The 57,671-nt window shown below is 64.3% G+C and carries 54 protein-coding genes and 1 pseudogene (2 of these 55 running past the window's edge); 28 read left to right on the forward strand and 27 right to left on the reverse strand.

Translation table 11 applies throughout. The annotated features are described in order from the left end of the window. Positions 1-145: the beginning of an SDR family NAD(P)-dependent oxidoreductase gene (locus ABH922_RS24015; protein WP_424809318.1), read on the reverse strand. It extends 623 nt beyond the left edge of the window; 145 of the gene's 768 nt are visible here — the first part of the coding sequence; the start codon lies at positions 143-145; its stop codon lies beyond the left edge, outside the window. Between the two features lie 168 nt (positions 146-313). On the opposite strand from ABH922_RS24015, the gene ABH922_RS24020 reads away from it, so the two are divergent. Continuing rightward, positions 314-928, forward strand: a complete 615-nt coding sequence (locus ABH922_RS24020) for a hypothetical protein (RefSeq protein ID WP_424809319.1) — start codon at positions 314-316, stop codon at positions 926-928. Positions 929-962: 34 nt separating this feature from the next. On the opposite strand, the gene ABH922_RS24025 is transcribed toward ABH922_RS24020, so the two are convergent. After that, positions 963-2,132: a hypothetical protein gene (locus tag ABH922_RS24025; RefSeq protein ID WP_424809320.1), complete on the reverse strand. Its 1,170-nt coding sequence runs from the start codon at positions 2,130-2,132 to the stop codon at positions 963-965. Positions 2,133-2,530: 398 nt separating this feature from the next. Here ABH922_RS24025 and ABH922_RS24030 point away from each other — a divergent pair, with 398 nt between their 5' ends. After that, positions 2,531-2,704: a hypothetical protein gene (locus tag ABH922_RS24030; RefSeq protein ID WP_424809321.1), complete on the forward strand. Its 174-nt coding sequence runs from the start codon at positions 2,531-2,533 to the stop codon at positions 2,702-2,704. Here the strand turns inward: ABH922_RS24030 and ABH922_RS24035 are convergent. From ABH922_RS24035 to ABH922_RS24045, 3 genes and pseudogenes are all read right to left on the reverse strand, one after another. Further along, a pseudogene (locus ABH922_RS24035) lies at positions 2,701-4,075 on the reverse strand (lipase family protein). The gene ABH922_RS24030 and the pseudogene ABH922_RS24035 overlap by 4 nt on opposite strands. After that, positions 4,072-5,322 carry a hypothetical protein gene (locus ABH922_RS24040; RefSeq protein ID WP_424809322.1) on the reverse strand — a complete coding sequence of 417 codons (1,251 nt, stop codon included), beginning with the start codon at positions 5,320-5,322 and terminating at the stop codon, positions 4,072-4,074. Before ABH922_RS24040 ends, ABH922_RS24035 begins: the two are co-directional and overlap by 4 nt. A gap of 1,021 nt (positions 5,323-6,343) precedes the next feature. Next, a complete protein-coding gene (locus ABH922_RS24045) occupies positions 6,344-7,036 on the reverse strand; it encodes a TetR/AcrR family transcriptional regulator (RefSeq protein ID WP_424809323.1) in 693 nt (230 codons plus the stop codon). A gap of 100 nt (positions 7,037-7,136) precedes the next feature. On the opposite strand from ABH922_RS24045, the gene ABH922_RS24050 reads away from it, so the two are divergent. The 4 genes from ABH922_RS24050 to ABH922_RS24065 are packed head-to-tail and all read left to right on the forward strand — an operon-like array spanning position 7,137 to position 10,556. Beyond that, positions 7,137-8,327, forward strand: a complete 1,191-nt coding sequence (locus tag ABH922_RS24050; protein ID WP_424809324.1) for a lipid-transfer protein — start codon at positions 7,137-7,139, stop codon at positions 8,325-8,327. A 37-nt stretch (positions 8,328-8,364) separates the two neighbouring features. Continuing rightward, on the forward strand, positions 8,365-8,796 hold the full coding sequence (locus ABH922_RS24055) for a type II toxin-antitoxin system Rv0910 family toxin (protein ID WP_424809325.1): 432 nt from the start codon (positions 8,365-8,367) through the stop codon (positions 8,794-8,796). A 4-nt stretch (positions 8,797-8,800) separates the two neighbouring features. Next, positions 8,801-9,664, forward strand: coding sequence for a MaoC/PaaZ C-terminal domain-containing protein (locus tag ABH922_RS24060; RefSeq protein WP_424809326.1), 864 nt, complete (start codon positions 8,801-8,803; stop codon positions 9,662-9,664). A gap of 25 nt (positions 9,665-9,689) precedes the next feature. Next, complete coding sequence (locus ABH922_RS24065) at positions 9,690-10,556, forward strand: SDR family oxidoreductase (protein ID WP_424809327.1); 867 nt, start codon at positions 9,690-9,692, stop codon at positions 10,554-10,556. A 67-nt stretch (positions 10,557-10,623) separates the two neighbouring features. Here ABH922_RS24065 and ABH922_RS24070 read toward each other — a convergent pair whose 3' ends face one another. Next, positions 10,624-12,039: an amidase gene (locus ABH922_RS24070; protein ID WP_424809328.1), complete on the reverse strand. Its 1,416-nt coding sequence runs from the start codon at positions 12,037-12,039 to the stop codon at positions 10,624-10,626. A gap of 321 nt (positions 12,040-12,360) precedes the next feature. Between ABH922_RS24070 and ABH922_RS24075 the strand changes: the two genes are divergently transcribed. Next, the gene (locus ABH922_RS24075) at positions 12,361-13,383 is read left to right on the forward strand and encodes an ABC transporter substrate-binding protein (protein WP_424809329.1); all 1,023 of its coding nucleotides are present in this window, start codon (positions 12,361-12,363) and stop codon (positions 13,381-13,383) included. Between the two features lie 83 nt (positions 13,384-13,466). Here ABH922_RS24075 and ABH922_RS24080 read toward each other — a convergent pair whose 3' ends face one another. Both ABH922_RS24080 and ABH922_RS24085 read right to left on the reverse strand, forming a co-directional pair. Continuing rightward, positions 13,467-14,201, reverse strand: a complete 735-nt coding sequence (locus ABH922_RS24080) for a TMEM165/GDT1 family protein (RefSeq protein ID WP_424809330.1) — start codon at positions 14,199-14,201, stop codon at positions 13,467-13,469. Positions 14,202-14,461: 260 nt separating this feature from the next. Beyond that, positions 14,462-14,989 (reverse strand): peptidase, encoded by a 528-nt coding sequence (locus ABH922_RS24085; RefSeq protein ID WP_424809331.1) that lies wholly within the window; start codon positions 14,987-14,989, stop codon positions 14,462-14,464. Positions 14,990-15,112: 123 nt separating this feature from the next. On the opposite strand from ABH922_RS24085, the gene ABH922_RS24090 reads away from it, so the two are divergent. Further along, positions 15,113-16,465, forward strand: coding sequence for a hypothetical protein (locus ABH922_RS24090; protein ID WP_424809332.1), 1,353 nt, complete (start codon positions 15,113-15,115; stop codon positions 16,463-16,465). On the opposite strand, the gene ABH922_RS24095 is transcribed toward ABH922_RS24090, so the two are convergent. Continuing rightward, positions 16,466-17,089, reverse strand: a complete 624-nt coding sequence (locus ABH922_RS24095; protein WP_424809333.1) for a superoxide dismutase — start codon at positions 17,087-17,089, stop codon at positions 16,466-16,468. Between the two features lie 258 nt (positions 17,090-17,347). Here ABH922_RS24095 and ABH922_RS24100 point away from each other — a divergent pair, with 258 nt between their 5' ends. From ABH922_RS24100 to ABH922_RS24110, 3 genes are all read left to right on the forward strand, one after another. Next, complete coding sequence (locus ABH922_RS24100; RefSeq protein WP_424809334.1) at positions 17,348-18,526, forward strand: acyltransferase family protein; 1,179 nt, start codon at positions 17,348-17,350, stop codon at positions 18,524-18,526. After that, complete coding sequence (msrA, locus tag ABH922_RS24105) at positions 18,465-19,178, forward strand: peptide-methionine (S)-S-oxide reductase MsrA (protein ID WP_424809335.1); 714 nt, start codon at positions 18,465-18,467, stop codon at positions 19,176-19,178. Before ABH922_RS24100 ends, msrA begins: the two co-directional genes overlap by 62 nt. A gap of 113 nt (positions 19,179-19,291) precedes the next feature. Next, positions 19,292-19,888, forward strand: coding sequence for an Rv1733c family protein (locus tag ABH922_RS24110; RefSeq protein WP_424809336.1), 597 nt, complete (start codon positions 19,292-19,294; stop codon positions 19,886-19,888). 16 nt (positions 19,889-19,904) lie between these two features. Here the strand turns inward: ABH922_RS24110 and ABH922_RS24115 are convergent, their stop codons facing one another. Then, positions 19,905-20,834 (reverse strand): LLM class F420-dependent oxidoreductase, encoded by a 930-nt coding sequence (locus tag ABH922_RS24115; protein ID WP_424809337.1) that lies wholly within the window; start codon positions 20,832-20,834, stop codon positions 19,905-19,907. 82 nt (positions 20,835-20,916) lie between these two features. Then, positions 20,917-22,725 carry a hypothetical protein gene (locus ABH922_RS24120; protein WP_424809338.1) on the reverse strand — a complete coding sequence of 603 codons (1,809 nt, stop codon included), beginning with the start codon at positions 22,723-22,725 and terminating at the stop codon, positions 20,917-20,919. Between the two features lie 301 nt (positions 22,726-23,026). Here ABH922_RS24120 and ABH922_RS24125 point away from each other — a divergent pair, with 301 nt between their 5' ends. The 4 genes from ABH922_RS24125 to ABH922_RS24140 are packed head-to-tail and all read left to right on the forward strand — an operon-like array spanning position 23,027 to position 26,572. Further along, positions 23,027-23,986: a DUF4328 domain-containing protein gene (locus ABH922_RS24125; protein ID WP_424809339.1), complete on the forward strand. Its 960-nt coding sequence runs from the start codon at positions 23,027-23,029 to the stop codon at positions 23,984-23,986. Further along, on the forward strand, positions 23,983-24,747 hold the full coding sequence (locus ABH922_RS24130; RefSeq protein WP_424809340.1) for a glycerophosphodiester phosphodiesterase: 765 nt from the start codon (positions 23,983-23,985) through the stop codon (positions 24,745-24,747). Before ABH922_RS24125 ends, ABH922_RS24130 begins: the two co-directional genes overlap by 4 nt. A gap of 35 nt (positions 24,748-24,782) precedes the next feature. Beyond that, positions 24,783-25,697 carry a DUF5926 family protein gene (locus ABH922_RS24135; protein ID WP_424809341.1) on the forward strand — a complete coding sequence of 305 codons (915 nt, stop codon included), beginning with the start codon at positions 24,783-24,785 and terminating at the stop codon, positions 25,695-25,697. A 50-nt stretch (positions 25,698-25,747) separates the two neighbouring features. Further along, the gene (locus tag ABH922_RS24140; protein WP_424809342.1) at positions 25,748-26,572 is read left to right on the forward strand and encodes an alpha/beta fold hydrolase; all 825 of its coding nucleotides are present in this window, start codon (positions 25,748-25,750) and stop codon (positions 26,570-26,572) included. Here the strand turns inward: ABH922_RS24140 and ABH922_RS24145 are convergent. From ABH922_RS24145 to ABH922_RS24175, 7 genes are all read right to left on the reverse strand, one after another. Continuing rightward, positions 26,569-27,114 (reverse strand): ferritin, encoded by a 546-nt coding sequence (locus ABH922_RS24145; RefSeq protein WP_424809343.1) that lies wholly within the window; start codon positions 27,112-27,114, stop codon positions 26,569-26,571. The two genes, ABH922_RS24140 and ABH922_RS24145, sit on opposite strands and share 4 nt — an antisense overlap. A 165-nt stretch (positions 27,115-27,279) precedes the next feature. Beyond that, positions 27,280-28,194 carry a cation diffusion facilitator family transporter gene (locus ABH922_RS24150; RefSeq protein ID WP_424809344.1) on the reverse strand — a complete coding sequence of 305 codons (915 nt, stop codon included), beginning with the start codon at positions 28,192-28,194 and terminating at the stop codon, positions 27,280-27,282. Positions 28,195-28,314: 120 nt separating this feature from the next. Continuing rightward, entirely contained in the window at positions 28,315-28,971 is a 657-nt protein-coding gene (locus tag ABH922_RS24155; RefSeq protein WP_424809345.1) for a DsbA family protein, read from the reverse strand. A 19-nt stretch (positions 28,972-28,990) separates the two neighbouring features. Beyond that, entirely contained in the window at positions 28,991-29,536 is a 546-nt protein-coding gene (locus ABH922_RS24160) for a ferritin (protein ID WP_424809346.1), read from the reverse strand. Positions 29,537-29,582: 46 nt separating this feature from the next. Further along, positions 29,583-30,764: an LCP family protein gene (locus tag ABH922_RS24165; RefSeq protein ID WP_424809347.1), complete on the reverse strand. Its 1,182-nt coding sequence runs from the start codon at positions 30,762-30,764 to the stop codon at positions 29,583-29,585. Between the two features lie 232 nt (positions 30,765-30,996). Further along, positions 30,997-31,818 carry a CPBP family intramembrane glutamic endopeptidase gene (locus tag ABH922_RS24170; protein ID WP_424809348.1) on the reverse strand — a complete coding sequence of 274 codons (822 nt, stop codon included), beginning with the start codon at positions 31,816-31,818 and terminating at the stop codon, positions 30,997-30,999. Positions 31,819-31,828: 10 nt separating this feature from the next. Next, complete coding sequence (locus ABH922_RS24175) at positions 31,829-32,614, reverse strand: DUF2470 domain-containing protein (RefSeq protein WP_424809349.1); 786 nt, start codon at positions 32,612-32,614, stop codon at positions 31,829-31,831. Positions 32,615-32,754: 140 nt separating this feature from the next. Here ABH922_RS24175 and ABH922_RS24180 point away from each other — a divergent pair, with 140 nt between their 5' ends. Genes ABH922_RS24180 through ABH922_RS24190 form a run of 3 tightly spaced genes read left to right on the forward strand, consistent with a single transcriptional unit; the run spans position 32,755 to position 35,074 of the window. After that, positions 32,755-33,444, forward strand: a complete 690-nt coding sequence (locus ABH922_RS24180; RefSeq protein ID WP_424809350.1) for a hypothetical protein — start codon at positions 32,755-32,757, stop codon at positions 33,442-33,444. A gap of 32 nt (positions 33,445-33,476) precedes the next feature. Beyond that, positions 33,477-34,391, forward strand: coding sequence for a prephenate dehydratase (pheA, locus tag ABH922_RS24185; protein WP_424809351.1), 915 nt, complete (start codon positions 33,477-33,479; stop codon positions 34,389-34,391). After that, a complete protein-coding gene (locus tag ABH922_RS24190; protein ID WP_424809352.1) occupies positions 34,388-35,074 on the forward strand; it encodes a histidine phosphatase family protein in 687 nt (228 codons plus the stop codon). The genes pheA and ABH922_RS24190 overlap by 4 nt, the downstream gene beginning before the upstream one ends. Before the next feature lie 2 nt (positions 35,075-35,076). Here the strand turns inward: ABH922_RS24190 and ABH922_RS24195 are convergent, their stop codons facing one another. The 6 genes from ABH922_RS24195 to ABH922_RS24220 all read right to left on the reverse strand — a co-directional run bounded on the left by ABH922_RS24195 (position 35,077) and on the right by ABH922_RS24220 (position 41,207). Continuing rightward, entirely contained in the window at positions 35,077-37,170 is a 2,094-nt protein-coding gene (locus ABH922_RS24195) for an acyltransferase family protein (RefSeq protein ID WP_424809353.1), read from the reverse strand. A 39-nt stretch (positions 37,171-37,209) separates the two neighbouring features. Further along, a complete protein-coding gene (locus tag ABH922_RS24200; protein WP_424809354.1) occupies positions 37,210-38,022 on the reverse strand; it encodes an ESX secretion-associated protein EspG in 813 nt (270 codons plus the stop codon). Continuing rightward, on the reverse strand, positions 38,022-39,242 hold the full coding sequence (locus ABH922_RS24205) for a PPE domain-containing protein (protein ID WP_424809355.1): 1,221 nt from the start codon (positions 39,240-39,242) through the stop codon (positions 38,022-38,024). Before ABH922_RS24205 ends, ABH922_RS24200 begins: the two co-directional genes overlap by 1 nt. Before the next feature lie 63 nt (positions 39,243-39,305). Then, positions 39,306-39,605: a PE family protein gene (locus tag ABH922_RS24210; RefSeq protein WP_424809356.1), complete on the reverse strand. Its 300-nt coding sequence runs from the start codon at positions 39,603-39,605 to the stop codon at positions 39,306-39,308. A gap of 114 nt (positions 39,606-39,719) precedes the next feature. Next, on the reverse strand, positions 39,720-40,070 hold the full coding sequence (locus ABH922_RS24215; RefSeq protein WP_424809357.1) for a metallopeptidase family protein: 351 nt from the start codon (positions 40,068-40,070) through the stop codon (positions 39,720-39,722). Positions 40,071-40,073: 3 nt separating this feature from the next. Then, positions 40,074-41,207 (reverse strand): septum formation family protein, encoded by a 1,134-nt coding sequence (locus tag ABH922_RS24220; RefSeq protein ID WP_424809358.1) that lies wholly within the window; start codon positions 41,205-41,207, stop codon positions 40,074-40,076. A 155-nt stretch (positions 41,208-41,362) separates the two neighbouring features. Here ABH922_RS24220 and ABH922_RS24225 point away from each other — a divergent pair, with 155 nt between their 5' ends. Further along, positions 41,363-41,791, forward strand: coding sequence for an ankyrin repeat domain-containing protein (locus tag ABH922_RS24225; protein WP_424809359.1), 429 nt, complete (start codon positions 41,363-41,365; stop codon positions 41,789-41,791). A gap of 11 nt (positions 41,792-41,802) precedes the next feature. Next, positions 41,803-43,056, forward strand: coding sequence for a serine--tRNA ligase (serS, locus tag ABH922_RS24230; RefSeq protein ID WP_424809360.1), 1,254 nt, complete (start codon positions 41,803-41,805; stop codon positions 43,054-43,056). 58 nt (positions 43,057-43,114) lie between these two features. On the opposite strand, the gene ABH922_RS24235 is transcribed toward serS, so the two are convergent. Continuing rightward, positions 43,115-43,954, reverse strand: coding sequence for a hypothetical protein (locus tag ABH922_RS24235; protein WP_424809361.1), 840 nt, complete (start codon positions 43,952-43,954; stop codon positions 43,115-43,117). A 90-nt stretch (positions 43,955-44,044) separates the two neighbouring features. Between ABH922_RS24235 and ABH922_RS24240 the strand changes: the two genes are divergently transcribed. After that, positions 44,045-44,800, forward strand: a complete 756-nt coding sequence (locus tag ABH922_RS24240) for a lysophospholipid acyltransferase family protein (protein ID WP_424809362.1) — start codon at positions 44,045-44,047, stop codon at positions 44,798-44,800. Between the two features lie 76 nt (positions 44,801-44,876). Beyond that, positions 44,877-45,698 (forward strand): HAD family hydrolase, encoded by an 822-nt coding sequence (locus ABH922_RS24245; RefSeq protein ID WP_424809363.1) that lies wholly within the window; start codon positions 44,877-44,879, stop codon positions 45,696-45,698. Between the two features lie 33 nt (positions 45,699-45,731). Here the strand turns inward: ABH922_RS24245 and ABH922_RS24250 are convergent, their stop codons facing one another. Then, entirely contained in the window at positions 45,732-47,690 is a 1,959-nt protein-coding gene (locus tag ABH922_RS24250; RefSeq protein ID WP_424809364.1) for an N-acetylmuramoyl-L-alanine amidase, read from the reverse strand. Between the two features lie 328 nt (positions 47,691-48,018). On the opposite strand from ABH922_RS24250, the gene ABH922_RS24255 reads away from it, so the two are divergent. Beyond that, positions 48,019-49,596, forward strand: coding sequence for a SpoIID/LytB domain-containing protein (locus ABH922_RS24255; protein ID WP_424809365.1), 1,578 nt, complete (start codon positions 48,019-48,021; stop codon positions 49,594-49,596). Positions 49,597-49,668: 72 nt separating this feature from the next. On the opposite strand, the gene ABH922_RS24260 is transcribed toward ABH922_RS24255, so the two are convergent. Beyond that, positions 49,669-51,180: a PucR family transcriptional regulator gene (locus ABH922_RS24260; RefSeq protein ID WP_424809366.1), complete on the reverse strand. Its 1,512-nt coding sequence runs from the start codon at positions 51,178-51,180 to the stop codon at positions 49,669-49,671. Positions 51,181-51,330: 150 nt separating this feature from the next. Here ABH922_RS24260 and ABH922_RS24265 point away from each other — a divergent pair, with 150 nt between their 5' ends. From ABH922_RS24265 to ABH922_RS24285, 5 genes are all read left to right on the forward strand, one after another. Beyond that, positions 51,331-52,737 carry an amino acid permease gene (locus ABH922_RS24265; RefSeq protein WP_424809367.1) on the forward strand — a complete coding sequence of 469 codons (1,407 nt, stop codon included), beginning with the start codon at positions 51,331-51,333 and terminating at the stop codon, positions 52,735-52,737. Between the two features lie 96 nt (positions 52,738-52,833). Beyond that, complete coding sequence (locus ABH922_RS24270; RefSeq protein WP_424809368.1) at positions 52,834-54,015, forward strand: thiolase family protein; 1,182 nt, start codon at positions 52,834-52,836, stop codon at positions 54,013-54,015. A 235-nt stretch (positions 54,016-54,250) separates the two neighbouring features. Continuing rightward, positions 54,251-55,162, forward strand: coding sequence for an MBL fold metallo-hydrolase (locus ABH922_RS24275; RefSeq protein WP_424809369.1), 912 nt, complete (start codon positions 54,251-54,253; stop codon positions 55,160-55,162). A 72-nt stretch (positions 55,163-55,234) separates the two neighbouring features. Next, positions 55,235-56,449, forward strand: a complete 1,215-nt coding sequence (gene glf / locus ABH922_RS24280) for a UDP-galactopyranose mutase (protein WP_424809370.1) — start codon at positions 55,235-55,237, stop codon at positions 56,447-56,449. Further along, positions 56,446-57,671, forward strand: partial view of a glycosyltransferase gene (locus ABH922_RS24285; RefSeq protein ID WP_424809371.1) — the 5' portion only. The gene runs 640 nt beyond the window's last position; 1,226 of the gene's 1,866 nt are visible here — the first part of the coding sequence; it begins with the start codon at positions 56,446-56,448; its stop codon lies beyond the right edge, outside the window. Before glf ends, ABH922_RS24285 begins: the two co-directional genes overlap by 4 nt.

Consider the following 57,671-nt stretch of genomic DNA (forward strand, 5'->3'; position numbering starts at 1 on the left):
GGACGTTGTCGCCTGCGCGCTCGATGGAGGCGGGCAGGTCCAGGCCGAACACGGTGGCTCCGGCGTCGGCGAGACGCTTGGCTGTCGCTGCTCCGAGGCCTGATGCTGCGCCGGTGACCAGTGCTGCAGTTCCCTTGATTTCCACTTCTGCTTCTCCTCGAGTTAGCGATCGGTAGGGCGGTAGTGCTTGGTGAGCACCATAACGCGAGAGCCGATGTGAGGGCGAACGCACAACCGGCGCGAGGGCTCGAGTAGTTTGAACGGGAGGTGTCAGGGCTGACCGCGCGAGTTCGTCGAACGAGAGGGGTTTCGGGTGAACGAGACGAAAGTACGCCCCGCCGCGTCCGCCGGGAACTTCGAGCGGTTGCAGCGCGATCCGCTGTTCGAAGAACTCACCGACCTGATTGCCGAGATCCTCACCTACGCCTTCGACGATCCGGCCGACGTGGAGATCGAGAAGTGGACGCTCAGCTGTCTGCCGTCGACCAACAAATCTGCCGGACGTCGCCGATTGTTCACGCTCAATGTCGGCCCGATGGAGGTCCTCAGCGTCGAGTGTCACCTTTCCCGAGGACAGGCGATCGAGCATGCCATGTACATCTATCTGTCGAGCTCTGCCTTGGAATCGCACACAGGCTGCAGTATCGAAGCCCTGAACGAGAAGTACGATCTGCTCGGGATCACGCGAAGCGAGTTGGCTTCGGCGGACGGCGACGGAACCGTAATCGAGTGCAACATAGAGGATTCTGATGCTTTGGCGCAGTTCGGCCAACTACCGATCGACGCGCGCACCCTGCGCCCCCTGGCCGAGCGACTTGTGGCCAAGGGGCGAGGGCCGTACCGGCAGTATCACAATCCCGGATTCGCCAAACATGTCCTGGAAGGCATTGGGCAACTCTTTGATTCGGAATCTACGTCCGACGCTTGAGGCTGACAGAGCTACGCCGACGGTGGCCGTTCGTTCAGGGTGTTTCCTGGACGCCCGTCTTCCGGTTGAGCCAGCTCACGAACCGCCTGTTCAAGCTCGGTTGTGGCGTGTTCGCGCGTGCCTGGAGCCGTTGAAGGTGCGCGATGCGCCTGGTCAAGCTGTGAAAGACGACGTCGCGGAGTGTGTGCCCGGGTAGCCACGCAGGTCCGTGACCACTTACGCCCCGTTGGACAAGTACCGCAGGGGCAATGATCGCGAACGCGAGGCAGAGACTGCGAGTTGCGACGTAGAACTGGGCAGTCCCGACGCTCCATACGACGAGGACGATGGTCAGAGCAGTGGTGAGGTAGGTCAAGATTCCGGTGAGAGTGAGGAACACCGCGACCCCGAACTCCCGACCGTAGAACAGTCGTGTCGGAACCAGGATGGAGCCAACTGCGACGACGATGGCGAATGTTGGTGCCAACACGGTCATTCCGAACACCAGATCCCACGACGTGTGCTGGTGATCGATCAACTCGCGGTAGACGAGAAATACGACGGCGGGTGACACGGCCACCAACGCAATGGCTGCCAGATCTCGCCCGATCCGAAGGAACGTGTAACCGGAGGTGGTGGCTACGGGGTGCCAGTCAGCTACGACACGTTGGAGGTTGTGGATTTCGGTTTCGCGTCGAGCGTCATGGATTCGACCCTGCACCGGGATGTCCTTGCTTACCAAGTGGCCCACATCGGCGGATATCACAACGAGCACAACCGACATGATCGCGATGGCGAATCCACTGAATTCGAGCCTTTCGGGTGCGTCGTTGAGCAAGACTGCAACGCCGATGTAGACGGAGAGTTGGCCGATTGCGAGGCCTGTCGAGGCGAGATAGTTCTTACGTGTCTCGGCAGCTACTTCTGAACCGCTACCTAGTTCAGTGGCCCACGCGGCTACGTGGAGGACGGCGATTGCGCCCACCAGAACGCCCAGGATTCCCGCACCGAGCTCGGGTTCCACCCGCAGCACTACGTCGACGTGGACGCCGAAACTGTTGTCGAGCGAATACAACTTGACGACCAAGCTCATCAACCCTGCAAAGACGGCGTAGAACAAAACCCCGCGTACGACTTGAGCGGTCACCTTCCGCCAGAACGCATCCGCTTTGGCTGAGACCAGTTTGGCGATGGCGAGTTCTTCATCGCTCGATGGTGAAGTCATGGGTGTTCCCCCTGTTTCGAGATGCGTCAGACCTGCTTCGCGAGAATCGCGTGTCTGTCGGCCCTCGCTTGTCGAGAGAAATCGCCGACGCAATAGCCCAACTCCGCGACATGCTTGCAGGCGGTGCGGAATGACCGCCTGGACGACGGTCCCGTTCAGGGACGTATCATGTTACGTCCGTGGTGTGACCTTCAAGCCGTCTGATGTTGTGGAAACCGAAACGCTATGTTCAGTAGCATGCATGCGGACGAAAAATGTACAGAAGAATTTAGACCTATCTGATCTGTGGTCTATAGATCGAGGACATATCAAACGTGACGAACAGTATCTACGATACGGTGATCTGTTGATCTCTTCCGCGAGTAGTTGGAATAACGTGGGTCGATTTCGTCCAGTTGGTGATCACGCATCTCACCAAACACGGCGCGATGGACCCTGCCGTGCTCTTCGAGTCTCCGTTCACCGGTGCGGCACCGCCGGGACCCGGTCAGATATTCGCATCGGAGCAATCTCAGCGGCTGATAGCGGTGATCCGGAGCATCAACGACTCCGCCGCCCCTCAGAGCGCTTAGTCGCCGAACTGGTGGTCGATCCAGTCGACGGTCTGCATGCCGAACAGGTCGGTGGTCCATCCGTACAGGTTGCCGAAGGCTCTCGGCATACTGCAGTCGGTGGGTTGATAACTCACGTCGGTACCGCGACTTCGGTAGCTCTGCGCCAGTTCACGGGCATCCTCGGCCGGAACCAGCGACATCGGTGAGTCGTCCTCGACACAGGAGGCGATCAGCACCTTCGACATCGGTGTCCCGTGTCCCAGGATGTTGTCGGTGTATGCACGTTGGAAATCGGGTTCCCCGATCACGTCCACGCCGGGGAACGAACAGGTTTTCCAGGGTGGCGAACGGCAGACTGAAGTAGGCGGGTGTCTGGCATTGGGTCCGATAGTCGTCGGCGATTGCCCGACCTTCGGGGGTGAGCTTGTCGTTCAATCTCATTTCCGGGTACCACCGTTCGAGTCCGAGCAGGGTCGCGAAGCCGAAACCGGCACCCACCGAGCCGTTGGTGGTTTCCATGAAGGTCTTCGGTTTCACCACCATTCCTTCGAGCACGGTGGAGACGATATTCAGTTCCGGCGCGTAGGTCGGAGCCTGCTCGGCAGCGAATGCCGATCCGACGCCGCCGCCGGCGATGCCGAACAGTGCGATCTCCGGATTCGGATTCAGTCCAGCCTCGGGCAGGTGCAGTACGGCGCGGATGGCATCCAATTGTGCGTGTCCGGCGAATTTTCCGGCGAACACGCCGTGGGGATCACGGTCGCCGTTGTTCCCGACGTCGGAAATGACTACTGCATAACCCTTGTCGAACATCAGCGCCAGCGGCCCGAGTGCCGACCAGGACGAGCCGTCCATCGGATTGCCGCCCGTCCACTGGGTGCTGGGATGGCAGTAACCGCCGACGCTGTCATTGGCTTCCTGGTAGCTGATCAGTTTTCGTTCCGAGTTGGGCTTGCCGTCTCTCGGTATCAGGGCGATACCGGTGCTGATCGTCGGCGTCACACCGTCGATTCCGGTGGTGACGTACATGATCTTGTAGGCGTCGAGGTTGCCCGGCTTGTATCCGGCGAACATGACGTCGATCTTCTTGTGGCCAAGCAGTTGGCCGGGTACTTCAGCTCCGGTCAGCGGTGGCTCGTCGTAGAACGGGTCTTCTTCGCTCAGAGCGGCGAGAATCTCGTCCGGAGTGCCGAAATTGCCGGTACCGAGTGCGCCCAGCACGTAACCGTTGAACACTGCCGCCAATGTCGGTGTAGAAGTGTGGAAGTCGTCTGCCGTCGGCGGCTGTGCACTTGCGAGACCGGAGAGGGCCAAGGTCACGGCCAGGGCTAGTGCGGTGGCCACGCCGAGCAGGCGACCAGTCTCCCGTTTATCGAGATTCGACGTCATGTGACCACCACTTTCGTGTTTGCAAGAGCCGAATCGAGCATCTGAGGTACGTTCCGAAGCGGGCGATGACTTTCCAGCTGAACGTCGTAGGGAACGAGCAGCTCGGCCTCGAGGATGGGCCAGTGGTCTTCGACCATCACCTTGTATTTCGGGAGTAGTTGGGTGGTGATGTAGTCCCATCGGTCGTCGTACACCGACCAGTTCCAGTCGGGTAACGGAGTCGTGACCGTGACGGTACGCCCGTCCGGTAGGGACGCCGAGATTTCGATGGGACGAAATGATCTGGGCGGCAACACACCTGCGACGGATGGTGAACCGGCAAGTGTGGACACGTAGGTGACGGCCTGTCCGACGTCGCCCTTGTAGGCTCGAACGGTGTCCCACTGATCCTTGATGACGACGCCCTGTTCCCGTTGCAGCAGCACGCCGTTCCCGTGCGTGATGCGGGCAGATTCGCCGGAGGCGATGTCACGCCAGGCGTCCATGATGTCGTCGCCGAAGAGTCCGGCGTCGCGCATTTCTTCCAAGGCGGGCAAACCTTCGGTGACGTAGGCCTGATGCATGGGCATCAGATCGGAAAAGATGTTCTTCTGCATCACCAGGATCATTTCGAGGATGTAGTGCAGGTCGTCGGCAGTGATGGTGCTGCCCGATCGAGCCAGCGCGCGAAGTCCTTCGGGCAGTTGCCCGATGGCCCGGGGGCCGGCCACATCTGCCATCGACTTCACGATCGCCTGGGCGCTTTGCTGTATCGACGGGAGGGCATACAGGGTGGTCGTCAACTCGAAATCGACGAGCCCACCGCCGAAATCGGCCCCGACTTGCCCTCCCATGCCTGCCCATTGCAGCTCGCGGTGTGCCAGTTGCAGGTCCTCGTAGTAGCGATACGACCTGACCAGATTCTCCCGATTGGCTTCGACGCCGTCACGCGGATTCCATGACGCGAGATCGATTCCTGCCGCTTCGGTGGCCGCCACCAGTCGGTACTGGAAAAGTAGCGCCGCGTAGCGATTCGGCGCGATGCCGGCAGTCCGAGTGTCCTCGACCAGGACGGTAAGGGCGCCGAGATCGGTTGGCAGCGAGAGATTGACACCTCCCGGACCGTGTTCGGCGTTGCGGTTGACCAACGGGAGGTCCAGATAGGTCTCGGCGTTGGCGACACCGTGGCCGGCGACAAACGTCGACAGTGACACCGTCGCCGCGACCACCAGGATCGCGGCGCGACGAATCGTCTGGTTCAGCGCCATTTCGTTTGCTCACCTCTGGTTCGGTGGGTCCACGACAGTATTGTCGAATCACGACAAATTAACCCAAATCGTGCATATGGAATTGCTGTTCCGTGTGAAATCGGGGGTGACTTCGATTCGAGTTCAGGCTGTGCTGTTTACCCGCAGGAGTCGACGGGATGAGCTGCAATCGAATGTATGTTCGATCTGGCGGAGGCGGCGCGCAAGCGGGAGATGATGTTGGCGCACAGGGGTGTTCGGATGCGGCCTGGCGGTGTGGGTGCGGTCTCGGGCACCCTTGAATCCAAGGGTCTTCACCGTTGAAAGCCTTTGCTGCGCATCGGTGTGATCTGACTACTCTATTGGGTTTGCCATCCGACCCGGTAACACTCGAGGGATACGGGCCGATCGACGCAGACTGCGCGCGTGAGCTTGCCGACGGCGCCACCTGGCAGGCGCTGTTTGCCGATTGTCGTTCTCGGACCCTGAACGGGTTCTCGGGACGGCGGCGCTCGCACGAGTCGGTGAAGCTTCCCGCCCCGGCGAAGGACCGAGTCGTCAGGTCGCGGGGTGCGGGGTGAGCGGATCTCGTCCGTGCAGCATTTGGCGGGAGGAGTCCCGGTCCGGCTGCCACCGGGGGCGTTGACGTACAAGCCTGGTTCGGCATTGGCGGATGCAGTGCGTGCGGTGGACGGGCACTGCCGGTTTCCGGGATGTTCGGTCCCGGCGAGTAGATGCCGGCTCGATCACGTCACCGAATTCGATCCGGCCAATCCAGGTTGGGGTAGTGGGACGGTGGCCGATGATCTTCAGTGTCTGTGCAGGTTTCATCATCAGTTGACGACGTATCGGTTGTGGCGCCCCGTGATGCTTTCGGATCGGGCTGTTCGGTGGACGGATGTAACGAGCGGGTTGACGTCGGTAACGGTTCCGGACGGGAGTGTTCAACCTCGCGCCGGGTGAGCGTGAAGCAGTGGCAGCCGGACGTGCACGAGCTGCATCCGGTTCGTGCCCGTCGAAGGTCAGGGCGATTCGTCGGCGGTCACAGTTCGGAAACCGGGGTGGTCCGAGCAATCTCCACTCCTGTGTTGCGAAGATTTCCGTCGATGATCTGCCAGATCGAGAGGGACAGAAAGTCCGCCAACTCGGTGCTCGATACCTCCGAATCGGGCTGTGTGAGCCACCGATTGACGCTCACGTCCACCAAGCCGATGATGGCGAAAGCCAAGGGATCGGCCAGCTTCGACGGTTGTCCGCGCCTGTCGAGTACCGCAGTCATGAAGTTTCCCAGCTGGACGCCGATGGCCGTTTTGGTGCCCGTGACCACTTTCGATCCGGTGGTGCGAGTGCTTGATGACCCGCGTCCCAGAAAGTGGTGTAGTCGTGGATATTTCACGATCCAACGAATGTACGTGTCGACAGCCCGCGAAATGGCCTCACCGACCGTGCCCCGTGGAGTGAGGGTCGGTGCCAGTTCGCTCATCATCACGTCGATGATGCGGACTCGGAGTTGTTCGTCCAGATCTGCACGGTCCTTGAAGATTCTGTAGACGACCGACCTCGGCACCCCTGCACGATCGGCTATCTGTTGAACACCGGCGTCGGCGCCGTCCTCGTCGATCGTGTGGAGGGCGGCATCGAGAATACGGGCTCGGCGTTGCTCCTTGTGGTCGTTCCAACGGGTGCTGCGCCCGTCTGGCGAGGCCTCGCGTGTCGACTCCGACGTATCCGTCATTTCCCGAACGATACTCGAGCCGATATTGACTGGACAAGATGTCTCACATACTTTGGTGGGACGGCATGTCACACACAAATACCTTTCTCCAGGAGTGGCGATGAGCAGTAGGGTCTTCGTAATCGGCGTGGGGATGACCAAATTCGAGAAGCCAGGGGCCTTGGAGTGGGACTACCCCGAGATGGCGCGCGAGTCCGGGACCAAGGCGCTCGAGGACGCCGGTATCGATTACGAGCAGATCGAACAGGCGTACGTCGGCTATGTCTACGGCGAGTCCACCGCAGGTCAGCGGGCTGTCTACGAGCTCGGGCTGACCGGCATCCCCATCGTCAACGTCAACAACAACTGTTCGACGGGGTCTACCGCTCTCTATCTGGCGGTCCAAGCAGTCAGGAGTGGTCAAGCCGAATGCGCCCTGGCGCTGGGCTTCGAGAAGATGAAAGCCGGCTCGCTCGGGTCCACATACGACGACCGTGAACAGCCGCTCATGCGGCATCTTCTTGCGCTCGCCGAACTGCAGGAGTTTGCGATGCCACCTGCCCCCTACATGTTCGGCGCAGCGGGAGTCGAGCACATGGAGCGCTACGGAACCACGCCCGAGCAGTTCGCGAAGATCGCCGTCAAGAATCACAAGCACTCAACCAACAACCCGTATGCCCAGTTCCAGGATGAATACACGCTCGATCAGATTCTCGAGGCACGCCGTATCCACGGCCCGCTGACCAAACTCCAGTGCTCGCCCACCTCCGACGGATCAGGAGCCGCGATCATTGCCGGTGAGGCATTCGTCAACGAACACGGGCTCGGGGAACAGGCCGTCGAGATCGTCGGTCAAGCCATGGTCACCGACATGAAGAGCACGTTCGAGGACAAGAGTGCCATCAGCCTCGTCGGGGCGGACATGACCCGTAAGGCGGCTCAGAAGGTATACGCGCAGGCAGGTGTCACTGCGGCCGACGTCGACGTCATCGAACTGCACGACTGCTTCTCGACCAACGAGTTGATCACCTACGAGGCGCTCGGACTGTGCGCGGACGGCGACGGCGGCAAACTCGTCGATGCCGGCGACACCACCTACGGCGGTCGCTGGGTGGTCAACCCGTCCGGGGGGCTGATCTCGAAGGGCCATCCGCTCGGCGCCACCGGCCTGGCTCAATGTGCCGAACTCACCTGGCAGGTTCGAGGAAAAGCCGACAAGCGCCAGGTCGACGGAGCGAAGGTTGCCCTCCAACACAACATCGGTCTCGGCGGTGCCGTCGTAGTCACCGCATACAGGCCGTACGCCCGCTGAACCGATCCGCATTCACACACCGACAAGGAGTTTCGTCATGGCTTCCGTATCCGTCTCCGCCGGCCTTCCCGCTTCGCCCGAAAAAACGTGGAATACATTGTCTGACTTGTCCCGCTGGGGGGAGTGGCTCACCATTCACCAGAGTTGGAAGAGCGATCTGCCCTCGGAAGTGGAGCTGGGCGCACAGTTCACCGAGGTGGTTTCGGTGATGGGGATGGCCAACAAGATCGAGTGGACCGTCGAAGAGGTCGAGATCCCGAAGATGGTGAAAATAGCGGGCACCGGGATGGCCGGCGTCACCGTTGAATTCGTACTTTCGGTGGAGCCCGACGGTACCGGCTCCAAAGCCACCGTCGACGCGAGTTTCAAAGGAACCATGATCGTCGGGCCGATAGGCAAGGCGGTTGCCAAGAATGCCAAGGCAGATCTCGAAGTTTCCCTGGCGAAGTTCGCCGAGCTGATCCGATAGCGCCGTGACAACTCCCACGGTCGAGTTCGACGACGCCGGACTGGGTGTGTGGACCGAACCCGAGCATTTCCAGGTAACGGCCGAACGTATCGCCGAATATGCCGCAGCCACCAATGATCCCGTCCAGCGTCATCTACGCGGCGAGATCGCGCCACCGGTGTTCGCCGTCGTTCCGGTCTTCACGTCGATGGCCCCGGCCGCACTGTCGGTGGCGCCGGTGGAACTGCTCGTGAAGCTGGTACACGGTGAGCAGGATTTCTACTTCCATCGGCCGATCTATCCAGGTGATCACCTCGTGGCACGCGCCAAACCGGTCGGGTTCGAAGGCCGAGAGAACGGGTCCACCGTCGTCGTTTACGTCGAAACCACTACCGAAAAAGGTGAATTGGTCAACGAACAGTGGATGACGGCATTCTTCCGCAAGGTCGATGCCGGCCCTGGTTTGGGTGAGAAAGCGCCCGGTCACCCTTTCGACGAGGCACTGCGGGGCAACGAACCAGCCGCCGCTAGCACTCAACACATCGACGAGGATCAGACGTTCAGGTACTCACCGGCATCCGGTGATCCGATGCCCATTCACCTGGACGACGAGATCGCCAAGATGTCCGGGCTGCCGGGAATCATCAACCACGGACTGTGCACGATGGCATTCACGTCCTGGGCGGCACTCACCGAACTCGCGGACGGTGACACCGAGCGGCTGCGGCGGCTGGCAGTGCGTTTCGCCAAACCGGTCCTCCCGACGCAGGACATCGTCACCACGTTCTACCGGTCCGGTTCCGCGGACGGAGCCACCTCGTACTCTTTCGAAACCTATACGGCGGACGAACTTGTCATCAAAGACGGTCTCGTCGTTCTCGCCGACTGAAAACTCTGATGGGAGAACCGAACTGATGGGAAGTCTCGACGGTCGCGTAGCGATCATCACCGGTGCGGGACGCGGCATCGGCCGTGAGCACGCTCTGCTGTTCGCGCGTGAAGGTGCGAGCGTCGTCGTCAACGATCTCGGCGGCGCGAACGACGGTTCCGGTACGGACGCCGGGCCGGCGCAGCAAGTAGCGGACGAGATCGTGGCGGCAGGTGGCAAGGCGGTCGCGAACAGCGACAACGTCGCCACGTGGGACGGGGCCGAGGGACTTGTGAAACAAGCCGTCGGTGAGTATGGCCGTCTCGATGTGCTGGTCAACAACGCGGGCATTCTGCGAGATGCGTTCGTGGCCGGTATGGACGAAAGTCAGTGGGACGACGTCATTGCCGTGCACCTCAAGGGGCACGCCGCCACATTGCATCACGCCGCCGCGTACTGGAAGGCGCAGAGCAAAGCGGGGGAGGAGGTCAACGCTTCGGTGATCAACACCGCCTCGGCGTCGGGAACGTTCATGCCCAACGCCGGGCAGGCAAATTACGGCGCGGCAAAGGCCGGTATCGCCGCGTTGACACTGGTCGCCGCCGACGAACTCGACCGTTACGGGGTGCGGGTCAACGCGATTGCGCCCATCGCCCGCACCCGCCTGACATTGGCGACGCCGGGAATGGGTGCGCTGTTCGCCGCCGAAGTACCCGACGGCGAGTTCGACGCATTCTCGCCCGCCAACATCTCACCGCTGGTGGCGCACCTTGCCGGAGCGGCCTGCACACTCACCGGCAAGGTATATGCCGTGCAAGGCGGGGCTATCACGGAATTGGCGGGTTGGCACGGTGTCAACACCATCGAGAGCGAGGGCCCCTGGGATATCGCCGATCTGGCGGCGAAGCTGTAGATACTGCCCGGCGCAACTCGGAGGGATCGGATCGTTCCGTCGGTTTCGAGGTCGCGTTCACAGGCTCTCACCAATCCTGGATGCGACGCCACGGCTGTGCTTGCTCCAATTCGAAGGCCAATTCCAGCAAGGTGCGTTCGTCACCGAGGTCGGCCGAGAAATGCGAGGCCAGCGGAAGCCCTGCGGTGCTCTGATGCAACGGCAACGACACGGCGGGTCCGCCCGTGACATTGTTCAGCGGTGTGAAGGACGTGTAGGTGATCAGCTTGTCGAACAACTCGTCGAAAGGTTGAGCGGGGGAGAGGTATCCCAGTTCGGGGGTGGTGTGAGCGACGGTCGGGGACAGAACGACGTCGTATTTTTGGAACATGTCGAGGTATGCCTGCTGTAGCTGCCGAAGTCGACGCAGTACTCGCGGCGTCTTCGCGATGTTCTTGCGGTACAGCGCGTACAAACCCTTGGTCAGATCATCGGTCGCGGACTTGTCGAAATCCGGTGCGAGCATCAGCTTTCCGCCATTGGAGATGGCGAAGGAGAGTAGACCCCAGTAGATTCCGAAATCCTCGACAAATCCCGGACCGACCGGCAAGGCCGCGTCTTCGACGTGATGGCCGAGCCCGGCGAGTAGCTCGGCGGTGGCTTCGACAGATTTGCGGGTTTCGTCGTCGGTGCGAGTGGTGGTGACGGAATCGACGATCACGCCCACCCGCAGGCGAGTAGAACCCGAGCCCTCGACCAGTCGAACGGGCGCCAACCGAGGATTGCGGTAATAGCTTTCCGCTCCCGCCATCCATCGAGCGGTGTCCCGGACGGAGCGGGTGACGACACCCTGGCCGATCAACCTGATCGGCATCGACTTGTCGGCCGGATCGTTGACCGTTCGCCCGCGTGTGGGTTTGAGCCCGACCAAACCGCATGCCGCTGCGGGAATTCGGATGGATCCACCGCCGTCGTTGGCGTGGGCGATCGGCACCACCCCGGCCGCCACCAGAGCAGCCGCACCCCCGGACGACGCGCCCGGAGAATACGAGGTGTTCCACGGATTGTGCACCGCTTCCTCGGTCATGTACTCGGTGGACGCGCTGAATCCGAACTCCGGCAGCCGAGTCTTGCCGATCGAGATCACTCCGGTGGAGAGGAACTGCTTCGCGAAATCGCTGTCGGCTTTTGCCGGAGCCGCGGTGAAGGATCTACTTCCCTGCCGGGTGGGCAGACCGGCGCTGTCGGTGTTGTCCTTGATCGCGGTGGGCACGCCCGCGAATATGCCGGCACCGGGGCGATTGCTGCGTGAGAGTGCACGGTCGAAATCGGGGCAGGCAAGCGCATTCAACTGCCCCTGCACTGCTTCGGCTCGGTGTACGGCAGCTTCCATGGCCTCTCGGGCGCTCACCTCGCCGCCGCGGATCGCTGCGGCGACTCCGGTTGCGTCCAGATCGCCGAGGGCGTCGTCGGCGAAGGCGTGCACGGGAGAACCAGTGGTCATGGGAATCCTTGGGCAGAGTCGTCTCAGGTCGACCGCCATGGTATTGGTCCAGCGACCTGACGATGCCGATATCCGCACATTGGAGATTGATCGCAGCCGTCTCGAAGATCGGGAAGCTTCCATCGAGTAGGCCGCAGCGCCGATGTACACGAGCAAGAGCAGACTTCGGCGTCGTAGTCGAGGGCAAACGTCGGCCACCGGCATTGCAACGATCTGCAGCCACGTCCGATCCGCCAGGACCGCCGGATGTTGGCGTGAAGGAGACAACCCTTGGCCATCGTGCTTCACCACAGCGCTGCAGGCGAGCGTACTTTTCACGCTATGACACGACTTCTTGGACCCACTGTCGACCCGGATACCGAATTTGCGCGGATCGTCGACTCGTTGACGCGTCGAGGATTCCTCGGAGCAGGTACGGCGGCGCTGTCCTCGCTGATACTTGCAGGTTGTAGTAGCGGTCGGAATGCTCCCGTCGGACAGGGTGAGTATCGAATGGTCCAAACCGCCTACGGACCGGTTGATGTACCCGTTGACCCACGTCGAGTGGTCTCCGTCTCGTACAACACACCGTGGCAGCTTCAAGCTGTGGGAATACGACCGGTGGCCACCCTCGACTACAGCGCCTACATCGAACAGTTCGCTCGGGCACAACAGGAGTTCGTCGACGGATTGCCGACGGTCGGGGTCTTCCTCGAAGTCAATCGTGAGGCTGTCGTAGCTGCCGCCCCTGATCTGATAGTCGGGGACGCCTACGAAATCGACGAAGCGATGTTCGGCGAACTCTCGAAGATCGCTCCGACTGCCATCTACGCGGGAAATGACCGCTCGGACTGGGGGACAGTGGCAGAAGGCGTCGCCGACGCGGTGAACAAAGGTGCGGCGCTGACCTCGAAACGAGACAGGTACCGAGCTGTGCAGGACCGGATTCGATCGGAATACGCGGGCCGGTTGCGCGACAATCGTTGGGCCCAGGTTGCCATCGGTGGTTCGGAGGGCCTGTTCTCCATCCTGTACCCGACCGGAGTGTCAGGAGCGATGCTGACCGATCTCGGCGTGACGACCGGCGAGTTCATCCCCGACCTGAATCCGTCCACCGGATTCGAGGCCTTTCCGCTCGAACAGCTCGAGATGCTTCGCGACGTTACGGTGCTCGTCTACCCCAAGCAGCCTGATGGGACCGATTCCGCCGGAATGAAATCCATCTTCGCCAGCCCGCTGTGGAATCGAATTCCGGCGGTGGTCGCCAAACAGTCGTATGGAATCAGTACGCAGGTCAGTGACTACGGCACTGCGATCAACTGGCTCGATGAGCTCGAAAAGAATGTGTTGCAGCATCTTTCATGACCCGACTGCGCGGCGTCCGGATGCGCGAACAACCGCGCTGAGCAATTGGAACTGCTCGGCACTGCCGACGCCGTGGCGTCGCGTCATTCGGTTGGGCTCTTACGCCTCTCGAGCGCTTCCAGCGGATCGCCGAGATGATCAGAATCCGGCTCTGATCGACGGTTGCGCTTGCAGATCATCCGGATCGACGCACCCACCACCGATACTCCCAGGACCGCTCCGCCGCCGATGATGCCGGCGGGCGAGTCCGGGTAGATCCCCTCGAGAAGCAGCCAGATACCAAAGACGAAGAACAGCACCGCAGCGCCGATCTTGATGAAACCGTCCGGAAGGTGCTTGCCCAGAACCGAACCCACGATGATGGCCAGCGCGTCAGCGGCAACCATGCCGACGGTGGAACCGATCCAGATGCCCACCCAGTCGTTGTCGGTGGCCAGGGTGATGGTCGCGAGCATCGTCTTGTCGCCGAGTTCGGCGAGGAAGAAGGCGGACGCGACGGCGATGAAAGCGGACCGGGTGACGCGACCGGCCTTGTTCTGCTCCTCGTCGGTGAGGTCGTCGCCGCGTAAGGTCCACAGGCCGAAGATCAGGAACGCGATTCCACCGACGATGCTGATCAGCCCGGTGGGCAGCGCAACCCCGACGTAGTGACCGACAGCCACCGAAACCAGGTGAACCAGTGTGGTGGCGACGGTGATCCCGCCGAGAACGACCCACCACCGGTAGCGCAGAGCGAACGTCATCGCCATCAACTGTGATTTGTCGCCGAGTTCTGCGACGAAGATAACGCCGAAGCTCAAAAGTATTGCGGCAAGCACTGTGCACCCCTTCGGTCTGAGCAGACGCTGTGGTGCGCCTACCCGGCCGAAGGTCTCGCCCACCGGCGGTCCCGAGAGACCTTCGGTTCGCCAGGCCGGGTGCGACGCGATCCGCGGAGGCGGACGGCGGTGAACCAGTATGTCGACACAGGCGATTGGGGGCTACTCCCCTTCGTCGAAAGCCAGGTTAGCCTGCGTGTTGTGAAATCGCAATGCGCACACCAAGTTTGGGAGTCCGAACTTTTGCGTTACCGGGTCCGTCACGAGGCGAGGAGCATAGCCAAAACTGCGGTGTCGGGATCGTTGATCGGATCGATACCCACCCGGCTGACCATCGAGACCACAGTTCCGTCCGCCTCGGCCTCCACCCAGGCTGCGCGGTGGTCCAACCCCAGGTAGGGCAGGCCGGGCAGCAACACGCACCCGGACGCACTGCCCTCGCATTCGGGCAGGCTGGACCTGGTTTCCGACGGTGGATGCAGCATGATCAACGCGGGTGGCTGCCGGTCGGAGAAGCGGCCCGCCGGAAGTGCGAAATCCCCCATGACCGGGCCCTCGGCCAGTACCAGGCCCACAGCGGTCGGTTGCGGGTCGTCCGGTACCTCCTCACGGACACCGAACACGGTCGACGTCGACAACACGCCGGGAAGCGATGCCACCCGAACCGTCATGGCCAGCAACTCCGCCCACTCCCGGGTGGTATCGGGCCACCGACCCGAAATGACGAATCCCCGTAAATCCCCGGCTGCCTGGAATGCCGAGATCCCTATTGCATCGCGCTTGTTCATCTCGATCCTCCCTACCTGTCACTCGGGGTAGGTGAAATATCTACCACCAGCGCGCCGGCACACAAGAAGGGCAGAGTGCCGGCTCTCAGGGTTTCTACAAGAAATTCATTTATGGTCACCGCCATGACCGTCGACGACCGTCCAGCTGCCGTGACCACACATCGACGCCGCTCGGGACGTGGACGTCGGTTCGCCGTCGGTGGCGCGGCGCTGGTTCTGGCCGCTGCGGTGGCGGCCGTGGCAGTCGTGTTCGTCGGTGGCCGATCCGACTCGTCGCGCACCGTCGCAATCGTCAACAGCGACGCCGGGGCGGAGATGGGTGGGAAACAACTGCGCGCCGGGGACGCACTCGTCGACACGCTGCGCGGCAACAGCGACTACGACTTCGACGTCCTGGACGCGCCGGGAGCAGACAAGCTCGCCACGCTCACCATCCCGGCCGACTTCAGCGAAGCGGTCGCGTCGATGCTCGGCTCCGACCCCCGTCAGGCCGTCGTGGATCTGGACGTGCACGGCTCCGACCCCGATGTCGCCGCACAACTGTCGAAGGTGGTGTCGGCGGAGGTGGGGGCAGGCGGAGTCAAAGGCCTGCTCGACAAGTCGTCGGCGACCAGGACACTGGTCGACGGCAACCTGACCACGGCACAGATTCTGGTTGCGGGCACCGGCGTCGCCAAGAACTCCATCGGACAGATCACCGCAGGAGCGGACAAACTTCTTCCGTACCTCGAGACAGCGCGCTCCGGTTCCGAGCAGCTGACCGATGTGGCGAACGAGGTGTCGGCGATGGTGGCTCAGGTGGCCGGGCCGGCGCAGGAATTGGCCACCCGCGCGGACTCCCTCGGCCTGACCCTGGGTGAGGTGTCGTCGACGACCGCCGAACTGAAGAACACCGTCGACTCGCTGCAGACGGCAATGGCCGGGCTTCCCGTGCCCCCTGAGATCGGCGCGCAACTGACATCGGTGAGTTCGGATCTCGCTGCGCTGAATACCCAACTCGGCGGTGTTCCGGGGCTGGTCGGGGGTGGCGTCGGCGAGCAGACGGAGATCGGCGACGTCGTTCGCAGTGCCGTCGGACTGCTCGAGTCCGCGAGCGGCCAGTTGACGAGTGCGGCCGGACAGCTCGCCGACGGGATCATCCCGATCGCAGACCAGGCCCCCGAGCTGCTCGGCAGCGTGACCGCGCAGATTTCGCAGGGATTCACCACGCTCGACGGACTCGCCAACTCGCTGGTCACCGGACTGAACGGCACGAAGACGAGTCTGGGAGCAATGACAACTCCCCAGCAGGTTCAGCTGGCTTCGGTGCTCTCCGATCCGGTTCTCGTGAATCGAAGTGCGAGCGGCGGTGGCGTCGCCGACGACTGGAACTGGGCGCTGATCTTCGGCATCGCGACCGTCGTTCTCGGAATCGCCCTGCTGACACAAACAGCGGCACCCCTGTTCCGGAGTGCCGCTGTTGCGAAGAAGTCGTGACTAGACGATCAGGCCGGCAGTCTGCGTGCGGGCGCGATCGAAGCGAGCCGAGACGTCGTTCCAGTTGACGATGTTCCAGAAAGCCTTGACGTAGTCGCCCTTGACGTTCTGGTAGTCGAGGTAGAAGGCGTGCTCCCACATGTCGAGGAGCAGCAGCGGCGTCAGGCCGATGGAGATGTTGCCCTGCTGATCGTAGAGCTGGACGATGATCAGACGCTCGCCGATCGAATCCCACGCGAGGATGGACCAGCCGGAGCCCTGGATGGCGTTGGCGTTCGCGGAGAAGTGTGCGCGGAAGAGATCGAACGAACCGAAGTTGTCGTCGATCGCCGCGGCGAGCTCGCCTTCGGGCTTGTCGCCACCGTCGGCGCTGAGGTTGTTCCAGAAGACGGTGTGGTTGGTGTGGCCACCGAGATGGAACGCGAGGTTCTTCTCGAGCAGGTTGGCCTGCGCGGCGATGGTGTCGTTCTCACGAGCCTCGGCGAGCTTCTCGAGAGCGGCGTTGGCACCGGCGACGTAAGCCGCGTGATGCTTGTCGTGGTGCAGCTCCATGATCTTGCCCGAGATGTGCGGCTCGAGGGCTGCGTAGTCGTAGGGGAGTTCCGGCAGCGTGTAGACAGACACGAGGGTCCCTTCTTTGCGGGCTGGTGAGCCCTGGTGATTCCGAGCGCGTCGATCACGACGTACGGTGTGACGCCACTCGCGTAGTTATTGAGACGATCTTCGGGTATCAACCCAATAACATTCGTACACCGTCCGCAACAGCTCAGCGCGAGTAGTAGACCCTAAATTAAAAGTTCGTCGTGCCGAAATCGAGGAGGGTCGTCGATGCGCGGACCGGAGAATTCGTCCGGTAGGTGAACGGAGCCTTAAACTTGCGCGATGCCTGCACCAGTTTTCCTTCAGGATTCGCCAGAGGCCGCAGCGCCTCGGGTGGATCTTCCGGGTGCGGACCTGTTGCGGGCGCTGGCGGTCGCGGCCGTCATCTACTCGCACATCTCCTTCTACGTCATCGACGACCTCGGCTCGAGCTGGTGGCTGATCGACCTCGTGTACGGGGTTGTGATCGAACCGGCCGAACTCAATCAGCACCTGTCGTTCGTCGGCGTCGCAGCATTCATGATGCTCACCGGTGCGTTGGTGACCCGCTCCGCGATCCGCGATCGGCCGGGCAAATTCCTGAGCAATCGGTTCAGCCGGCTGCTTCCGGCGTTCTGGGTCGCGATCGCCGTCGCGATTCTGCTCGTCCGTCTCGGAGTCAACGGGATGTTCAGTGGTCAGGAAGGGATCACCGACGTCCAAGCTCTGCTGAGCTTCTTCTTCGGCGGCTTCTTCCTCAAGCCCGAAGTCGCCGTCCTCGGGGTGACCTGGACGCTGGCCGTTCAATTCCTGTTCTATCTGGCCTGCGTGGTGGCCCGTCCGGTCCTACGGATGCGGCCCGTCGTCATGCCGCTGGCCGGCGCCGCGCTGTGCTCACTGGTTCTGCTCTACAACGTCTACGCACCGTCGCCGTACACAGTGCCCATGCTGTCCAAGATCGCGGCCACACTCCCGACGATCTTCCTCGGACAGATCATGTACCTGGCCTGGGCGAAACGTGCCCCGGCCCGCTGGTTGATCGTCGCCGTCCTCGCCCAGATCCACGTCATCCTCGTCGCAACCCAGTTCCGGGTCTACTGGGCCGGTGAACACTACTTGTGGACCATCACCGTCGTCGCTGCCGCCGTCGTCGTCCTCGGCCGCTACGACGGACCACCCACCAGATGGGCTTGGATCAGGTGGGTCTCGACGCGAAGCTACGTCATCTACCTGGCACACACTCTCGTTCTCTATCGCGTCGTGGAGAACGCCGCTCCGCACACCGGCATGACCGTCGCCGTGGTCCTCTTCCTGATCGCGACCGCCGCTGTATCAGAAGTGGGATATCGGTGGGTCGAGATGCCGGGCGTCAGAGTGGTCGCCGCGTGGCGCGCGGGCCGCGCGCGCGTAGCATCGAAGAATGAGTTGGTTCGACGACATTCGCGGACGCGAGTCCGCAAAATCCACGCTGATCGGCCCTGACGACGCGCTCCCCGGTCGCGAACAGAAGATGCCGGTACCGACAGCCCACTACGTCAACGGGCACACTCTCGTCCCGCCGTTTCCCGCAGGCACGCAGACCGTCGTGGTCGGCATGGGCTGCTTCTGGGGGGCCGAGAAGGAATTCTGGCAACTGCCCGGTGTGTACACCACCGCAGCCGGTTACGCCGGTGGATACACCCCGAACCCGACGTACGAGGAGACCTGCTCCGGTCGCACCGGCCACACCGAGGTGGTTTTGGTGGTGTTCGATCCGGCCGTGATCGGGTACGAGCAGATCCTGGCCCACTTCTGGGAGAACCACGACCCGACGCAGGGGATGCGACAGGGCAACGACCAGGGCTCGCAGTACCGATCGGCGGTGTTCACCACCTCGGCCCAGCAGGAAGAGATCGCACACGCCTCGGCCGTCACGTTCGGAGCCAGACTGGCCGAAGCCGGCTACGGCGCTGTCACCACCGAAATCGGTCCGCTGCGTGAATTCTTCTACGCCGAGGACTACCACCAGCAGTACCTGGCCAAGAATCCCGGCGGTTACTGCCCCGTCCACGCGACCGGCGTCAGCTGCCCGGTCGGACTTCTACGCCAGGACGAAGTCCCGGCCCAGACGAGTGTGCTGCCGCCCGCCGAGTGAACCACCCCCGTGGCCCAGGACACGTGTGATTCAGGTCGTTAACACTTGCAACTAGATCGAAACCCGGCGGATAGTCGAAGTTACGGTGTGTTGTCGAGAGAACTGAGCGCAGAATGTCCGGTGGTACGCGAGGAACGGCGTCGCTGCTCCGACGCTCCATTGCACTGGGTCACGACCCGATGGTCAGGCGTACCGATCGAATCGAAGGGTTGCTCTCCTTCGCCCTGATCATCTGCGCGATAGTGCTCGTTCCCTTCGCCGTGTGGGCCGGATCGGCCACCGCGGCAAACCAGAGAGCCTTGATGGCGGAACAGGCTCTGCACGTGCATTCGGTGGTGGCGACCACGACGGCGAACTCCACGACCGCGCAGACGAGCACCGCGGACTACATCCCCCCCATCTCGGAGTTGGCGAAAGCCGAGTGGATCTGGAACGGCCAGGTACGCACCGGAGAGATCAGCGTGACCGCGTCCACCCCGGCGAACACCCAGATCGACATCTACGTCGACGACAACGGCGCCAAGACGTCTGCTCCGATCACCAAGAGTGCCGCCGACGCCGCAGCAGTGATCACCGGAGTGTTCACCTGGTTCAGCGTGATGTCGCTGCTGGCGCTCGGTTTCATGCTCGTGCGGGCCTGGCTCGATCGAACCCGTACCGCGCAGTGGGACCGGGAACTACGGGCTTTCCTCGACGCTCACGCACCCTAGGTCCCGGCCCGCCCGGTCACTTCAGTGCGGGCATGACCTCGCCGGCCACCAGTTCGAGATGGTCGAGGTCGGTGAGGTCCAGGGTCTGCAGGTACAGCCGCTGCGCACCGGCATCGGCGAAGGTGCCGATCTTGTCGATCACCTCGGCGGGTGTTCCGGCCAAACCGTTCTCGCGGAGTTCGTCCACGTCCCGACCGATCGCGGCGGCACGCTTGGCGATCTCTGCTTCGTTCTTGCCGCAGCACAGCACCAGCGCGTTGGAGTAGATCAGTTCGTCCGGGTTGCGGGAGATCTCCACGCATGCTGCTCGTACCCGCGCGAACACCTCGGCGGTCTCGGCAGCCGATTTGAAGGGAATGTTGAACTCGCTCGCGAACTTGGCGGCCAGCGCCGGGGTCTTCTTCTTACCCGTTCCGCCGATCAGGATCGGCGGGCCACCCGCCTGATGCGGCTTCGGTAGCCCGGGCGAGTTCTCGATTCGGATGTGCTTACCCGCGTAGTCCACGGTCTCGCCTACCGGTGCCCGCCACAGGCCCGTCACCACGTCGAGAGTTTCCTCGAGCAGTTCGAAGCGTTCCCGCAGCGCCGGGAACGGAATCCCGTAGGCCCGGTGCTCCTCCTCGTACCAACCGGCACCGATTCCGAAGTCGACGCGCCCGCCACTCATCTGATCGACCTGCGCGACCGAGATCGCGAGCGGACCAGGATGCCGGAACGTCGCCGACGTGACCAGCGTCCCCAGCCGGATGGTGGACGTTTCGCGGGCGATTCCGGCGAGCGTGATCCACGCATCGGACGGTCCGGGAAGGCCGTCGGAGTTCATCGCGAGGTAGTGATCCGAGCGGAAAAACGCGCCGTAACCGAGTTTCTCGGCGGTCTGGGCGACAGCCAGTAACTGATCGTAGGTGGCACCCTGCTGGGGTTCGGTGAATATGCGTAGTTCCATGATTTCCACTGTGCCACGATTTCGACTGTGCCACGATTCTCACGGTGCCACGATTCTCACGGTGCCACGATCTTCACGGTGCTCAGGACGGGACGACGACGCCGACCTGTCCGGTGGCGAAACAGGTGGTCAGGCCCGGAGTTCGCGGGACGATCCGAACACTCTGGCCGCCACCGGTCAATCGCACGTACACCGAGTGCAGTCCACTGCTGACCGGCACCGACACTGCCGCGCCGGATTCGAGGGACACGTCGATCGTGCCGTCCGTGCTCGCGAGATAGTTGAGCTGGACCGTCCACTCCCAGCCGGTCAACGGCCCGTCGAGTGGCAACTCCGTCGGACCGATGGCGACGGTGCCGCACTCCGCGTCCGTCCCGGCGGGAATCCTTCGGGTCCAGGTGACTTCGGCGTCGACGAGTCGACCACTGTCGTCGATGGTGCGCAGAATCGGAGTGCTGGAAGCGAATTCGGGTCGATGTGGTAACGGGGCCAGGATGTTGCTTGCGAGATTGTTCGGGAACGCGACCGGAAGCAGAACCCAGATGGAGACCTGCTGTTCGAGCAGCGGCACATCGACGTTGCGCGCCAACGTCATTCGGGCATTGGTGAGGTAGTCCCGGGTCGGGCTGTCCTGCCAGATCGCGACGAACGACGCCGTGGACCACAGTGAGCTGAGAACGAAGATCGACGCCAGTGCCCCGATCATGACGCGCGTGGCGGCCCCCGGACGAGCTCGACGCTTCGCCGGTGCGGCGCAGATCAACGAGGCCGCCAGCGCGAACACCGTCGCGGAGTCGGTGAAGTAGCGCAAGGTCTGCGCCAACTCGTATGTCGTCTGCTCGGCCGACCGGGTCACCGTCATCGCGACAACGGAGACGAGAAAGTACGTCACCGCTGCCGCCCAGATCAGACCGGCGCCGCGGCGGGCGCGCACCGTCACGACCAGTGCTGCGAGCAGACACAGCCAGGCCACGACGACCAAACCGGTGGGCGGATCGGCCCACGCCGGCCCGGGAATCCACCGCTGCCACTGCCACGGGCCGCCGATCAAAGTGGGAACCACACCCAACGACGTGCTGTGGTGCAGGAGTTCTTTCGACATGCGTGCGCCGTTGCCTGTGAGAGGTGACGACACGGTGAGCAGGTAGACCGGCAGCCAGAGAGCGAGGACGATCGCCGACGCCGTCCACAACGGCCGGCATCGACGCAGCGCCGAGCGCAGCGGGGTCGGGTCGCCACGGCCGCGCAAGTACAGCATCAGGAATACCGGTGCGACGACAGGTACGAGCACCGACTTCTCGAAGAACAACAATGCGATCACGAAGACGGCGGTGCCGGACACCGTGTACCGGGCCAATCCGGTACGGGCCGCCAGAATCGCGTCGCCGCACACCCAGGCGAGAGCGATCTGGAGCGGGAGCGCGTTCAGTGCCGCCGACCACCAGGAGTACGCCGGCAGGGTCAGGGGCATGAACAGATACAGAATCAGTGGAATCAACAGCGCCGGCCGGCAGCCGAGCGTCAATCGCAGTGTTCGGAGCAGAGCGAGCGATGCCAATGCCTGGCCGAGGACGATCAGGACGGCGGGCAGGGCCCATTGATACGGTGCGATACGGGTGATCAGACCGGTGACCAGGAATGCCGCCGGCATGAAGTGGCCGTCGTGGTCGTAGAACAACAACTCCGTCGACAACAGCGGATATCCGGCGCTGCGTCCGACGAGGATGAGGTCGTCCCAGTAGAAGTAGTTCTGGGACGCCACCAGTGCACGCACGACGAGTTGGATGCCGATCAGGGTGAAGGCCGCCCACATCGTCATCCGCGCAGTTTTCCGCGGTCGATCCACAGGCTGTGGATCGAGTGCGGTTCGTGGAGATGCCATCGGCGCCATGCTTCCAGGGGTGTCAAACGACTCGTTCGGGACGCATCGGGCTGAATCCATCCGCAGTTCATCTACCTGCGTTGTCAAATTCATCCTCGAGCCTGTGCATTGTTCGTTAACACCTGTCAGTGAAGTGTGTGAGCGTGCGCTCTGACCTGTGGATAAAGCTCGAGCCGCTTATCCAAAGCTGTGGATGAACCTGTGGAAACTGTGGATAACTCCGGTTTATGAGTGCTCGAGGTCACATTTTTCGAAAGCGGCAGGTCGCTGTCTTCTGCCGCCGCCGGCCCGGCGTGCCAGAATTGTGCCTGTGAGTGTCGTTCAGGTCTGTGCCAGGTGCGCCGCTCGATGGCCGGTGATCGGCGGTGGCTCTCGCGGGTCCGGGGCGGCGCAATGGTGCCCGCGATGCGGTGGAGTTCTCCTCGTTCCCACCCGAACCGACGTCCACCAATCGCCCGCCCGCCGGGGCTTCCGATGGATTGCGAGACCTCCTGGTGACCTGCGTGGTCTCGGTGACCCGCCGATCGAACGCGCGAGAGCGACGCCGCGCTACGACGTGATCCCGCGATGGGGACTTGTCGACGTCGACACCAGCTCTCGAGCGGACTCGTCGCGGGCAGATCGGATGGCAGATCGTGTCGGCCTGTTCCTGACGGTGGCCACCGTTCTGTACGGCCTCGCGGTGATCGCCGAACTCGGTCGATACGCGATCCTCGTCTACAACCGCACCCGACTGGTTCCGCCATCACTGCTGACAGCCTCCGATGCAAGCGTGTACTTCACCCAGTTCGGTGGTCTTCTCGCGGCGGTGTGCGCCGCCGTCGCGGCGGTGTGTTGGCTCCTGCGCGCTCGGCGCGTCCACTTCGCCGAGCAACGATTGTCGGATCCGCGGTCGCAGGCAGAGATCATCGTCGGCTGCGCCGTCCCCGTGATCAACCTGTTCATGCCCGCTGTCTGCCTCCTCGAACTCGTTCGTCGCGATCCGCGCGGAACGGCCCTGGTCAAGATCTGGTGGGGGCTGTGGAGCCTGAGCGGCGTCCTGCTCGTCGTCAATTCCTACTGGCGGTCCCGCGACGGCCTTCAAGCGATGGCCGACGGCGTGTTGCTCTCCGCGTTCATGGCCTTGATCGCGGCGGCTACCGCCGCCGTGACGCTGACGGTGATTCACCGCATCGAGCACCGCACCTGGCGCGGCGCTCCGGAATCGGCAACGCGATGGATACCTGTGCCGCGTTCGGTACTCCAAGAGAAGGAAACTGTTGCCCCGTGAGTCCAGACCGCCGCGGCCCACTGGTCGTCGCCCACCGAGGTGCATCGGCTGCCCGGCCCGAACACACGCTGGCCGCCTACGAACTGGCGTTGGCGGAAGGGGCGGACGGACTCGAATGCGACGTTCGGCTCACCCGCGACGGGCACCTCGTGTGCGTTCACGACCGCAAGGTCGACCGGACGTCGAGCGGTACCGGAATCGTCAGTGAGATGACATTGGACTCCTTGACCGCACTGGACTACGGATCCACGAGCGAACCGGCTGAATTGCTGACCCTCTCGGAGCTCATCACCTTGGCGCTCGACTTCGAGCGTCCGGTGAAGCTCTTCATCGAAACCAAGCACCCCGTTCGGTTCGGCGGCCTCGTCGAAGCGAAGGTGCTGGCCGAGTTGCACCGCTTCGGGATCGCGTCGCCGCCGTCGGCGGACCACTCGCGTGCCGTCGTCATGTCGTTCTCGGCGAGCGCGGTGTGGCGGGTGCGCAGGTCCGCACCGCTGCTACCGACGGTGCTGCTCGGTGACGCGTCGCGGTACCTGGGCGGCGGCGCTTCCACCGCCGTGGGCGCTACCGCGATCGGGCCGTCCGTGAAGTCGCTGCGCGACCATCCGGATCTGGTGGACAAGGCCGCCGCAGCGGGCCGGGCGACGTACTGCTGGACGGTAGACGAGAAAGCTGATGTGGAACTGTGCCGCGACCTCGGCGTGAGCTGGGTGGCCACGAACCACCCCGGTCGCACGAAGGAATGGTTGGCCGGTGCGTGACGCACCCCGGGTGCTGACGTGTAGATTTTGCCCTCGTGGCCAAGAAGAGCAAGAGAAACAGTGGACCTAAGCAGGGCAGCGCACGCGCAGAGAAGCTGGCCGCCCGCCAAGCCGAGCGGGAAGCAGCCGCTGGGGCGGTGAACCGCCCGTTCGCCGGACTGGCAGCTGAATGCGACCTGGTTGCCCTACGTGAGTTCGTTCCGTCGGCCACCGCTCCGCTTCCCGTCGTCGGGGCACATCGTCCGGTCACCCTGGCGACAGTTCTGCCCGGTGCGGTAGCTGCCCTGGTTCGTGACGAGGGTGAAACCGCCACCGGCTTCGTCGGCGTGCAGGTGCAGGCTCATTCGGCCGATCTCGGCGCGGACCTCGCGGCGTCCGTCGACTGGATCAAGGACGCAACCCCGGGCGACGCACTCGCGGCAGCGAACCCCGGATCGGATACCCGCGCCGTCACCGACGTCGTCGACGCATCGGCGCTCCTCGACATCACGGTCTACCAGGATTTCAACTGGTGGATCCCCGAAGGCGTCGAGACCGAGCCCGACGTCGCGGCCACCGTGCAGCAGGCCAATGCGGCGATCATGCCGTCCGCCCGCCTCGAAGGTGACGGCCTCGTCGCCGCATGGTGGGTCGATGCCGGCGAGAAGGCGCACCTGCGCTGGGTTCGACCGGAGAGCGAGGACGAGCTGATGCTCGCGCTGGCGCGTGTTCACGCGACCGGTGGACTGCACCTGGGCGAGGGCTCGAGGTACGCCGGGTCGTTCCGTACGCACGGACTGCTGGTTCCCGTCTTCGACCTGGACCGGGAAAAGCATGCCAACGAGTGGGTTTCGGCGACGGTCGAGCTCGGTGAGCGTCTCGCGGAAGCCCTGGCAGTCGATGCTCCGCTGAGTTCTGCCGAGCTGCGTTCACGGGACGGACTGCGTGGCCGCCAGGTAACTCTGCGCTGATTCCGCCCGAACTATAGGCGTTACGCACAGTTACGGCTAGTGTCGAATGCATGACGCTGGCACATGACATCTCCGGTAGCGGTCCCACGCTGGTACTCGTCCACGGCATAGTCCACCGACGGCAGGCGTGGGACGCGGTACTCGAGTATCTGACGCCCTACCGGCGGGTCGTCACCGTCGATCTGCCGGGTCACGGGGAATCTCCGCTCCCCGAGCTCGAACCGGACGTCATGGGTCAACTACTCGACGACGTAGCCGAGTTCGTCGCGGAAGTGACGCCGGCCGGCGAGCGCGCCCATATCGCCGGAAACTCTCTCGGTGGCTGGATTGCGCTCTCGCTGGCAGCGCGTGGTGACGTCGAATCGGTGACCGCTCTCTCGCCTGCGGGATTCTTCGTCAATCAGCTCGATCAGGCGCGGGCGATCAACACCTTCCGCGTATTGCGCAGTGCCGCCCGACTCATGGGCAGGTCGCTACCGGAAGCCCTGCGGTACAAAATGATTCGTTACCCGGCAATGGCCGCGTTTTTCGCTCACCCAAGTCATATCGGTTACGAAACGGCACTGGCGGACACGCGTTCGTTGATGTCCAACGAGCTCGTCGATCTCGGGCTGAACCTCGAACTGGTGTTTCCACCGATCGTCGATCCCACCGTGCGGGTCACCGTGGCCTGGGGCAGGCGTGATCTGATCCTGCCCGTCTACGAGGCCGCTCGCGTGAAAAGTCAGTTCCCGCAAGCGAAGACGATGGTGCTTCCCGGTCTGGGACATGTGCCCATGACAGATGCCCCCGAGCTGATCAGCTCGATCCTGTTGGCAGGAAGCGAACCGATCGGCGCGAGGGCACCGGAATTGTCGAACGACGTACTTGCCTAGATGGTGCCACCGGCCGCGGACGGCGCTCCGGAGCTGTCACCGGCGGTGCTCATCTCGCGGGCCACGAAGTCTTCCAGGTCGAACAGGTTGAGGCCGGCGCGATCTGCGATGGTGAGCAGCGTGGTCATGCTGGCAACTTCCTCGACCTGCTCCTTGAGGAACCACTGCATGAACTGCTCGCCCAGGTAGTCGCCTTCTTCGCGGGCCGTGCTCGCCAGCTGCACGATCTGCTCGGTAACCGTCTTCTCCTGGGTGAGAGCGAGAGCGATCGGTTCGCGAGCATTCTCGAACTGGGACTTGGCGGGGTCCACACCCGTGAGCTCGACGCTGATGTCGCGATCGAGGAAGTACTGAACGATCATCATGGCGTGATTGCGCTCTTCGACGGCCTGCTTGTAGAAGTGCGACGCCAGCTGCGGGAGATCCGCATTGTCGAAATACACGGCGGTCGCGATGTACTGATGCGATGCGTTGAATTCGTTGCGAATCTGATCCCGGAGAAGTGCGTGAAACTTGGTCATATGCGTCTCCTCAGAAGTCATGAGAACTAAGATAGTGCAGGTCAGGGGCACTGTCACCCCAGTCTGACCTAATTGTGGTAAGGGTTCCCAAACTAAACTGCACCTAATTCTTCGACGGTGTTCGGGCGCCCCCGAATCACTCCGGCGCCGGTGCTCCGGGGTGAGTTTCTACTCGAAACACACCGGCTACCAGGCAAGTTCGGCACACTTCCCGTCGCTGCCACGAGGCTCGACCTGCACCGTGGCATGGTCGAGCCCGAAGACCTCCGACAGTAGGTCTTGCACGGCGGCGAGAACGACAGTGGGATCGGTATCACTTTGTGCAGTGACATGGAGCGTGGCTACTTCCATGCCGGAGGTGAGCGTCCAGACGTGCAGATCGTGGGCGTCGAGCACCCCGGGGATCGCGTCGACGGCCGCTCGTATTTCCGTCACGTCGAGTCTGTCGGGTGCCTGCTGAAGCAGAATTCGCACGGCGTGCCTGCCGAGGTTGAACGCGCGGGGTAGGACGAACAGTCCGATCGCGACCGCGATGACCGGGTCGGCGTAACGCCAGCCGAAGGCGAGGGTCAGCAGGCCACTGACGAGGACTCCGATCGAACCGATCATGTCCGCCATCACCTCGAGGTAGGCGCCGCGGATGTTGAGGCTTTCCTTCGCGCCGCTGCGCAGGAGAAGAAACGCGATGACATTCATCGCCAGGCCGACCAGTGCAACCAGTGCGACGGGCAGTCCAGGTATCTCCGGCGGATCGCTGAACCTGGCGGCGGCTTCGTAGAGCACCCAACCGGCGACGCCGAAGAGCAGTACCGCATTGGCCAGTGCCGCGAAGACTTCGGCGCGGTACATGCCGAAGGTGCGATCGGGCCGGCGTCCGGCACGCTGCGCGAGAAGAACGGCGGCCAGGGCCATGAAGATGCCGAGGACGTCGGTGAACACGTGCGCGGAATCGGACAGCAGTGCGAGTGACGAGGTGAACAGCCCGACGCTCACCTGCAACACCAGGGTGATCAGGCCGAGGCCGGCGGCGATCCAAAGTTTGTTCACGTGTTTGCCGCTACTGCTGGTGGCGGCGAGTCCGTGGCCGTGTCCGTGTGACATCGGAAATCCTTTCGTCGTCGATCAGCCTATTGTCATATGCATGTATGCGCAATAGTGCATATGTTGAGAAGCCGGATCGGCGCTCGAACGATCCGCCCGGTCAGCCGGCGAGCACCGAACTCACTCCGGCAGCACGCTGTCGATCCGAGCTCTCAGATCCTCGTACGTAGGCATGCGCCCCAACTCCACATTGTCGAGGAACAGTGCCGGGGCGTCTCGGACTCCGTGCCTGCGGCCCTCGTCGACGTCTCGCCGGACGCGGTCGCGAACACTGTCGCCGAACAGGTCGGCCTCGTACCGGGCCATGTCCAGGCCGAGATCCTGCGCGAAGGAGTGGAACACGGCTTCCTGCGAGAAGGCGGACTGACCCCATTCCGATCGGGCGTCGTACATCCGGCGATACATCTCGACGAACTTCCCCTGCCGCGACGCGGATTCGACAACCTGCGCGGCGAGAACACTGTTCGCCCGACCCGGCATCGGGAAGTACCTGACGCCGAACGTGATCCGGCCGGCGTACTCGTCCGCGATCCGCTCCATGGTCGGGTGCAGCGCGAGGCACGCCTCACAGTCGAAGTCGAGGAACGCCACCAGATTCACCTTGCCGTCGGCGGCAGCGGTGAGCCGGTGCGCGTCGTCGGTGAGTACGACGTTGAATCGTGACGCCTCGTCGGAGCTCTCGCTGCTCGCCCGCGTCGGGTCGACCGTGAGGAACGTGATCAGGGCGAGTGCGATCACCGCGATCACGCCGGCGGACACCTTGGCGCTTCTGGACACAGCTGGATACCTCGGTCGTTCAGACTGCTCCGCCTGCAGCCGTCGGAGCGAACGGATCAGCAGCAGCCGGAGTGTTCAACTCCCGGGCCACGAAGGTCTCGAGATGGAAGAGATTCTCGCCCGCCCGCTCGACGATGGCGAGCAGCGTGGTCATGCTCGCAACTTCCTCGACCTGCTCTTTGAGGAACCACTGGACGAACTGTTCACCCATGTAGTCGCCGGTATCGCGGGCAACACGCGCGAGGTGGGTGATCTGCTCCGTCACCGACTTTTCCTGGGCGAGCGCCAACTCGACCGGGGCACGGACACCGTCGAAATCGGTGACCACGTCGTCGATACCCGGGATCTGGACCTCCTGATCGTTGTCGAGCAGGTACTGGATCATCATCATCGCGTGCGTGCGCTCTTCGGCGGCCTGCCGATAGAAACGAGCAGCCGTCTGCGGAAGATCGCGGGCGTCGAAGTACACCGCAATCGCAACGTACTGCTGTGATGCCGTGAACTCGTTTCGGATCTGCTGACGCAGCAGAGAGATGAATTCGCTCGAGTTCTTAGCCTGTGTCATGTCGACAGATTACGTGGTCGTCTCCGATCCACGGGACCTATGTCGTTCACCCGGTCGTGATCAACTCCGCCGGAATCTGCTGGTCGTTCGCCAGAGCACCGAAGAACCGCGACGCTCGTTCGTGATCCCACACCAGGACGTTTCCCGAACCGTCGACGTCCTCGAAGCCGCCGACGGGCACTGTGGTGGTGACCATCCCCCCGCGCAAGCCCCACGCGAGAGCTGCCAGATTCCAGATGTGATCGCCGGAGTCGACCTGCAACGACTTGGCGGTGTCGGACACCAGCGGCCACAGTCGGAACGGATTGAGGAACGTGCCAGGACTCGTTGCCTTCGACAACAGCGCGGCCATGAATTGGCGCTGATTGTTCATCCGATCGAGATCGGCCAGGGCGGTAGCGCGACTCCGCACGAAACCGAGAGCATCCGAACCCGCCAGATCCTGGCACCCGGCGGGCAGATTGATTCCGGCCAGCGGATCGTCGATCGCCTGCGTCAAGCACACGTTGACGCCACCTATCGCATCGACAATGCCCGCGAACCCGCTGAAACCGATCTCGGCGTAGTGGTCGATCCGCAGTCCGGTCGCCTGTTCCAGCGTCTGCACCAACAGTGGTGCCCCGCCGAAGGCGAACGCCGCGTTGATCTTGTCGGACCCGTGACCTGGAATCGGAACGTACGAGTCACGCGGGATGCTCACCATCGTCGTCTCACCGCTCTCGGGCACGTGGATCACGATGATCGTGTCCGTGCGCTTCGGGCCGGTGTCGCCACCCGTCGCGAGAGCTTGCTCCTGTTCGGGAGTCAGACCGTCCCGGCTGTCCGAACCGACGATCAACCAATTCGTTCCAGGAGTGTCGCCGATGCGCCCCGGATAGTCGAGCAGCGCATCCACCCGATTGAGTGAGCTGTCGACGTAATACGTGGCCCCGGCCACCGCCAGCAGCAATACCAGCAGTGTGACGCCGACGCGGCGCCCCCACCGGCGTCGGCGGCGTGGCCGTCGCTGCTTGGGTGGTTCGGGCGGGCGCGGCGGTGCGACCGGCGGAGTGCGCCGTGGCGGGGCGGGTGCGTACTTCGCCTGACGTGCCTGATCGGAACTCTGGTCCCCGAAGGGCTGAGGTTGCTGCGTCGGCGCCCAGGCCTGGGGTGGCCGCTCCTGCCGCGGAGCCTGCGACCAGGCGAGCTCGGCAGGGGGAGTCTGCGGCGGGCGGCCGTCCCGGCGCAATACCGCCGGCGCCTCCGGGGGTGGGCCCTGACGTGGTGGGTTTTGTCGCGGTGGCGGGCCCTGCCTGGGTGGTGGATTTTGTCGCGGTGGTGGGCCCTGTCTCGGTGGTGGGCCCTGTCGGGGTGGGTTTTGTCGCGGTGGGTTCGGCCGAGATTGCTGCGGACCGGGCGGCGCTTGCCGCGGGGGTCGCTGGGGATACTCGGAGTCGCCGGTCACCTGTTCACGGTACCGGTCACGGTAGCCACGACACGTGATCTCGAAGGAGTGCGTACCCGATGAACGCCACCATGTCGATGAAGGCGTGGGCCACCACCAGCGGCCACAGCTTGCCGGTACGCTGCCAGTACCGTCCGAAGACGAGGCCCATGACCAGGTTTCCGACGCCACCGCCGAAACCTTGATACAGGTGATAGCTGCCCCGTAGCAGTGCCGACGCCAGCAAGGACGAGTTCTCACTCCACCCCAGCGTCCGCAATCGGCTGATCAGATATGCGACGACGAGTACCTCTTCGGCGCCCGAGTTCGCGATCGCGGACAAGACCAGCACCGGCACGCGCCACCAATGGTCGTCGAGCGCACTGGCCTGGACGGTGAGATTGACACTCAGGGCCTGAGCGACGAGGTAGAACACCAAACCAGGCAGGCCGATCGCCGCCGCGAGCCCCAGGCCGGGGGCGAGATCGCGTCGTAGTTTCGGTGCGGGCGTCAGTCCCGCTGCGCGTGTGCCGATTCCCGCGCGATGCAGGAGATAGAGCCCGAGCGCCGCCCACGCGAGAAGTTTGGCGACACCGAGCAGTTGACGGGCGAGGTCGATCCAGCCGATCGTCGCTCGCGACGGATTGAGGGCGACGGTCTGCTGCGACAGAGCCACCGGCGTCGCCAGGGATTCGGCGAGGGAGAGAATTGCCGACAGTCCGCTGAGTCCGAATGTGACCAGTAAGACGATCGTGATCTCGATCCACACCCCGCGCCTGGCGGATGCCTCGAGCGGTGGGCCGGTTGGCTGCGGTGACGGGGGATTGAGCCACGATCGGACGACGGCGCGGGTGTTCACCCGCGCAAGATTATCTGCCGGCCGCCCCGCCACGTCCGGAGCGCAGACCGTTGAGGAACGGGCAGCCGACGAGCATGCGGATCGCGCGGCTCAACTCCGTCGGATCGGAGACAGGATGTGCGAACGGCATCCACACGTCCCGGTCGCCGGTGCTGTCCTCGACCCGCAGTCGCAGGCCGTATCGGTCGATGCCGAGCGGGCGGACGTATCCGGTGCGCATATGCGCCGGCAACTTACTGACCAGAAGATCGACCAGGTCGCGGTGATCTTGGTCGAGATGCTGCAACCAGGAGGTCTCGAGTTCCCAGAACGGATCGGGGCTGGCGCCGAGCAGATCGTCGAGCGCAACCGGTTCCGCCCCGGTCGAGTCCGCGACCACCGCCGACGCCAGGCTCAGGCGCAGCAGGACGGAGCTGTGGCCGAGATCGAGAAGACCTGGATGGGGATGCTCGGCGGCAACGTCGTCGGCGAGCACTCGGGATTCGTAGTCCGGCACCGCGTGCAAGGTGCCGCGCAACCAGACCAGCGAGCGGACCGGTTCGCGCAGTGGCAGGGGTGCGTGGTCAGTCAGTTCGAGAACGGCGGGCAGCCCGCCGGAACCGGAGTTCCAGGCCAGGGCGGCAGCGGCGGATGCATGAGGCACGGCAACCACGACGTCGCCGTTGGAGCGCAGATGGTGCACCGACGTGATCGTCGGATCGCTGCCTTCGATGGCGAGTACTGCGTCCTGTGCCCGGACGCAGGCGCTTCGCACACGTTCGGCGGTGGACGGCCCGGTGCTGGTCTTGGTTGCCATGCTGCCCCCTTGACGGGTGTTTTCCTCGAACCCCACCAGTCGATGAGGTAAACCTAACCTAAGGTGCGCGGGTGTGAATCGCAAGACTTTTGCGCAACTCGCGCAGAATCAGACGATTCCGACAGCGTTAGGGTGATCTCGTGGCCATTCCTCTTTCCCTCGGACTGCCGACCCCCCAGAACTCGCGCGGCCTTCTCGACGCCCTACTGAGCGAAACCCGTGACCACGTCGGCCCGACACCCGTCGGCGACACGTTCGGGCCGCCCGTCGTTCCGGCGTCCGCGCTGATCGGCGCCGTCGCCGCAGGCCGAGTGGTGGTCCGACTCGACATCGATCCCGCCGAGCTTCGGGCCGACGCCGCCGCATCGTACGAGTCCGTGCGCTTCGATCTCGACGTCGCACCGGAAGACATCGCCGACGCTGTGGCCCTGCGCGTTCCGGCCCCGCTCGCGGTGTACGTGGCGACCGGCGCGCAGACGCTCTCGCCCGCGGAAGCGGCACAGCTTCTCTGTGTGGGCGGACGAATCCCCGGACTCGATTCGGGACGCACTGCCGCCGAGATAGCCGACTTCCTCGCCGTGCTCGCCCACGACAGCGTCGGCTTCGTGGCCAGGGCGAAGGATGCCGACGAGGTGGTGGCGCTGTTGTGCGCCACCGTCGCAGCCCTGCGCGGCAACGACGTGCGCGCGGCCGTGCTCGATCCGCAGCCGAAGGATCTGCTCGCCTTGATCCCGGAAGCGGCATCCGCAGTTCGGGAAGTGCTCCTCGCGATCGAGGTACCGGATCCGGTGGCAGTGGAAGCCGCGCTCCGTGCGACCGGACTGCGCTGAGGGGACCCCACTCGGGTGGGTAATCTCGTACAGTGCCAACAATCGCGTATTTCGGACCGTCGGGAACCTTCACGGAGATCGCCCTAGCTCAACTCGAGGCGAGCGGAGCGTTCGACGGCCCGGTCGAGCGGGTATCGGCCGGTAGCCCACCCGCCACGCTGGATCTGGTGCGGGACGGACTGGTCGACGGTGCCGTCGTCCCGTTCGAGAATTCCGTCGAAGGTGGCGTCGCGCCCACTCTCGATTCGCTGGCACTGGGCTCCCCACTGCAGATTATCGCCGAGACCGACCTGGACGTCAGCTTCTCCATCCTGGTGCGGCCGGGCACCACGGCCGATCAAGTGCGCAGCATCGGCGCCTACCCCCACGCTGCCGCGCAAGTGCGTCAGTGGATCGCCGACAATCTGCCCGGCGCGCAAACGCAGCTGGCATCGTCGAATGCTGCTGCTGCCCTCGATGTTCAGGCCGGAACCGTCGACGCCGGCGTGTCGACCGCGCTGGCCGGAGAACTCCTCGGCCTGTCCAGCCTGGCCGACGAGGTCGCCGACGTCGGTGGGGCGCGCACCCGCTTCGTTCTGGTGACGAAACCTGCTCCGGTACCGGCCAAGACCGGGGCCGACCGTACGGCGCTGGTGCTTCAGCTCGACAACGAACCAGGTTCGCTGGTACGCGCGCTGTCCGAATTCGCCGAGCGTGGCATCGATCTGACCCGCATCGAATCACGGCCCATGCGAACCGAACTGGGAACCTACCGATTTTTCGTCGACTGCATCGGACACGTGGACGATTCGCTGGTGGCCGAGGCCATGAGGGCTCTGCACCGCAAGTCCGGCGTGAGATTTCTCGGTTCCTGGCCGACGGCGAATTCCGTAGGACCACAACCGCCTTCCGATGACGAGGCGATACAGTGGATCGAGCAGATCAAGCGTGGGGAGGGGGCGCGATGAGTTCGAACGGCACGTCACGACCAGGACGGCTGATCCTGGTTCGACACGGGCAGACCACGTCCAACGTGGCCCAACGCCTCGACACCGCGCTACCCGGGGCTCCTCTCACCTCGGCCGGACTGGCCCAGGCGGAACTACTCGGCCAAGGACTGGCCGCGGCACCGCCGTCGATTCTGGTGTCCTCGTTGGCGCTGCGCGCCAGGCAGACCGCCGGATACGTCGAACGGGCGTCGGGAGTGTCACTCGACGTGCGCGACGGTCTCCACGAGGTGCAGGCCGGTGATCTCGAGGACCGCACGGACGAGGTCGCCCACCGACTGTTCGGTGACACGTTCCGGGCGTGGCAGTCGGGCGATCTCGGGGTCCGCATCCCCGGGGGGGAGGCCGGCTACGACGTCCTCGAACGGTATGTCCCGGTGGTGAATTCGCTGCGCGAACAGTACCTCGACGGATCGGCAGGCGGTGACGTCGTCGTGGTCAGTCACGGCGCCGCGATCCGTCTGGTGGCAGCGCAGTTGGCCGGCGTACCCGGTTTGTTCGCTGCCGAACATCACCTCGCGAACACCGAAACAGTCGAACTGGTACCACTACCGGGTGGCGGCTGGGAGTGCCTGCGCTGGGGTGCGCTAGATCCGCCGTTCGTCCACGCCCCGAAATCCACCGTCGACGACGTGATGGGCTGACGTCACCACCAGCGGGTCTGCGCGCTCAGTTGCCGACCGAGCTCGGTGGACAGCGTTCGGACGTAACTGGCCGTCAGATGGTGGGTATCGTGGTATACCAACACGTTTCCCACTATCACCCGACACAGGTCCGGATCGCACACGCCGTCGCTGAGATCGAGAAGGCGAACGTTGGTCAGGTTCTCGATCGCGGCGATCGCCGGGTTCACCTCGCTCAACATCTCGTCTCTCGGCATCGCACACGTATCGGGTGACGTCGTCGTGTCCAGGCAGTCGATCGCGCGATACGGGACGCCGTCGTGATGCAGCCACGGAGTGTCCCGGATTGCGAGAACGTCGATGCCCGCCCCTTCGAGTTCCTCCCAGACGTGGATGTACGACTCCGGGGTGACGTCGCCGGGCCCTTCCGGATTGGGTCGTGAGGCCGTGGTGAACACGTAATCGGGTTTGTCCTGCGCCAAGGTGTCCAAGACGCCCCTCGACCAGTCGACACAATCGGGATAGTCGTAGTCGGTGAACGTCTGCGAGTAGTCGATGTTGAGCGGGCAACCCATCTTCAGATAGGTGTCGACGCGGAACCCGTGTTCTTCACCGAGTTGGTCCAGTGCGGTGAGCCAGTGCTCGGAATGGGAACCACCGGCGAGGGCGATACTGCGGTCGGATTCCCGGTCACCGTACGTGCAGTGAATGACTTTCCGTTCGGTGAAGTCGGCGATACAACCGTCGAGAGTGCTGGCCGGAAGGTCGTGCGGTGCATCGAAGATCGACGGAACCATCGGTGCGTTCGGTGCTACGTAGCCGTCGGTCAGAGTCAGCGCCCCTGGGTGCGTCGGAACGTCGAGGCTGTCCACTGCGCGGTTACCGGTGGTCTGACTACTCGCGTAGGACTGCCAGCCGAACGTCCCGGCGAGGGCGGCCACCACCAGCAGCAGGCACAGCCCCACGGCGATCGTGCGGGAGCGACCACCGCGATCCACCGGAACCTCGACTATCCGCCGCAGCGCCAGGGCGAGCAGCACGGAAGCAACGATCACCAGTGCCCCGACAACCGGACCTGCAGTCGGTCGACCGGTCACGACGAGAGTGAACACCAGAATCGGCCAGTGCACCAGGTACAGCGCAAAAGCGATGGAACCCAACCAGGTCAACGCCGGGTGTGCGAGCACGGTCGACGTCCACGGCCCGACACCGGTCCCCGCCAGAATCAGGGCAATCGTGGCCAGGACGGGGACAAGCGCCCACGGTCCGGGGAACTGCTGTGCGCCGTCGAGTAGTACACCGCAGGACAAGATCGCGGCCAGGCCCACCACGCCGAGCACGCTTCGGATCCACAACGGCCACGACGCGACCCTGGCGGTGCGGGAGGAGGTCAGCAGCACTGCGGCGAGCGCGCCGAGTGCCAACTCCCATAGTCGGGCCCCGGAATCGTAGTACGCCCACGTCTGGTGCCGCACCGACGACGCGTGAGCGTAGACGAACGACCCGATGACCAACCCGGTCAGTACGACGGCGAGTGTCGGCCGCAAGAGCGTCACCCGCACCCGAGTGGTCACGAATCCGACAGCGAGCACGAGGGCTATCGCGAAAACGTAGAACTGGCCCTGAACCGCCATGGACCACATGTGCTGCAGCGGGGTGACCGATCCGTCGGCGGCGAGATAATCGCTGGCCGTGATCGCCAACTGCCAGTTCTGGAAGAAGCCGAGAACGGCGATCAGCTGATCGCCCATGACCGACCACCGGGTTCGCGGAAGAAGCACGGCGCTTGCGACTGCCGTCAACACGGCCACGGCGGCGATCAGAGGGAACAGTCGTAGGAACACCCGCCGCAGTGCCGGGAGTGGGTTCAAGGATCCGCCGGCCTCTACCCGCCGAACCAACGAGCCGACGAAGAAGTACCCGGACAACACCAGGAAGACGTCGACACCACCGGACACCCGGCCGAACCAGACGTGGAAGAGGACCACCAGTCCGATGGCGAGGCCGCGCAGCCCGTTCAGATCCCGACGCTGCGTCGTTGCCGGAACGGTGGACGGCGTCGCGGTGTCGACCGGGCTGCCGTCTGGTGACGGTTCCGTGACGGGTGGTGATTGCATGCTGCGGTGATGCTCCGGCGTTGAAGGGACACCGCGAGGTTACCTGCGTATTAGCGGGACCGTTTCCACGAGGCTGCTGACCAGCGAATTGACGGCTTGTCGGAGTCGGGCCGGGGTACCGGAGCTGACAGATGTCCACACGGTTCCGTCGGTGGCGGCGCTCGAGGAGCCCACCAGTCGACCCGCTCGGGTGTCGAACACCGTGACCGGACCCGGTGGATCGAGGGCTGGTGAGCGCGCAATGCCGACCAGCTCAGCGAAGGCCGAGCATCCCAGCAGTGCGGTACCGAGTCGGCCCGAGTCGGGTGTGCCGACTCCGACGCGCTCCAGCGCACCGACCAGTTGGTCGATCTCCGGCCCGGCACCGAATGCTGCACTCAGTTCCGTGGTCGGAGCGTTGAACGCCGCGAGCGCCATCGCCTCGGCAGGCCCGAAGATGTCCGCGATGATCGCTGCAGGTTCGGCGGTGGACGTGTGGAGCACTATGTTCTCGCCCGCGACGGACGCCACGATTCGCAGGTTCTCGCCCTCGGCGACGCACCATCGGGTCATCGTGCCGTCGATGCTGCGCCTGAGCGCGAGTGACCACAACGGATGCGTCAGGACCTGTAACAGCGTGCCCAGATCCGGATCGAGGACGCCGCCGACGAGTAGTTCTCGACGGGCCAGTGTCTCGGCAGCTGTGCTCATGGCCGACGTCCGTGCGTCGATGCTGTCGTGCAACGCGGTACCGCCGAGTACTACGGGAAGCGCGTCCAATCCGAGATGATCACGCGCGTAGTCGATTTCGTCCCTGGTCAACGTCAAGTCCGACTGACCGGACCACTCGGCGGGGATCCCGAGATCGACCATCAGCGAACCGATTCCGGAGCCCCGCCGATCACGGACGGAATGACGGTGCGGCCGTCGGCGAAATGTTCGAAGTGCTTCAAGTAGTCCGGAAGATCGTGAGTTTCGTCTTCCTCCGTGCGCGCGTGCCGTCCGGCCGCCATCGGCATCCCGCCCATTCCGGGTCGGGCGGTGTCGAGGCGGGCGCTGTCGAGAGAGGCTGCCGCCCCGCCGCTCACCGAGTTCGGCTGCACGGCACTCGGTGCCAGAGGGGCATGGATCTGCGTGGCGGCGCCGCCGAGCGCGTGCCGTCCGCCGCCCAGGTTCCCCGAGCCCAGACTGGCGCTGACCGTGGTTGCCGGGCTTGATCCGGAGGCATGACGACCGTTCGACGAGGGCGCGGCCGCGACGACCCCGGCCGTGACGTGGCCGTGGTGACGACCGAAGAGGGGAGACGCGGCTGCGCTCAACCCGCCGATTCCCGCCGCGGCCCCCGCCGCCGAGGTCACGGTCGTACCCATCGTTGCGGCAGCGGACGTGGCGGCCGACGCGGCAGCGCCGATCGCGGGGCCGGCGGCGGTCGAGGAAATCGCGGCACTGGCAGCTCGGACCGGGTCCGCTATCGCGTCGGCGAGCGTAACTACAGAGTTGCTTCTCGCCAAGGGCGAATCGTCGCCACGGCCCGAGCCGGGAAGGCTGTTGCCCTGATCCCGGGCGATGGCGGGCGGGGAATCGAAGGTTCGCGGCACCGCCAACGGCGTCGTAGCGGCGTCGTAGGTTTCCATGGCGACCGCAGCCCGGATCTTGACAGCCTCCTCGGCAGCCTCCGCCACTGCGATGGCGCCGGGAAGCACTCCGGCGGCGGAAATGGCGGCGACCGTCGCGGCGCGGGCCGCGGCAATTTCTACCAGCGTCGGCATCGCGAGGACGGCCAAGGTGTACGAACCGGCCTGCACTTGGGCTTTTGTCGCGGTTTCGCTCGCAAGCACGGAAGACTTCGCCGCCCACGCCTGGAACGGCGCGAACGTGCTCAGTGCAACGTCGGCGGCCTCTCCGGACCACCCTTCGCCCAAGTGCGCCATGACGCGCGACACGGTCGCAGCGGACTCGCCCAGTGCCGTGGCCACGGCGGTCCAACTACCGGCTGCCACGGTGAGTGGAACAGCCCCTGCGCCCGCGATCAATGACGACGAATTGGGTGCCGCACCGCGCGGATACCAGACGACGCCGGTGATTCCGACCATGAAACTTCCCCCCGGAAGAACGAATTGACGATGTAGGAATTGTGGACTGTGTCGAGCGTTTTGTCAGGTCGACGTCGAACGGAGGTTCTGCTCGTTCAGTTGATCCTGGAACTCGTAGGCAGCTGCCTGCCGTCTCAGGAGCGTTGCCGCTGCGACGAGTTCCTTCACCGCCTGCCCGGCCGAGGAGTTCAGACTGTCCGACGCGGCATTGAAGTACCGTGCCGCGCTCGTCGACACCTCCTCGGCACCGGACGGCGCTACGTGCAGTGTCGGACCCGTCGCCGAGAGTGTGCTGCTCAAGTGGGCTGCGGATGTTTCGAGTTCGATCGCGGCCTTCACGAGAACATGAGGATCGACGTGCATGATGCGCTGCTCCTGTCGTGACAGTGGTCCTTGCGGCGCAAATTGCCCCGCGACTGTTTGATGCATGAGCGCGCCGTTCGGTTCCCCGCGAAAGTGGACAACATTTTCAGGCGGTCATCCCCAACCGAGCTCGTGCAACCTGTCTTCTTCGATACCGAAGTAGTGGGCGATCTCGTGAATGACCGTGACAGCGACCTCGTGGACGACGTCTTCCTCCGACTCGCAGATGTCGAGGATGGAGTCTCGGAAGATGGTCACGGTGTCGGGCAGGTAGCCGCCGTAGTGCGAGTCCCGTTCGGTCAACGCCACGCCTTGATAGAGGCCGAGCAGACTCGGTTCCTGCGGATCACGAGACTCCACCAGGACCACCACGTTGTCGATCGCCCGCGCCAGCTCGGGCGGAATCATGTCGAGTGCTTCGCCGACGAGTTCCTCGAACCGGTCGGGCGCCATGGTCACCGCCATGATCTACGACGGCGGAGCCGCGCCGGGCAGCGGCGTCGGCAGCGACCGACCTTCCGGCTGCGCGGGCGGCGGGATCGGTGCGGCGCCGTTGATGAGGATCTCACCCTTGGCGCTGCCGGTGATGGCGGAGAAGCCGCCGGTCTCGACTTCCTTGCCGACCGAGCAGTTGACCCGTCGACTGCCGGCCAGCCAGCTCTCCAGGGAGACGTTGTCCCAGAACAGTGTCAACGTCTTGTTCCGCAACGCATCCGCCGAACCCAGATACTCGTTGGACGCCTGCGTGCACACGCCCTCGAGATACCGGTCCTGGTCCTCGACGGACGGCATCGGGCCCGGAAACTGGGTTCCGAGATCGATCACCGAGATGACCTCGTACGCGTGAGGTTGTGTGCAGTCGACCGGATCGGTCGGCAGATTGCCGTTGATACCGATGCAGGTACCCGCGTCCCAGACGTTCGACTGGTCCTGATCGGCGACGCGGCCGGCAAAGGACTGCAGTTCGCCCGTGGTGGTCGAGTACTGCAGGCCGCACCGCAGTGAGCGTTCACCCGACGCCCACCCGGATTCGCTCGGAAACATCAGGCCGACGCTGAACTTGCCCTTCGGATCGAAACCGGACCCGAGGTACGACGTCACGACGGGCGTGCAGTGCTCGTCACGTAACTCGGCGAACCGGATGGCACCCGGATACCGGGACCCCGGTCCGAACTCGGCGCCGGGAAACACCGAGAGGTCGAACGGGCCTGCCACCTCGAAGCGATGCGGTCGGTCGCACGAGACTTTCGACATGTCGGTGCGTTCGCCACCGGACTCGGTGGCGGGCGTCCAGTCGAGACAATCGCCTGCGGCTGCGGACGTGAAGGCGTCGTCGCGGGGCGAACCGGTGGCGGCCGGGCCGACACCACTGATCGTCGGAGCGGCGGAATCGCTGCCTCGGAGACCACCGGAAATGGCGATGGTCACGATGGCGGCAACCACGGCCCCGACCGCGACGGCGGCCAGGAACCGTCTGGTGTGGGTCGCCGACAGCGTTTTCTTCCCCGCCGGCCGCTCCGCGTCCACCGACAGCGTCTTCTTCCCCGCCGGCCGCTCCGCGTCCGCCGGTTGCGGCGTCTTCTCGATCTCGTCTTCGGACATCGATCCCATCATGCCTGTTGTCTGTGCGATACCGAAGCTACGGCGCCGATCTTTCGTCGAGCAGCCGGCGATCGGCGCGCATGTTGTCGAGCAGCCGGCGATCGGGCGCGCATGTTGTCGAGCAGCCGGCGATCGGGCGCGCGTATTTTGGACCGATGAGCGAAGCGACTTCTCCGGACCCCGACGCCGTCGCATTGGCGGGCCGGCTTTTCGACATGGCGCGGACCGGCGACGCCGTGCAGTTGGCGGCCTACCTCGACGCCGGGGTACCGGTGAATCTGACGAATGCGAGCGGCGACACGCTTGTGATGTTGGCTGCATATCACGGCCACGCCGACGTGGTGCGGGTGCTGTCAGCACGCGGAGCCGACGTGAACCGGGCCAACGACAAGAATCAGACGCCGCTGGCCGGTGCCGTGTTCAAAGGCGAGGACGCCGTGGTCAGCGCCCTGGTCGAGGCCGGGGCGGACCCTGACGGCGGCCACCCCACCGCGTTGGACGCGGCGCGGATGTTCGGCCGGGAGGATTACCTCGGCATCCTCGAAGTGCGAGGTGAGCGCCGAGGACCGTCGACAGGTGGGTAAAGTTCGAAGTCGTGATTGACCTCAAGTTCCTCCGCGAGAATCCTGAAATCGTCCGCGAGTCGCAGCGCACCCGGGGAGAAGATCCCGGACTGGTCGACGCCCTGCTCGGCGCCGACAGTTCTCGACGAGCTGCTGTGCTCGCCGGAGACAATCTTCGTGCCGAGCAGAAGGCCTTCGGCAGGAAGGTAGGGCAGGCCTCGGCCGAGGAGCGGTCCGCATTGCTCGAGGGCTCCAAGGAACTTGCCGCCAAGGTCAAGGAAGCCGAAGCCGCGCAGCACGAGGCGCAGGCAGCTCTCGACGCCGCTCACCGTTCGATCTCCAACATCGTGCAGGACGGCGCCCCGGCCGGCGGCGAGGACGACTTCGTGGTTCTCGAACACGTCGGTGAGATCCCGACATTCGATTTCGAGCCGAAAGATCATGTCGAGCTGGGTGAGACACTCGGCTTGTTCGACATGGAACGTGGCGCGAAGGTGTCGGGCTCGCGGTTCTATTTCATGACCGGATACGGTGCCATGCTCCAGCTCGGGCTCCTGCAGCTCGCGGCGCAGAAGGCCATCGGCAACGGGTTCACGATGATGATCCCGCCGGTGCTCGTTCGCCCCGAGATCATGGCGGGCACCGGATTCCTCGGTGCGCACGCCGACGAGATCTATCACCTTCAGGACGACGACCTCTACCTCGTCGGAACCTCCGAGGTGCCGATGGCCGGATACCACTCGGGCGAGATCCTCGATCTCACCGACGGGCCGAAGCGCTACGCCGGTTGGTCGTCGTGCTTTCGCCGTGAAGCCGGTAGCTACGGCAAGGACACCCGCGGCATCATCCGTGTCCATCAGTTCGACAAGGTCGAGATGTTCACCTACTGCCGCCCCGAGGACGCCGACGCCGAACATCAGCGTCTACTGGGTTGGGAGCGGGAGATGCTCGCCGCGATCGAGGTGCCCTACCGGGTGATCGACACCGCAGGCGGAGACCTCGGATCCTCCGCGGCCCGCAAGTTCGACTGCGAGGCGTGGGTTCCCACCGAAGGCACCTACCGTGAGCTGACGTCGACGTCCAACTGCACCACGTTCCAGGCCCGCCGCCTCGGGGTCCGGTACCGCGACGAGAACGGCAAGCCGCAGACGGCCGCCACCCTCAACGGCACCCTGGCGACGACCCGATGGATCGTCTCGATCCTGGAAAACCATCAGCAGGCCGACGGCAGTGTCCGTGTTCCCGCTGCGTTGGTGCCTTTCGTGGGGACAGACGTGTTGCGCTGATCGGCGACAGAGCTGTTGCACCCCGTGCGTCCGAGGTGGCGCACGGGGTGTCGCCGTTTCAGGCCGCGGAACCGAGGCAGTACCCGTCCGGCCCGACGGACAGGGTGAAGCGGACGGTCTTCGTCGTCCCGCTCGCGTCGGTGACCGGGAGGTCGACGGCGACGTAGTCCCCCTGCAGCGCAGTGACGATTGCCGCTTCGGCGTCGAACGATCGTGTCCCGGCCAATTGGTCGGGTGTCAGTTTCAGCGGCGGTCGATCGCCGTCGCCCGTCGCATTCGGATCCCACGGGCTGTTGCCGGGGCAGATCAACGGGAAGAAGGCTTCGACGTCGCGCGGGTTGACGGGCCTGCCGGTGGCACGTGAGAGGAACCGTACGACGGCATAGGCGGCATCGTCGCTGCTGTAGAAGGTGGGCTGTCCCGAGGTGTAGACGTAGGGGCAGGCGTAGCCGGTCGCGATGTCGGAGTGCTGAGCGGACACCGACAGCCCACCGGCGCTCCAGGTCGACGCGTACGGGCCGTCGACGCCGGGCGTGGCGAGCGCGGCGAAGATCGCCGCGACGTCGGTGTACTGCGCGGTGACGGTGTTCGGCGGCTTTCCCCAGCACCGTGCCGCCAGGGCGTCGGGGGTGAGGGAGACCAGATCGTCGGCCCAGGCCGTCAACGCAGGTGCGGCAGCGGCGTTGCCGGGCACCGCGCCCACCAGCGGTACCGGCGGGGGCGGGGTGGTCGTGGGTGCGGCGGTGGTCGTGCTGGGTTCCGGTGTGGCGGTCTCGGTGGTCGGTGGGGCTGGTTCGTCGGTGAGGATCCCGGTTCGGCCGTCGTCCTCACATGCGGTTGTCGCCAAGGACAAGGCAACGACCAGTGCCCCGATCGTCATCCGAACTACCGATTTCATCTGTGCACTCGCCCCTTTGCGACATTCCGACCGATATCCACCCTGTACGCCGCGGGTCAGATCGCGGATTCCCGTCTACGCTAGCGAACTGTGGATCCCGTTTACAGAACAGTCATCGGCATCGCCCGTACCGTCTTCGCGTTCGAGGGCCTGAAGTTCTCGGTCAAGGGGGAACAGAACGTACCGGCCTCCGGTGGTGCGGTGATCGCCGTCAATCACACCGGGTACATGGACTTCACCTATGCGGGCTTGCCGGTGCGCACGCCCAAGCGCTACATCCGATTCATGGCCAAGCAGGAAGTTTTCGACAACAAGATCGCCGGGCCGATCATGCGGGCCCTCAAGCACATTCCGGTCGATCGCGCCGCTGGTGCGGACTCCTATCGGGCTGCCGTCTCGTTCCTCGAGCGTGGGGAGTTGGTCGGGGTCTACCCGGAGGCGACCATCAGTCGGAGCTTCGAGATCAAGGAGTTCAAGTCCGGTGCCGCCAGGATGGCGATCGAAGCCGGGGTCCCGATCGTTCCGATCGCGATCTGGGGGGCGCAGCGGGTGTGGACGAAGGGCTACCCGAAGCGTTTGGGCCGCACCAACACTCCGATCTCGATAGTGGTCGGGGAGCCGATTCACCCCTTCGAACCTGCCGCCGAACTGACCGCGACACTGCGCTCGACCATGCAGGAGCTTCTGCTCGACGCACAAAAGGATTACGAGCACCCGGCCGGTGCGTACTGGGTACCGGCTCGCCTCGGTGGCAGCGCCCCGACACTCGCGCAAGCCGACGAGATGGACCGGGCCGAAGCGGAGGCCAAAGCGAAGGCGCGGGCGGAACGCAAGTCCCGAGACTGAGAGATCGCGTACCGTCCACCACACCGCGTACCCCGCCTTGCGCACGACTGTCGCACCGGGCAGGCACAATATCGGGGTGAGCGCAGACCGACCGACCCTTGTCGCGACCGATGTCGACGGCACCCTGATCGATCACGACGAACTGGTCAGTGACCGCACTCGCGAAGTGGTTCAGGCCGTCGTGGCGTCCGGGATACCGTTCGTGCTGGCCACCGGTCGGCCGCCGCGGTGGATTTCGCCGGTGGTCCAGAGTTTGGGGTATGCGCCGCTGGCGGTCTGCGCCAACGGCGCGGTGGTCTACGACAGCTTCAACGACCGGGTGCTCAGTGCGTCGACGCTGTCGGTGGACGAGCTCGCCGCGTTGTCCGAGATCGCGCTGGCCGTTCTGCCCGGTGCCGGGCTGGCCGCCGAACGGGTCGGGGCGAGCGCGCACGACGCCGCCACCGCCCAGTTCGTCAGTTCGCCGGGGTACGAACACGCCTGGCTCAATCCCGACAACACCGAGACGTCCGCATCGGAAGTGCTGGCAGCTCCGGCCGTCAAACTGCTGATCCGGTGTCCGTCGCGAACGAGCTCCGAGATGTACCGGGCACTCTCACCGCACGTCGGTGAGCTGGCAGACATGACGTACTCCACCGAGAACGGGCTGATAGAGCTGTCGGCACCCGGGGTAACCAAGGCGACCGGATTGGTCAGTGCCGCGGAGCGGTTCGGGTTCGATCTGTCCGGTCTGATCGCATTCGGGGACATGCCCAACGACATTCCGATGTTGAGCCTGGCCGCCAGGGGAGTGGCGATGGGCAACGCGCACGAGCACGCCAAGGCCGCCGCGGACGAGGTCACCGACACCAATTCCGAGCATGGTGTCGCAAAAGTCCTCGAGCGCTGGTGGCCCTAGAAACCACCAGCGCCCGAGGGAGATCCGTCGGTCTCAGCCGACGGGTGTGGTCTTCGCCATTTCCTGGGCGTAGGTGTCGTTGTAGGTGGAGATCACCTTCGTGACCATTCCGGTGACCTGATTGAAAATCAGCGAACCGTTCTCGAAATCGCTGCGCAGTCCGTCCGAAACCCGGTATTCGTCGGAGACGGGCAGGCCGAGTTCGCCGGAGTCCGAACCGAAACTCTGCCACGCCTTGAAGATCTCGCCGAGCACCGTGAAGACGCCACCGTTGGGTGAGGTGTACACGGCACCGTTCTGGAACAGCGCGCCTTGGTTGCCGAGCTTGGCCTGCAGGATTCCCGACAGCGCCTCACCGAGACGGCCGATCTCGCCGCCCTCGGCGATCCACTTCTGGGCCAGCGGGGAGTTGTCGGTGATCTTGAGCAACTGGGTGAGCAGGTCCGGGGCCGTAGCCGCGGAACCACCGGTGACGGCGTCGGCCGGAGTGTTCGGCTTGGTTGTCGTCGGTGTCGTCGTGGTGGTGCCGGGTGCGGACGGAGCCGGCGTGTTCGCCGTGCCCCCCAGGTTCGCCGCCGCGATGTTCCGGATGTCGTCCATGCGGGAGTATGCGGCGTCGCCGGGGCAGCTGGTGTTTCCGACGTCGCGGTGCGCGAAGATGATCGGCAGCTGCACGGCCTGGCCGCGCGGGTACGGCGTGAATTCCGTTCCTTCGGAGTACATGGTGGTGCGGCCCTTCGGATCGAGCCCGGCCATGCCCAGCTTCCAACCGAGGAACTTGCCCACCGAGTCGAGCGCCGCCTGCGACGGCTGCACCGTGGAGTAGTCACCCATGAGCGCGACACCCGTGGTGTTCTCGTTGAATCCACCGGCGTGTGCGCCCTGGACGGGCCTGTCGAGGCCGCCTGCGCGACCCTCGAAGATCTGGCCGTACTTGTCGACGAGCGCGTTGTAGCCGATGTCGCACCAGCCGAGAGTCTTGGCGTGGTAGGCGTAGATGGATCGCACGATCCCGGCCGACTCTTCCTTCGTGTAGTCGTTGCTGCCCGCGGTGTGGTGCACGGTGGCGCCGCCGATGAAATCGTCGTACGTCGGCGTCTGGCAGCGGATACCCTCGTCGGCTCCCCATTGAGCGCGGGAGATCACAGCCGGACCTTTGCCGGCCAGCGGTGCCGCCACTGCTTGAAGGTTGCCGTCGGCCGGGCTGGTACCCGGATCGATCAGGACGGCGGTGACGGTGTCGGCGGCTGCGGTGATCTGGCGCAGCGGGGTGGACAGCGACGCCGGCGTGTAGCCCAGTTCACCGGTTTCGGGCGCCGGCTCGGCCGGTGCCGCGGGTACGTCCACGGTCGGTGCCGGTGCCGGTGTGGGGGCGGCGGCTGATGGCGGCGTCAGGATCTGGATCGACTTGGTGGTGCCGACGAAGACGGGCTCGGTCGCCACGTTCGTGTTGGTGGTCTGATCGGAGGCTGCGCTGTCGATGGCGTCGGGGGTGAACCACGGACCCCAGGTACCGTCCTCGGCCAGGGCGCGGATCTGTGACTGTGCCGACGCGATCGTGTCGGAGGTCAGCGCGACCATGCTGAACGGGGTGTCCCGGGTCAGTTCCTTGACCACCGCGCCGGGCTGGTCGGCGGGCGGCACCGGGGCGGTTTCCTTCACATCGCCGTCGGGAGCGGGCGGCGTCGGGAACAGGTCGGTGGGCAGCGTGATGCCGGGGGGCAGGGGGATGTCGGTGGGGAGCCGAAGGTTCTTGAGATCACCGAGGTTGATGTCGGGGAGATCGAGACCGGTCAGTTCCTTGACGGGGATGACGATGTCCGGAACCGACGCGAGGAGCACCTCGGCGATCTGCGGTGGCACTGCGACGGAACTGGTGGAAGCCACGTCCGAAGAGTTGTTCGTGAGGCCGTAGACCGCAAACGGACTTGCGACAGCCAGTGCGGCTACAGCCCCGAGGACGAGCGAGGGCTTTGGTCGACGGTGTGGCAAGGGATTACTCCTCGTTGTAGTTACTTTCGAGCGAACTGAGGGGCTTTTCAGGGCCGCGATCGGTGTACTTCCCAAACTGATCCGAGCAGGTCGGAGGCCATATTTGGGGGTCGTACGCCAGTTATCGAAAGCATGTGTCTGTAACTGGTGGTGCTGATGTGGCTGAAGTGGCTGGTGTTGCTAACTCCAGACACTCTTGCCACACTAGTCACACAAGTCCATAACGCTCAACCTTAGGGTGAGACTTTAGTCGAAACAGTGTGGATCGGCGTGCCCACGGAAACGGCCTTGTGGATCAGTGGTGCCGGTGGCGATGAGGAGAGAACCGATGGCGAGAAGCGACAGCAGCGGAACCGCAGGTGGGAAGCCTGTGGCCCGCCGCGCCGACCGTCCACGGACCGGTAGGCGAGGGCGGCGAATGTCACTTGCCCGGTTCTCGATTCTGGGGTTGATTCCGGCTTTGGCGCTCGGAGTCGGAATCGGTGGCTTCGCGTCGATCCATTCGGGTGAACCGGACTTCGTTCCAGCCGTGTCCGCCGACACCCAGATCACTCTGTCGGGTCATGGAAACGGACACGGCCGCGGGATGGGTCAGTGGGGCGCGTACGGATACGCAAAAGACCAGGGCTGGTCAGGTGAGCGAATTCTCAGTCATTACTACGGCGGAACCGTCCTCGACTCCATGCCCGACGCCAAGATGAGCGTGCGACTGACCGCTCGCGACAACTCCACCCTCGACGTCTACTCCGCGGCCGGAGCAGTGGTCGGTGGTCAGCGCACCGCCCCCGGAGAGGCAATCCATCTGACCGCCCAGCCGGGTGGAGGTGCGAAGGTGGTGGTCACCGCAGGCTGCAACGGCGCGGTGGTGCGCGAGGCCGTCACCGATCATCCGTGGGTCGATCCGATCGACCTTGCTCCCGACCGTCCGGCCGATCAGTTCCTCACCTTCTGCAGCGACAACGCGCCTTATCGCGGCGCGCTCGGGGTGGTACTCGACGGCGGATCGGCACGTATCGTCAATCTTTTGGACATGGAGGACTATCTTCTCGGGGTCGTGCCCGTCGAATCGAAGGCGGAGTGGGCCGATACCGGCGGTGCCGAAGCCTTGCGGGCGCAGGCGGTAGCGGCACGCTCGTACGCGGCAACCGAGCATCGAAGCTCCTACGCCGACACCTGCGACACGCAGGACTGTCAGGTGTACGGGGGCGCGGGCCGTGAGGATCCGCGGACCACCGACGCGGTTCGATCCACCGCCGGGGCCGTTCTCTCTCGCGACGGTGACATCGTCTCGACCGAATTCTCCTCTTCCACAGGGGGATACAGTTCGGGTGGCGAATTTCCGGCAGTGGAAGATCAAGGTGACACCATCTCGCCGAATCACGACTGGACAGTGTCGATCGCAGCCGGCGATATAGCCAAGGCTTTCGGAGTCGGTGAACTGAAATCCGTCAAGGTTCTCTCTCGCAACGGATTCGGTGCCGACGGTGGCCGGGTCACGGCGGTGGAGGTGGACGGGACCACGGGAACCGTCGGGGCCACCGGAATTCAGTTCCGGCAAAAGCTCGGTTTGAAATCGGACTGGTTCACCGTCGGTGATGGTGCGGGCGTGAGTGCGCCGCCGGATTCGGAATCGAAAGATCCGAAACCGGCAGTGCCGGAAGCAGAATCGCCATCAACGGATCAATCGGGTACGGTAACGGGGACGCTGATCGACCAGAAGTACCAGGAACTCGGGGGCGCTGCAGGCGTACTCGGTGCCCCTACCGGCCCGGAGATGCAATTACCCTCCGAAGCGGGAACGTTCCGCGTCTATGAAAACGGAACAATAATCTGGACAAAGCTTTTGGGTGTTCAGGTGATTGACGCCGGTATACTCCGCGAATGGATACCGACGGGCGACAGCTAGGGGAAGGTCGGTCGATATCGATTCGCGAACAGCGATACCGAGGGGCTCACACCGTAACCCGGTGTGAGCCCCTCAGGTCGTTCGCTGCGTCGGTGCTGTCGGTGCATCACCGAGGAGTCGATATCCGAGCCACAATTCGGCCCGCTCGGTGGGAGATTGCAGGTCTACTCGCAACAGGGACTCTATTCTCGCCAAGCGGCTTCGAAGCGTGTGACGGTGAATGCTCAACGCCGCTGCGGTGGCGTCACCCACACCGTTGTGGGCGAGCCACATCGCCAGCGTCAGATACAGGTCGTTGCCGCCCTTCGCGTCGAGCAGCGGACGCAGCTGGGCGGCGGCGAACGCCGTCGACCGGTCCTGGTCCAAGAAGGCGGACAGGCCGCTTTCGGACAGTTCGGCGAATCGCATGGATCGGCGATCGCGCGAACCGGCCTCCGCGGCAGCTCGAGCGGCCTGACGTCGCGCCCGCGACAGGTCTTCCCACCACAGTGCATCCGATACGCCGACGGTTACGTCGACTTCCTTGACGCGGCCGAGGATTCGTTCGCTGTCCGTCGCCGACACCACGACGGTCATGGCCCCGTCGGTGACACCGAACGCAAGATCGTGCCCGAGTCCGTCGAGCAGCGACTCCGCGACGCTGTCGAGTAGCCCCGGTGTGCCGGTGACGTGGAAAACCTGGAAGGGCTCCACCGGAAAACCGCCCCACAGTTCACCGGAAATGTTACGAGCCAAGGTGTTCTGGCCTTCGAACAGCTGGTGCATTGCCACCGTACGTAGATGGTTCATCGTCAACTGCGCGTCGCGAGTGCGTCCGGTCATCAACGTCAACAATGACGCGGCTGCGGTGACCATGCCTTGGTTGAGCGATCCCACCGCGCCGGGGCACCCGGCGACCAGGTATCCCATCAGCTTGCCTCGCGGGGTCAACAACGGATGCGAGATGACATCCTCGTTCTCACTGGTGAGAAAACTGACCTCCATCGGTCGCGCCGCACGTTCGGGGGTGGTTCGCTCGACCCCGGCAACAGCGTCGGAGTGCGAGAGCTCGACTCGATGGCCGGCCGAATCCAGCAACGCGGCCCATCCGCCGATCAGCTCTGCTACCCGGCGCACGACGGTCCGGGTTCCGTTGACGGCCAGTGCGGCCTGTAACAGTCGCCGCAGGCTCTGGTAGTTGTCGCGCAGCTGCTTCATGTCGTCGGCGGACTGGGCCTGGGAGACGGCCTTCGTGATGGCGATGAACGAGGTTCGCAGCGGAACCTCGATCAACGGAATATCGAATCGGCGTGCGGCGGTGGCCAAGCGTGAGGGCACCTCGTCGAAATGCAGACCGATTCCGAACCCGATTCCGGCAATTCCTGCCGCCACGAGTGTGCGAACGAATTTGTTGGTCTCGGCGGCGGTGGTGGGGAGCGACACCCCGGTGATCAACAACAGTTCACCGCCGTCCACGAACGGTGTCGGGTCCGCCAGTTCGGAGACATGTGCCCAGGTCAGCGGGCGGTCGAGTTGGTCGTGTCCGGCCAGTACGCGTAGTCCGAAATTCTCGTTCCGGCAAAGCCGGCGAATGGTGATCGGCATGAGTACAGTCTGGCACCACCGACACTCCAGTATGTAGTGCCTGCGATCACGTTTGTACAAAATGGAGCCTTTCATCCGGCGGCTCCAAGTCCGACACTTGCGGAATCCGTTTGCCGAACCACCTGATGTGCCGAACCAAGAGGGGGCCCGATGTCCACCAGTGATCAGCCTGCGCTGCAGCACACACTCAAGCGGCGACACCTGTCGATGATCGCGATTGCCGGTGTCATCGGGGCCGGACTGTTCGTCGGCTCCGGTGTCGCGATCCAGGAGACCGGGCCGGGGGTTCTCATCTCCTACGCCCTCGCCGGTGTGGTCGTCATCCTCGTCATGCGCATGTTGGGCGAGATGTCGGCGGCATCGCCGGAAACCGGTTCCTTCTCCTCGTACGCGGACAAGGCCATCGGGCGCTGGGCCGGCTTCTCCATCGGCTGGCTGTACGCCTGGTTCTGGATCATCGTCCTCGGGATCGAGGCCACCGCAGGCGCACTCATCATGAACCGGTGGGTGCCCGGCGTTCCGCAATGGACCTGGGCGCTGATCCTGATGATCGTGCTGACCCTGACCAACATCATCTCGGTCAAATCCTTCGGCGAGTTCGAATTCTGGTTCGCCTCCATCAAGGTCGTCGCCATCATCGCCTTCCTCGCCATGGGCATCCTCGCGATCTGTGGCCTCATGCCCGGCGTGGAAGCACCGGGCATGACCAACCTGACCGGCCACGGCGGCTTCCTGCCCAACGGCACCGGAGCCATGCTCGCCGCGGTTCTCGTCGTGGTGTTCTCGTTCTTCGGCGCCGAGATCGCGACCATCGCCGCCGGTGAATCGGCCAATCCGCTCGACGCCGTCCGGGCTGCCGTCAAGTCCGTCGTCTGGCGAATCCTCATCTTCTACATCGGCTCCATCGCCGTCGTCGTCACCCTGCTGCCGTGGGACAGTGCGTCGGTCGCGTTGAGCCCGTACGTCGCCGTCATGGACTCGTACGGAATTCCCGCCGCAGGCAACATCATGGACGTAGTGGTTCTGACCTCGGTGTTGTCCTGCCTCAACTCCGGTCTGTACACCGCAAGCCGAATGATCTTCTCCCTCGCCGGGCGCGGCGACGCGCCCAAGGCGCTCTCCCGCATCGAGAAGACCGGCGTCCCGATGCGCGCGGTGCTGGTGTCGACGATCGTCGGCTTCCTCACCGTCGGCATGAACTACCTGTCCCCGGACAAGGTGTTCTTGTTCCTCGTCAACTCCTCCGGCGCGATCGCACTCTTCGTCTGGCTCGTCATCTCCGTCTCCCAGCTCCGCAGCCGGCGCAAGCTCGAAGCGGCAGGTAAGGAACTCGAGTTGAAGATGTGGCTGTTCCCGTATCTGACCTACGCCACGATCGCGGCGATCGTGGCCCTGTGTATCGGCATGGTCGCCCTCGAATCGACCCGCAGCCAGATGTTCGTCTCGCTGGGTCTGGCCGCAATCCTGATCGGTATCGGCCTCTACCGTTACCGGAACTACGACGCCGTAGCGGCGGAGGTCGCCGAGGCCACCGACGCGCAGGCCCCGACAGTCTGATCCCAGCGTCCCCGTCTGCACCGGATTCCGCTTGTCCTAGTATCTGCCAGGGACAGAAGAATTCTCGCGCCCGGCGCATTGCAGATGGGGACAAGCATGACCACGCCCGAACCGATTGTCATCCTCGACGGGGCCAGGACCCCCATCGGTAGCTTCGGCGGTGTACTCAAGGACGTACCCGCTCACGAGCTGGGCGCAACCGCAGCGAAAGCCGCGCTGAGCCGCGCCGGCGTCGCACCCGAAGACATCGACGAAGTGGTCATGGGTTGCATCGGCCAGGTGGGCCCCGACGCCTACAACGCCCGTCGTGTCGGCATCGCCGCCGGACTGCCCGAGAATGTTCCGGCGTACACCGTCAACCGGCTCTGTGGCAGCGGGCTGCAGGCAGTGTGGTCTGCGGCAATGCAGATGCGTTGGGGCGGCGCCTCGATCACCCTCGCCGGTGGCGACGAGAGTATGTCGCGCATGCCGTACTACGATTTCGCGGCCCGCTCCGGCTACAAGCTCGGTGATCGCAGCCTCGTCGACGGCACCGTCGCGATGCTCACCGACCCGTTCAGCAAGGCCCACATGGGCCGTACCGCGGAAGCCGTCGCCCGCAAGTACGGCGTCAGCCGCGAGCAACAGGACGAGTTCGCCGTCGAATCGCAGCGCCGCGCGGCCACCGACGCAGCCCAGGCCGCATTCGCGGAGGAGATCACCCCCGTCGAGACCGGTGGCCGTCGCAGCGTCACCGTCGAGAAGGACGAGCACCCCAAGCCGGGCACCACCGTCGAAACGCTCGCGAAGCTGCGACCCGCCTTCGAGGAAGGTGGCTCCGTCACCGCCGGTAACGCCTCCGGCATCAACGACGGCGCGGGCGCACTGATCCTCGCCACCGGCGCTGCTGCCGCCGAGCGTGGCCTCACCGGCCTCGTGACCCTCGAGGCCGTCACCACTGCGGCCATGGAGCCGGGCCTGATGGGCTACGCGCCGGTCCTCGCCCTCGAGAAGCTCTTCGCTCAGACCGGGCTTTCGCCCGCCGACATCGGCACCGCCGAGGTCAACGAGGCCTTCGCCTCGCAGGCCTTCGCCGTCATCCGCGACAGCGGCCTCGACCCGGACAAGACCAACCCGTACGGCGGCGCCATCGCGCTCGGACACCCCGTCGGAGCCACCGGAGCCATCCTCACCCTGCGCGTGGCCCGCGATCTCGTGCGCCGTGACCTCGAATTCGGCATCGTCACCATGTGCATCGGTGGCGGGCAGGCGCTCGCCGCCCTGTTCAAGAGAGTCTGATCCCGACACCGGGCGGCAACCCCCGCCGCCCGGTCGTTCCGGCGCACGGCGGTTCGGTAGGAGCCGCGGCCCGCCGAACCCGGACTGCTGAACAACCAACACGAGTGCCTCACCTCGGATCGGGATCGAACCCGATGATCGGGTCTCTGCTGTTGCGAGCGCGCATCCGGGGGTGAAGTGTTGAGTGTCCGGGGAGTCGAACGGCTGCTCGCGTGAGCACGGAGGGCAGTCCCTGATGAGTTTTTCCGTCGACGTCGGATCTGCGCGCGTGACCCAGTTGACGGAACTGCCGCAGTGGCCGTTTCCGTCCGCCGAGTTGTTCCCGGCCGTGCGAGCCGAGGAACTCGACGCCGCGTCCGGGCGCCTGGCCCCCGGCCTTCTCGCCGCCGACGACCTCATGCTGGCCATCCACACCTACCTCGTGGAGATCGGCGACACCGTCGTCGTTGTCGACACCGGAAATGGAAACGACAAGAACCGCCCGAATTTGTTGCCGCACCACATGTTCGGCACCGACTACCTAGAGCGGTTCGCGGCCACCGGCGTCGCGGCCGATGATGTCGATCTCGTGATCAGCACGCATCTGCACCCCGACCACTGTGGCTGGAACACCAGCCTGGAAGCAGACACCTGGCAGCCGACCTTTCCCCACGCCACGTACGTGTTCGGCCGTACCGAACTGGGGGCGCTCGAACAGTTGGTCGCCGCCGGACCACACGACGGTGTGCCGTCCGATCTGGTCCGTACATATCAGGACAGCGTTCGCCCGGTGCTCGACCGTGCGCAGTGGCTGGCAGTCGACGACGGGCACGTGCTCGCGGAAACGACGGACACCCGCGTCGTGGTGCGGGCGGCACCCGGTCACACGGCCGGACACCTCGTGGTGGAGATTCTCACCCCGAGCGGAGGCGGGGCCGTCATCGCAGGCGACGTGATTCATCACCCCATCCAGTTCCTGTACCCGGATCTGAGTCAAGGCGGTGACGCGGACCCGGAACAGGCCCGCATCACCCGTCGTGAACTGCTCCTGCGGTGTGCCAGGAAGGGGCTGTTACTACTGCCCGCCCATTTTCCGGTGGACGAGCCCATCACGGTCGGCTTCGACGCCGACGGGAGACCGACTGCTCGCACGCTGATCTCGGCGTGAAGACCGCGCGCATCAGGGCTGGTGATGCATCCAACCCGCCGCCGCCCAACAGGTCCGATACCCTGGTTCATCGTGACCGCTGCAAATTCAGAGACCGCCCGTGACCAGTACGACCTCATCGTCGTCGGATCCGGATTTTTCGGGCTGACCATTGCCGAGCGTGCCGCTACCCAACTGGGAAAGCGCGTGCTGGTATTGGATCGGCGGCATCACCTGGGGGGTAACGCGTACTCGGAGGCCGAGCCGGAAACGGGTATCGAAATCCACAAGTACGGTGCCCATCTCTTCCACACCTCGAACAAGAAGGTATGGGACTACGTCACGCAGTTCACGGAGTTCACGAACTACCAGCATCGGGTGTTCGCCCTGCACAAGGGGCAGGCCTACCAGTTCCCGATGGGGCTCGGTCTGGTCTCGCAGTTCTTCGGTCGCTACTTCACCCCCGAACAAGCGCGAACGCTGATCGCCGAGCAGGCTACCGAGTTCGATTCCAAGGATGCGTCCAATCTGGAAGAGAAGGCGATCTCCCTGATCGGGCGCCCGCTCTACGAGGCTTTCGTGCGCGACTACACGGCCAAGCAGTGGCAGACCGATCCGAAGAACCTGCCCGCCGGAAACATCACCCGGCTGCCGGTTCGCTACAACTTCGACAACCGCTACTTCAACGACACCTACGAAGGCCTGCCCGTCGACGGCTACACCGCGTGGCTCGAGAACATGGCGAAGGATCCGAACATCGAGATCCGCCTCGATACCGACTACTTCGACGTCCGCGGTGAACTCCGTGCCGCCAGCCCGGCCGCGCCCGTCGTCTACACCGGTCCGCTGGATCGTTACTTCGACTACTCCGAGGGCAAGCTGGGTTGGCGTACCCTCGACTTCGAAACCGAAGTACTGCCCACCGGCGACTTTCAGGGCACTCCGGTCATGAACTACAACGACGCCGAATTCCCGTTCACGCGCATCCACGAGTTTCGGCACTTCCATCCCGAACGCGAGTACCCGACCGACAAGACGGTCATCATGCGGGAGTTCTCCCGCGCTGCACAGGAGTCGGACGAGCCCTACTACCCGATCAACACCCCGGAAGATCGCGAGAAGCTCGCCGCCTACCGGTCTCGGGCCAAGTCGGAGACTGCCGAGAACAAGGTGCTCTTCGGCGGCCGACTCGGCACCTATCAGTACCTGGACATGCACATGGCCATCGCCAGTGCGCTGACGCTGTTCGAGAACACCCTGCGTCCCCACCTGGAAACCGGCGTGGCACTCGCGGAGGACGGCGAATGACCGAGACGGACCACCTCGGCAAATCGCTGCTGCACCGCATCATCGCACCGCGCGCAGGCGAACCGCTCGACGTACGCACGCTCTACCTCGAAGAATCGTGGAGCAACAACCGGCGGGCGCACTCCACCTCGCGCACGTCGGTGGCGCTCGGAGCCGAGACCGAAGTTTCCTTCGCCACCTACTTCAACGCGTTTCCGGCCAGCTACTGGCGTCGCTGGACCATTCTGAAGTCGGTGGTCCTGCGGCTCGAACTGACAGGTCACGGCCGCGTCGACGTCTATCGCTCCAAAGCTGATTCCTCGCGAATTCACGTTGAGGGCAAGGAATTTCGTGACGGGTCGGTAGAGTTCGAGGTTGATCTGGCGCCGTTCGAAGACGGTGGCTGGATCTGGTTCGACATCACCACCGACAGCGCCGTCACGCTGGCCGGTGGCGGCTGGTACGCGCCGATCGAAGCGCCGGGCGAAGCCACTGTGGCCGTGGGCATCCCGACGTTCAACCGGCCGACGGACGCTGTCAAGGCGCTCGCCGCACTCTCCTCGGACCCGCTGGTGTCCGAGGTGATCAAGGCCGTCATCATGCCGGATCAGGGCACCCGGAAGGTGCGCGACGAGCCCGGATTCACCGAAGCTGCTGCGGCCCTTGGGGATCGACTGGTCATCCACGATCAAGCAAATCTCGGTGGATCTGGCGGCTACAGCCGCATCATGTACGAGGCGCTCGAGACGACGGACTGCCAATACATCCTGTTCATGGACGACGACATCGAGATCGAACCCGACTCGATCCTACGGGCCCTGGCCTTCTCCCGCTTCGCGAAGTCGCCCACCCTGGTGGGTGGGCAGATGCTCAACCTGCAAGAACGCAGCCACCTTCACGTCATGGGCGAGGTGGTCAACCGTGGCATCTTCATGTGGTCGGCCGCCCCCAACGTCGAATACGACCACGATTTCGCGGCCAAACCGCTGCGCGAATCGAAACTGCTGCACCGACGCATCGACGTCGACTTCAACGGCTGGTGGATGTGCATGATTCCCCGGCAGGTTGCCGAAGAGATCGGCCAACCCCTCCCGCTGTTCATCAAATGGGACGACGTCGAATACGGTTTGCGCGCAAAAGATGCCGGCTATCCGACGGTCACCCTGCCCGGTGCCGCAATCTGGCACATGGCGTGGAGCGACAAGGACGACGCCATCGACTGGCAGGCGTACTTCCACCTCCG

This window comes from Rhodococcus sp. 27YEA15 (assembly GCF_049739425.1).
Taxonomy (GTDB): domain Bacteria; phylum Actinomycetota; class Actinomycetes; order Mycobacteriales; family Mycobacteriaceae; genus Rhodococcus_F.

Coding starts and splice junctions, on each gene's coding strand:
- ABH922_RS24225 (WP_424809359.1), top strand. CDS start 41,363: ATGAGCGAAGCGACTTCTCCGGACCCCGACGCCGTCGCATTGGCGGGC.
- ABH922_RS24090 (WP_424809332.1), top strand. CDS start 15,113: ATGACCGTCGACGACCGTCCAGCTGCCGTGACCACACATCGACGCCGC.
- ABH922_RS24200 (WP_424809354.1), bottom strand. CDS start 38,022: ATGGTCGATCTCGGGATCCCCGCCGAGTGGTCCGGTCAGTCGGACTTG.
- ABH922_RS24220 (WP_424809358.1), bottom strand. CDS start 41,207: ATGTCCGAAGACGAGATCGAGAAGACGCCGCAACCGGCGGACGCGGAG.
- ABH922_RS24195 (WP_424809353.1), bottom strand. CDS start 37,170: ATGCAATCACCACCCGTCACGGAACCGTCACCAGACGGCAGCCCGGTC.
- ABH922_RS24275 (WP_424809369.1), top strand. CDS start 54,251: ATGAGTTTTTCCGTCGACGTCGGATCTGCGCGCGTGACCCAGTTGACG.
- ABH922_RS24260 (WP_424809366.1), bottom strand. CDS start 51,180: ATGCCGATCACCATTCGCCGGCTTTGCCGGAACGAGAATTTCGGACTA.
- ABH922_RS24270 (WP_424809368.1), top strand. CDS start 52,834: ATGACCACGCCCGAACCGATTGTCATCCTCGACGGGGCCAGGACCCCC.
- ABH922_RS24205 (WP_424809355.1), bottom strand. CDS start 39,242: ATGGTCGGAATCACCGGCGTCGTCTGGTATCCGCGCGGTGCGGCACCC.
- ABH922_RS24055 (WP_424809325.1), top strand. CDS start 8,365: ATGGCTTCCGTATCCGTCTCCGCCGGCCTTCCCGCTTCGCCCGAAAAA.
- ABH922_RS24160 (WP_424809346.1), bottom strand. CDS start 29,536: ATGACACAGGCTAAGAACTCGAGCGAATTCATCTCTCTGCTGCGTCAG.
- ABH922_RS24075 (WP_424809329.1), top strand. CDS start 12,361: ATGACACGACTTCTTGGACCCACTGTCGACCCGGATACCGAATTTGCG.
- ABH922_RS24110 (WP_424809336.1), top strand. CDS start 19,292: ATGTCCGGTGGTACGCGAGGAACGGCGTCGCTGCTCCGACGCTCCATT.
- ABH922_RS24100 (WP_424809334.1), top strand. CDS start 17,348: ATGCCTGCACCAGTTTTCCTTCAGGATTCGCCAGAGGCCGCAGCGCCT.
- ABH922_RS24255 (WP_424809365.1), top strand. CDS start 48,019: ATGGCGAGAAGCGACAGCAGCGGAACCGCAGGTGGGAAGCCTGTGGCC.
- msrA (WP_424809335.1), top strand. CDS start 18,465: ATGAGTTGGTTCGACGACATTCGCGGACGCGAGTCCGCAAAATCCACG.
- ABH922_RS24050 (WP_424809324.1), top strand. CDS start 7,137: ATGAGCAGTAGGGTCTTCGTAATCGGCGTGGGGATGACCAAATTCGAG.
- ABH922_RS24070 (WP_424809328.1), bottom strand. CDS start 12,039: ATGACCACTGGTTCTCCCGTGCACGCCTTCGCCGACGACGCCCTCGGC.
- ABH922_RS24190 (WP_424809352.1), top strand. CDS start 34,388: ATGAGTTCGAACGGCACGTCACGACCAGGACGGCTGATCCTGGTTCGA.
- ABH922_RS24265 (WP_424809367.1), top strand. CDS start 51,331: ATGTCCACCAGTGATCAGCCTGCGCTGCAGCACACACTCAAGCGGCGA.
- ABH922_RS24235 (WP_424809361.1), bottom strand. CDS start 43,954: ATGAAATCGGTAGTTCGGATGACGATCGGGGCACTGGTCGTTGCCTTG.
- ABH922_RS24085 (WP_424809331.1), bottom strand. CDS start 14,989: ATGAACAAGCGCGATGCAATAGGGATCTCGGCATTCCAGGCAGCCGGG.
- ABH922_RS24175 (WP_424809349.1), bottom strand. CDS start 32,614: ATGGCAACCAAGACCAGCACCGGGCCGTCCACCGCCGAACGTGTGCGA.
- ABH922_RS24120 (WP_424809338.1), bottom strand. CDS start 22,725: ATGGCGCCGATGGCATCTCCACGAACCGCACTCGATCCACAGCCTGTG.
- ABH922_RS24040 (WP_424809322.1), bottom strand. CDS start 5,322: ATGGCGCTGAACCAGACGATTCGTCGCGCCGCGATCCTGGTGGTCGCG.
- ABH922_RS24150 (WP_424809344.1), bottom strand. CDS start 28,194: ATGTCACACGGACACGGCCACGGACTCGCCGCCACCAGCAGTAGCGGC.
- ABH922_RS24140 (WP_424809342.1), top strand. CDS start 25,748: ATGACGCTGGCACATGACATCTCCGGTAGCGGTCCCACGCTGGTACTC.
- ABH922_RS24145 (WP_424809343.1), bottom strand. CDS start 27,114: ATGACTTCTGAGGAGACGCATATGACCAAGTTTCACGCACTTCTCCGG.
- ABH922_RS24065 (WP_424809327.1), top strand. CDS start 9,690: ATGGGAAGTCTCGACGGTCGCGTAGCGATCATCACCGGTGCGGGACGC.
- ABH922_RS24115 (WP_424809337.1), bottom strand. CDS start 20,834: ATGGAACTACGCATATTCACCGAACCCCAGCAGGGTGCCACCTACGAT.
- ABH922_RS24025 (WP_424809320.1), bottom strand. CDS start 2,132: ATGACTTCACCATCGAGCGATGAAGAACTCGCCATCGCCAAACTGGTC.
- ABH922_RS24215 (WP_424809357.1), bottom strand. CDS start 40,070: ATGGCGGTGACCATGGCGCCCGACCGGTTCGAGGAACTCGTCGGCGAA.
- ABH922_RS24045 (WP_424809323.1), bottom strand. CDS start 7,036: ATGACGGATACGTCGGAGTCGACACGCGAGGCCTCGCCAGACGGGCGC.
- ABH922_RS24210 (WP_424809356.1), bottom strand. CDS start 39,605: ATGCACGTCGATCCTCATGTTCTCGTGAAGGCCGCGATCGAACTCGAA.